This window comes from Nocardioides luteus (assembly GCF_014648595.1).
GTDB lineage: Bacteria > Actinomycetota > Actinomycetes > Propionibacteriales > Nocardioidaceae > Nocardioides > Nocardioides luteus.
Map to the genome: position 1 here is coordinate 1 of NZ_BMRK01000013.1, position 56,240 is coordinate 56,240.

Annotated in this window: 55 protein-coding genes (1 of these 55 running past the window's edge); 20 read left to right on the forward strand and 35 right to left on the reverse strand. The window is 70.8% G+C overall.

The window, feature by feature from the left end:
- The coding region (locus IEY81_RS15945) for a cation:dicarboxylate symporter family transporter (protein ID WP_189119471.1) at window positions 1-958 on the reverse strand (958 nt) is incomplete at its 3' end.
- A 133-nt stretch (window positions 959-1,091) separates the two neighbouring features.
- Between IEY81_RS15945 and IEY81_RS15950 the strand changes: the two genes are divergently transcribed.
- Window positions 1,092-2,696: a sensor histidine kinase gene (locus IEY81_RS15950; RefSeq protein ID WP_229787912.1), complete on the forward strand. Its 1,605-nt coding sequence runs from the start codon at window positions 1,092-1,094 to the stop codon at window positions 2,694-2,696.
- Window positions 2,693-3,385, forward strand: a complete 693-nt coding sequence (locus tag IEY81_RS15955) for a response regulator (protein ID WP_189119473.1) — start codon at window positions 2,693-2,695, stop codon at window positions 3,383-3,385. The genes IEY81_RS15950 and IEY81_RS15955 overlap by 4 nt, the downstream gene beginning before the upstream one ends.
- Window positions 3,386-3,397: 12 nt before the next feature.
- Here IEY81_RS15955 and IEY81_RS15960 read toward each other — a convergent pair whose 3' ends face one another.
- A complete protein-coding gene (locus IEY81_RS15960) occupies window positions 3,398-4,753 on the reverse strand; it encodes a cation:dicarboxylate symporter family transporter (RefSeq protein WP_189119474.1) in 1,356 nt (451 codons plus the stop codon).
- A 157-nt stretch (window positions 4,754-4,910) separates the two neighbouring features.
- Here IEY81_RS15960 and IEY81_RS15965 point away from each other — a divergent pair, with 157 nt between their 5' ends.
- Window positions 4,911-5,651, forward strand: coding sequence for a class I SAM-dependent DNA methyltransferase (locus tag IEY81_RS15965; protein ID WP_189119475.1), 741 nt, complete (start codon window positions 4,911-4,913; stop codon window positions 5,649-5,651).
- Between the two features lie 58 nt (window positions 5,652-5,709).
- Here the strand turns inward: IEY81_RS15965 and IEY81_RS15970 are convergent, their stop codons facing one another.
- From IEY81_RS15970 to IEY81_RS15985, 4 genes are read right to left on the reverse strand one after another with little or no spacing between them, the layout of a single operon-like run.
- A complete protein-coding gene (locus tag IEY81_RS15970; protein ID WP_189119476.1) occupies window positions 5,710-5,997 on the reverse strand; it encodes an MmcQ/YjbR family DNA-binding protein in 288 nt (95 codons plus the stop codon).
- Window positions 5,984-6,283: a hypothetical protein gene (locus IEY81_RS15975; protein WP_189119477.1), complete on the reverse strand. Its 300-nt coding sequence runs from the start codon at window positions 6,281-6,283 to the stop codon at window positions 5,984-5,986. The genes IEY81_RS15970 and IEY81_RS15975 overlap by 14 nt, the downstream gene beginning before the upstream one ends.
- Before the next feature lie 21 nt (window positions 6,284-6,304).
- Complete coding sequence (locus IEY81_RS15980; RefSeq protein WP_189119478.1) at window positions 6,305-6,841, reverse strand: GNAT family N-acetyltransferase; 537 nt, start codon at window positions 6,839-6,841, stop codon at window positions 6,305-6,307.
- A gap of 4 nt (window positions 6,842-6,845) precedes the next feature.
- Window positions 6,846-8,303: a glycine hydroxymethyltransferase gene (locus IEY81_RS15985; RefSeq protein WP_189119479.1), complete on the reverse strand. Its 1,458-nt coding sequence runs from the start codon at window positions 8,301-8,303 to the stop codon at window positions 6,846-6,848.
- Window positions 8,304-8,771: 468 nt separating this feature from the next.
- On the opposite strand from IEY81_RS15985, the gene IEY81_RS15990 reads away from it, so the two are divergent.
- The 4 genes from IEY81_RS15990 (at window position 8,772) to IEY81_RS16005 (ending at window position 12,269) form a co-directional block, all read left to right on the forward strand.
- The gene (locus tag IEY81_RS15990; protein ID WP_189119480.1) at window positions 8,772-10,496 is read left to right on the forward strand and encodes a nitrite/sulfite reductase; all 1,725 of its coding nucleotides are present in this window, start codon (window positions 8,772-8,774) and stop codon (window positions 10,494-10,496) included.
- A complete protein-coding gene (locus IEY81_RS15995; RefSeq protein ID WP_189119481.1) occupies window positions 10,493-10,678 on the forward strand; it encodes a hypothetical protein in 186 nt (61 codons plus the stop codon). The genes IEY81_RS15990 and IEY81_RS15995 overlap by 4 nt, the downstream gene beginning before the upstream one ends.
- A complete protein-coding gene (locus IEY81_RS16000) occupies window positions 10,675-11,418 on the forward strand; it encodes a phosphoadenylyl-sulfate reductase (protein ID WP_189119482.1) in 744 nt (247 codons plus the stop codon). Before IEY81_RS15995 ends, IEY81_RS16000 begins: the two co-directional genes overlap by 4 nt.
- A 107-nt stretch (window positions 11,419-11,525) precedes the next feature.
- Window positions 11,526-12,269: a sirohydrochlorin chelatase gene (locus IEY81_RS16005; RefSeq protein WP_189119483.1), complete on the forward strand. Its 744-nt coding sequence runs from the start codon at window positions 11,526-11,528 to the stop codon at window positions 12,267-12,269.
- Between the two features lie 146 nt (window positions 12,270-12,415).
- On the opposite strand, the gene IEY81_RS16010 is transcribed toward IEY81_RS16005, so the two are convergent.
- From IEY81_RS16010 to IEY81_RS16045, 8 genes are all read right to left on the reverse strand, one after another.
- On the reverse strand, window positions 12,416-12,826 hold the full coding sequence (locus IEY81_RS16010) for a DUF3037 domain-containing protein (RefSeq protein ID WP_189119484.1): 411 nt from the start codon (window positions 12,824-12,826) through the stop codon (window positions 12,416-12,418).
- A complete protein-coding gene (locus IEY81_RS16015; protein ID WP_189119485.1) occupies window positions 12,826-13,608 on the reverse strand; it encodes a HipA family kinase in 783 nt (260 codons plus the stop codon). The genes IEY81_RS16010 and IEY81_RS16015 overlap by 1 nt, the downstream gene beginning before the upstream one ends.
- 79 nt (window positions 13,609-13,687) lie before the next feature.
- Window positions 13,688-14,530: a PPK2 family polyphosphate kinase gene (locus IEY81_RS16020; protein WP_189119486.1), complete on the reverse strand. Its 843-nt coding sequence runs from the start codon at window positions 14,528-14,530 to the stop codon at window positions 13,688-13,690.
- A 30-nt stretch (window positions 14,531-14,560) separates the two neighbouring features.
- Window positions 14,561-15,256, reverse strand: a complete 696-nt coding sequence (locus IEY81_RS16025) for a GNAT family N-acetyltransferase (RefSeq protein ID WP_189119487.1) — start codon at window positions 15,254-15,256, stop codon at window positions 14,561-14,563.
- 23 nt (window positions 15,257-15,279) lie between these two features.
- Window positions 15,280-15,780 (reverse strand): phosphoribosyltransferase, encoded by a 501-nt coding sequence (locus IEY81_RS16030; protein ID WP_189119488.1) that lies wholly within the window; start codon window positions 15,778-15,780, stop codon window positions 15,280-15,282.
- A complete protein-coding gene (locus IEY81_RS16035) occupies window positions 15,777-16,529 on the reverse strand; it encodes a regulatory protein RecX (RefSeq protein ID WP_189119489.1) in 753 nt (250 codons plus the stop codon). The genes IEY81_RS16030 and IEY81_RS16035 overlap by 4 nt, the downstream gene beginning before the upstream one ends.
- Window positions 16,530-16,587: 58 nt before the next feature.
- Window positions 16,588-17,637: a recombinase RecA gene (gene recA, locus IEY81_RS16040; protein ID WP_189119490.1), complete on the reverse strand. Its 1,050-nt coding sequence runs from the start codon at window positions 17,635-17,637 to the stop codon at window positions 16,588-16,590.
- Window positions 17,638-17,883: 246 nt separating this feature from the next.
- A complete protein-coding gene (locus tag IEY81_RS16045) occupies window positions 17,884-18,591 on the reverse strand; it encodes a DUF4396 domain-containing protein (RefSeq protein ID WP_229787913.1) in 708 nt (235 codons plus the stop codon).
- Between the two features lie 126 nt (window positions 18,592-18,717).
- On the opposite strand from IEY81_RS16045, the gene IEY81_RS16050 reads away from it, so the two are divergent.
- Both IEY81_RS16050 and IEY81_RS16055 read left to right on the forward strand, forming a co-directional pair.
- Window positions 18,718-19,167 (forward strand): DUF6153 family protein, encoded by a 450-nt coding sequence (locus tag IEY81_RS16050; RefSeq protein ID WP_189119491.1) that lies wholly within the window; start codon window positions 18,718-18,720, stop codon window positions 19,165-19,167.
- Between the two features lie 49 nt (window positions 19,168-19,216).
- Window positions 19,217-19,852: a DUF305 domain-containing protein gene (locus tag IEY81_RS16055; protein WP_189119492.1), complete on the forward strand. Its 636-nt coding sequence runs from the start codon at window positions 19,217-19,219 to the stop codon at window positions 19,850-19,852.
- Between the two features lie 24 nt (window positions 19,853-19,876).
- Here the strand turns inward: IEY81_RS16055 and IEY81_RS16060 are convergent, their stop codons facing one another.
- The 7 genes from IEY81_RS16060 to IEY81_RS16090 form a co-directional block, all read right to left on the reverse strand.
- Entirely contained in the window at window positions 19,877-21,139 is a 1,263-nt protein-coding gene (locus IEY81_RS16060; protein ID WP_229787914.1) for an MFS transporter, read from the reverse strand.
- Window positions 21,139-21,333: a DUF3046 domain-containing protein gene (locus IEY81_RS16065; RefSeq protein ID WP_189119494.1), complete on the reverse strand. Its 195-nt coding sequence runs from the start codon at window positions 21,331-21,333 to the stop codon at window positions 21,139-21,141. Before IEY81_RS16065 ends, IEY81_RS16060 begins: the two co-directional genes overlap by 1 nt.
- 15 nt (window positions 21,334-21,348) lie before the next feature.
- On the reverse strand, window positions 21,349-22,509 hold the full coding sequence (locus tag IEY81_RS16070) for a methyltransferase domain-containing protein (protein WP_189119495.1): 1,161 nt from the start codon (window positions 22,507-22,509) through the stop codon (window positions 21,349-21,351).
- Between the two features lie 72 nt (window positions 22,510-22,581).
- Window positions 22,582-23,394 carry an ABC transporter permease gene (locus tag IEY81_RS16075; RefSeq protein ID WP_189119496.1) on the reverse strand — a complete coding sequence of 271 codons (813 nt, stop codon included), beginning with the start codon at window positions 23,392-23,394 and terminating at the stop codon, window positions 22,582-22,584.
- Between the two features lies 1 nt (window position 23,395).
- On the reverse strand, window positions 23,396-24,226 hold the full coding sequence (locus IEY81_RS16080) for an ABC transporter permease (RefSeq protein WP_189119497.1): 831 nt from the start codon (window positions 24,224-24,226) through the stop codon (window positions 23,396-23,398).
- Window positions 24,226-25,155: an ATP-binding cassette domain-containing protein gene (locus IEY81_RS16085; RefSeq protein WP_229787915.1), complete on the reverse strand. Its 930-nt coding sequence runs from the start codon at window positions 25,153-25,155 to the stop codon at window positions 24,226-24,228. Before IEY81_RS16085 ends, IEY81_RS16080 begins: the two co-directional genes overlap by 1 nt.
- A gap of 72 nt (window positions 25,156-25,227) precedes the next feature.
- Window positions 25,228-25,587 carry a hypothetical protein gene (locus IEY81_RS16090; RefSeq protein WP_268244502.1) on the reverse strand — a complete coding sequence of 120 codons (360 nt, stop codon included), beginning with the start codon at window positions 25,585-25,587 and terminating at the stop codon, window positions 25,228-25,230.
- 142 nt (window positions 25,588-25,729) lie between these two features.
- Here IEY81_RS16090 and IEY81_RS16095 point away from each other — a divergent pair, with 142 nt between their 5' ends.
- Complete coding sequence (locus tag IEY81_RS16095; protein WP_189119498.1) at window positions 25,730-27,793, forward strand: HelD family protein; 2,064 nt, start codon at window positions 25,730-25,732, stop codon at window positions 27,791-27,793.
- A complete protein-coding gene (locus IEY81_RS16100) occupies window positions 27,790-28,377 on the forward strand; it encodes a GNAT family N-acetyltransferase (RefSeq protein WP_189119499.1) in 588 nt (195 codons plus the stop codon). Before IEY81_RS16095 ends, IEY81_RS16100 begins: the two co-directional genes overlap by 4 nt.
- Here the strand turns inward: IEY81_RS16100 and IEY81_RS16105 are convergent.
- Together IEY81_RS16105 and IEY81_RS16110 are read right to left on the reverse strand one after the other, a co-directional pair.
- Window positions 28,367-29,062 carry an aspartate/glutamate racemase family protein gene (locus IEY81_RS16105; RefSeq protein WP_189119500.1) on the reverse strand — a complete coding sequence of 232 codons (696 nt, stop codon included), beginning with the start codon at window positions 29,060-29,062 and terminating at the stop codon, window positions 28,367-28,369. The genes IEY81_RS16100 and IEY81_RS16105 overlap by 11 nt on opposite strands.
- Complete coding sequence (locus IEY81_RS16110) at window positions 29,059-30,243, reverse strand: epoxide hydrolase family protein (RefSeq protein WP_189119501.1); 1,185 nt, start codon at window positions 30,241-30,243, stop codon at window positions 29,059-29,061. The genes IEY81_RS16105 and IEY81_RS16110 overlap by 4 nt, the downstream gene beginning before the upstream one ends.
- A gap of 82 nt (window positions 30,244-30,325) precedes the next feature.
- Between IEY81_RS16110 and IEY81_RS16115 the strand changes: the two genes are divergently transcribed.
- The gene (locus IEY81_RS16115; RefSeq protein ID WP_189119502.1) at window positions 30,326-30,883 is read left to right on the forward strand and encodes a CGNR zinc finger domain-containing protein; all 558 of its coding nucleotides are present in this window, start codon (window positions 30,326-30,328) and stop codon (window positions 30,881-30,883) included.
- Between the two features lie 135 nt (window positions 30,884-31,018).
- On the opposite strand, the gene IEY81_RS16120 is transcribed toward IEY81_RS16115, so the two are convergent.
- Window positions 31,019-32,104, reverse strand: coding sequence for an NAD(P)-binding domain-containing protein (locus IEY81_RS16120; protein ID WP_189119503.1), 1,086 nt, complete (start codon window positions 32,102-32,104; stop codon window positions 31,019-31,021).
- Between the two features lie 122 nt (window positions 32,105-32,226).
- On the opposite strand from IEY81_RS16120, the gene IEY81_RS16125 reads away from it, so the two are divergent.
- From IEY81_RS16125 to IEY81_RS16145, 5 genes are all read left to right on the forward strand, one after another.
- The gene (locus tag IEY81_RS16125; protein ID WP_189119504.1) at window positions 32,227-33,579 is read left to right on the forward strand and encodes a cytochrome P450; all 1,353 of its coding nucleotides are present in this window, start codon (window positions 32,227-32,229) and stop codon (window positions 33,577-33,579) included.
- Window positions 33,576-35,165, forward strand: coding sequence for a succinic semialdehyde dehydrogenase (locus IEY81_RS16130; protein WP_189119505.1), 1,590 nt, complete (start codon window positions 33,576-33,578; stop codon window positions 35,163-35,165). Before IEY81_RS16125 ends, IEY81_RS16130 begins: the two co-directional genes overlap by 4 nt.
- Complete coding sequence (locus IEY81_RS16135) at window positions 35,162-36,721, forward strand: class I adenylate-forming enzyme family protein (protein WP_189119506.1); 1,560 nt, start codon at window positions 35,162-35,164, stop codon at window positions 36,719-36,721. Before IEY81_RS16130 ends, IEY81_RS16135 begins: the two co-directional genes overlap by 4 nt.
- Complete coding sequence (locus IEY81_RS16140) at window positions 36,718-37,548, forward strand: SDR family oxidoreductase (protein ID WP_189119507.1); 831 nt, start codon at window positions 36,718-36,720, stop codon at window positions 37,546-37,548. The genes IEY81_RS16135 and IEY81_RS16140 overlap by 4 nt, the downstream gene beginning before the upstream one ends.
- A gap of 91 nt (window positions 37,549-37,639) precedes the next feature.
- On the forward strand, window positions 37,640-38,947 hold the full coding sequence (locus IEY81_RS16145; protein ID WP_189119508.1) for an APC family permease: 1,308 nt from the start codon (window positions 37,640-37,642) through the stop codon (window positions 38,945-38,947).
- Here the strand turns inward: IEY81_RS16145 and pdxR are convergent.
- Entirely contained in the window at window positions 38,870-40,264 is a 1,395-nt protein-coding gene (gene pdxR / locus IEY81_RS16150; RefSeq protein ID WP_229787916.1) for a MocR-like pyridoxine biosynthesis transcription factor PdxR, read from the reverse strand. The two genes, IEY81_RS16145 and pdxR, sit on opposite strands and share 78 nt — an antisense overlap.
- 50 nt (window positions 40,265-40,314) lie before the next feature.
- On the opposite strand from pdxR, the gene IEY81_RS16155 reads away from it, so the two are divergent.
- Together IEY81_RS16155 and IEY81_RS16160 are read left to right on the forward strand one after the other, a co-directional pair.
- The gene (locus IEY81_RS16155; RefSeq protein WP_189119510.1) at window positions 40,315-45,033 is read left to right on the forward strand and encodes a DNA glycosylase AlkZ-like family protein; all 4,719 of its coding nucleotides are present in this window, start codon (window positions 40,315-40,317) and stop codon (window positions 45,031-45,033) included.
- A gap of 4 nt (window positions 45,034-45,037) precedes the next feature.
- The gene (locus IEY81_RS16160; protein WP_189119511.1) at window positions 45,038-45,790 is read left to right on the forward strand and encodes a DNA-formamidopyrimidine glycosylase family protein; all 753 of its coding nucleotides are present in this window, start codon (window positions 45,038-45,040) and stop codon (window positions 45,788-45,790) included.
- A gap of 15 nt (window positions 45,791-45,805) precedes the next feature.
- Here the strand turns inward: IEY81_RS16160 and IEY81_RS16165 are convergent, their stop codons facing one another.
- From IEY81_RS16165 to IEY81_RS16210, 10 genes are all read right to left on the reverse strand, one after another.
- Window positions 45,806-46,000, reverse strand: a complete 195-nt coding sequence (locus IEY81_RS16165; RefSeq protein ID WP_189119512.1) for a hypothetical protein — start codon at window positions 45,998-46,000, stop codon at window positions 45,806-45,808.
- A 117-nt stretch (window positions 46,001-46,117) separates the two neighbouring features.
- A complete protein-coding gene (locus tag IEY81_RS16170) occupies window positions 46,118-46,408 on the reverse strand; it encodes a helix-turn-helix domain-containing protein (protein ID WP_189119513.1) in 291 nt (96 codons plus the stop codon).
- A gap of 60 nt (window positions 46,409-46,468) precedes the next feature.
- On the reverse strand, window positions 46,469-46,954 hold the full coding sequence (locus IEY81_RS16175) for a CinA family protein (protein ID WP_189119514.1): 486 nt from the start codon (window positions 46,952-46,954) through the stop codon (window positions 46,469-46,471).
- A gap of 64 nt (window positions 46,955-47,018) precedes the next feature.
- The gene (locus IEY81_RS16180; RefSeq protein WP_189119515.1) at window positions 47,019-48,989 is read right to left on the reverse strand and encodes an ExeM/NucH family extracellular endonuclease; all 1,971 of its coding nucleotides are present in this window, start codon (window positions 48,987-48,989) and stop codon (window positions 47,019-47,021) included.
- A 160-nt stretch (window positions 48,990-49,149) separates the two neighbouring features.
- Window positions 49,150-49,785 (reverse strand): CDP-diacylglycerol--glycerol-3-phosphate 3-phosphatidyltransferase, encoded by a 636-nt coding sequence (pgsA, locus tag IEY81_RS16185; protein ID WP_189119516.1) that lies wholly within the window; start codon window positions 49,783-49,785, stop codon window positions 49,150-49,152.
- A gap of 10 nt (window positions 49,786-49,795) precedes the next feature.
- A complete protein-coding gene (gene rimO / locus IEY81_RS16190; RefSeq protein WP_189119517.1) occupies window positions 49,796-51,265 on the reverse strand; it encodes a 30S ribosomal protein S12 methylthiotransferase RimO in 1,470 nt (489 codons plus the stop codon).
- 73 nt (window positions 51,266-51,338) lie between these two features.
- Window positions 51,339-51,761 carry a universal stress protein gene (locus IEY81_RS16195; RefSeq protein WP_229787917.1) on the reverse strand — a complete coding sequence of 141 codons (423 nt, stop codon included), beginning with the start codon at window positions 51,759-51,761 and terminating at the stop codon, window positions 51,339-51,341.
- Window positions 51,761-53,284, reverse strand: coding sequence for a tripartite tricarboxylate transporter permease (locus tag IEY81_RS16200; protein WP_189119518.1), 1,524 nt, complete (start codon window positions 53,282-53,284; stop codon window positions 51,761-51,763). The genes IEY81_RS16195 and IEY81_RS16200 overlap by 1 nt, the downstream gene beginning before the upstream one ends.
- A gap of 10 nt (window positions 53,285-53,294) precedes the next feature.
- Entirely contained in the window at window positions 53,295-53,822 is a 528-nt protein-coding gene (locus tag IEY81_RS16205) for a tripartite tricarboxylate transporter TctB family protein (protein WP_189119519.1), read from the reverse strand.
- On the reverse strand, window positions 53,819-54,775 hold the full coding sequence (locus IEY81_RS16210) for a Bug family tripartite tricarboxylate transporter substrate binding protein (protein ID WP_229787918.1): 957 nt from the start codon (window positions 54,773-54,775) through the stop codon (window positions 53,819-53,821). The genes IEY81_RS16205 and IEY81_RS16210 overlap by 4 nt, the downstream gene beginning before the upstream one ends.
- 210 nt (window positions 54,776-54,985) lie before the next feature.
- On the opposite strand from IEY81_RS16210, the gene IEY81_RS16215 reads away from it, so the two are divergent.
- On the forward strand, window positions 54,986-56,240 hold the 5' portion of the coding sequence (locus IEY81_RS16215) for a sensor histidine kinase (protein ID WP_189119520.1). The gene runs 431 nt beyond the window's last position; only the first 1,255 of its 1,686 coding nucleotides appear in the window; the start codon lies at window positions 54,986-54,988; the stop codon falls past the right edge of the window.

Genomic DNA, 56,240 nt, shown 5'->3' on the forward strand with positions numbered 1-56,240 from the left:
AGGCCATCGTCAGGTAGATCGCGGTGCCGTCGAGGTTGAACGAGTAGCCGGTCGGCACCACGACACCTACGGTCGCCTTCTCGACACCGGCGTGCTCCATCTTCGCGATCAGCCGCGGGAGCGCGGACTCCGAGGAGCTGGTGGAGAGGATGAGGAGGAACTCGCGGGCGAGATACTTCAGCAGCTTGAAGATGTTGACGCCGGTGGCCAGCTTGAGGATCGCGCCGAGGACGACGAAGACGAACAGCGCGCAGGTGATGTAGAAGGCGATCATGATGACGGCGAGGCTCTTCAGGGCGTCGACGCCGGTCTCGCCGACGACGCCGGCGATGGCACCGAAGGCGCCGACCGGGGCGGCCCACATGATCATCGCCAGCACGCGGAAGACCAGCTTCTGGAGCCAGGTGATCGCGTTGAGGATCGGCTTGCCCGACTCCCCCATCCGCTGCAGCGCGAAGCCGACGAGCAGCGCGACCAGCAGCGTCTGCAGCACGACGCCCGAGGTGAGCGCCGAGAAGAGCGAGGTCGGGATGATGCTCAGCAGGAAGTCGACGGTGCTTGCGTGACCCTCGGCGGCGGCGTCCTGGCCGGCCGAGGAGGCGGTCGAGTCGATCTGCAGGCCGGTGCCCGGGTCGATGAGGTTGCCGACGACGACACCGATCGCGAGGGCGACCGTGGACATCACGATGAAGTAGCCGAGCGCGAGGCCACCGACCTTGCCGACCTTGGCGGCGTTGGCGACCGACCCGACGCCGATGACGAGGGTGCAGAAGATGATCGGCTGGATCATCATCTTGATCAGGTTCACGAACGCCGTGCCGATCGGCTTCAGCTCCACCGCGAAGCCCGGTGCGACCAGCCCCACCAGGATGCCGAGCACCACCGCGCCGATGACCGCGATGTAGAGATAGTGGGTGCGGTCCTTCCTCGGCTGCGTAACGCTGGTTGTCGTACTCATCGTTCCTCCTGGTTCGGTGTGCTTCCGGCCCCCGGCATGGCGACCGCGGCCACTCTTCAGCAGGAAGTGATGGCCGTCACTGTTGTGTTCGTTGTGTTCGTCGGCCGTCTTCGCCGTGGTCCAGAATGAGGAGGTGCCTCACCTCCGTCTGCCCCGCCCGCGCGTCCTGCGCGACCGCCCGGTGGCGCAGCAGGTGCTCCTCCTCCAGTTCGGCACGGTGCTGCTGCTCGTCGTCACCGGCATCCTGATGGCCACCTACGACGCCCGGCGCGACTCCTACAGCCGCGCGACCCAGCGAGCGGTGGCGGTGGCCCAGACCGTGGCCGACGCCCCCACCGTCCGTGAGGCGCTGCGCACCCAGGACCCGACGGCGAGGCTCCAGCCGTGGACCGAGGAGGTACGCGCCGACACCGACACCGACTTCGTCGTGGTGATGCAGCTGGACCGCACCCGCTTCACCCACACCGACCCGCGGCAGATCGGTGGCAAGTTCGTCGGCGACCTCGGCGGCGCGCCGGACGGCGAGGTCTTCACCCAGCAGTACACCGGGACGCTCGGTCCGTCGGTCCGCTCGGTCGTGCCGGTCGAGGACGACGGCGAGGTGGTCGCGCTCGTCTCGGTCGGCATCACGGTCAGCGACATCAACCGCGGGCTCGTCCGGGACGTACGCATCGTGCTGCTGTGCGGGGCGTTCGTGCTGGTCGCCGGGCTGGCCGGTGCCTGGCTGCTGAGTCGGCGCCTGCACCGGCTCACCCATGGTCTGGGCGAGCGCGAGCTGGCGCGGATGTACGAGTACTACTCCGCCGTCCTCCGGTCCGTCCGCGAGGGGCTGCTGCTGCTCGACGGCGAGGGACGGGTCCAGCTGGTCAACGACGAGGCCCGCCGGCTGCTGGGGCTCCCCGAGGACGTCGCCGGCACCCGGATCGAGGATCTCGACCTGGCGCCGGGGCTGGTCGCCGCCGCCCGCGGCCGCACCGCCGAGTCCGACGACCTCTACCTCGCCGGCGAGCGGATCCTGCTGGTCTCCTCGGCACCCGCGCGCTGGGACGGCCGTGACGTCGGCTCCGTGGTGACCCTGCGCGACCATACCGAGCTGCGCTCGGTGACCGGTGAGCTCGAGGTCGTACGCCGCCTCACCGAGTCGCTGCGCTCGCAGAACCACGAGGCGGCCAACCGGCTGCACACGGTCGTGTCCCTCATCGAGATGGGCCGGACCGAGGAGGCGGTCGAGTTCGCCACCGAGGAGCTGCAGGTCGCCCAACTGCTGACCGACCAGGTCGTCGGCGCGGTGGACGATCCGATCGTGGCCGCGCTGCTGCTCGGCAAGTCGGCCGAGGCGGCCGAGCAGGGCGTGGACCTCCGCATCGTCGGCGAGCTGCCGCCCGGCACCGGTATCGCGCCGCGCGACCTGGTCACGGTGCTGGGCAACCTCGTCGACAACGCCTTCGACGCCGTCTCCGGTCTCGAGCCGCGACAGGTCGAGGTGCAGCTCACCGGCGACGAGCGGACCCTCACGATCCGCGTCGGTGACAGCGGCCCGGGCGTCGACGACGCCTCCTCCGCGCGCGTCCTCGACCGAGGCTGGACGACCAAGGCCGAGCCCGGCACCGGCCGCGGGCTCGGCCTCGCGCTGGTCGGCCAGGTGGCCCGCCGCCACGGCGGCGAGGTCGTCGTCGGCCGCTCTCACCTCGGCGGGGCCGAGCTGACGGTCACCCTGGCCACGGAGGTGGTCGGATGAGCGTCCGGGTGCTGGTCGTCGAGGACGAGGCGCTCGCGGCCGAGGCCCATGCTGCGTACGTCGGGAGGGTCTCGGGCTTCGTGCTGGCCGGGATCGCGCGGTCGGCGCGGGAGACGGTCCGGGCGCTCGACGCGGCTCGCGACGCGGGCGCGCCGGTCGACCTGATCCTGCTCGACATGAACCTGCCCGACGGGCACGGGCTCGGGCTGCTCAGCAGGCTGCGCGCAGCCGGGCACCTGTGCGACGTGATCGCGGTGACCGCGGCCCGGGACACCAAGGTGGTGCGGCAGGCGGTGGGGCAGGGTGTCGTGCTCTACCTGCTCAAGCCGTTCACCTTCGCGACCTTCCGGTCTAAGCTGGAGCAGTACGCCGACTACCGCGCCCGGCTGGAGGCGGCCCCCGAGGAGGTCGTCCAGGACGAGGTCGACCAGCTCCTCGGGTCGCTGCGGCCGACCGGGAACGCGCCGCTGCCGAAGGGCATGAGCGCGGAGACGCTGCGAGCCGTGACGGCGGCGCTGCGCGAAGCCGATCAAGAGCTCTCTGCGAGCGAGGTGGCTGCGGTGGTGGGGGCCTCGCGGGTGACCGCGCGGCGCTATCTCGAGCATCTCGCCGACACGGGCCAGGCCGCTCGCGGGGTCCGTTACGGTCCCAGCGGCGGCCGGCCCGAGGTCAGCTACTCCTGGCTCTGAGGCCTCGGTCTCTCAGACGGAGGCCTTCTCGCCCGCCGCGGGCGGTGGCGTGGCGTGGTCGTCGACCATCCTGGTCTCGTCGAACGGCTCCTGACCGGCCAGGACGCGGTCGAGCTGGTCGCGGTCGACGGTCTTGGTCCAGTGGCCCACCAGCACCGTGGCGACCGAGTTGCCGGCGAAGTTGGTCAGCGCGCGCGCCTCCGACATGAACCGGTCGATGCCCACGATCAGACCGACACCGTCGACCATCTCCGGACGGTGCGACTGCAGACCGCCCGCGAGGGTCGCCAGACCGGCACCGGTCACGCCCGCGGCGCCCTTGGAGGCGATCATCATGAACAGCAGCAGACCGACCTGCTCACCGATGCTCAGCGGGTCGCCCATCGCGTCCGCGATGAAGATCGAGGCCATCGTCAGGTAGATCGCGGTGCCGTCGAGGTTGAACGAGTAGCCCGTCGGGACCACCACACCGACCGTGGCCTGGTCGACGCCTGCGTGCTCCATCTTCGCGATCAGCCGCGGCAGCGCCGACTCGCTCGAGGACGTCGAGAGAATCAGCAGGAACTCGCGCGCCAGGTACTTCAGCAGCTTGAACAGGTTGACCCCGGTGGCCAGCTTCAGCAGCGTCCCGAGGACGACGAAGATGAACAGCACGCAGGTGATGTAGAAGGCGACCATGATCACCGCCAGGCTCTTCAGCGCGTCCAGTCCGGTCTCGCCGACGACGCCGGCGATCGCACCGAAGGCGCCGACCGGGGCGGCCCACATGATCATCGCCAGCACCCGGAAGATCAGCTTCTGCGCCCAGACGATGACGTTCAGGATCGGTTTGCCGGTCTCCCCCATCCGCTGCAGCGCGAAGCCGATGAGCAGGGCGACCAGCAGGGTCTGCAGCACCTCACCCGAGGTGAGCGCGGAGAAGAGGCTGGTGGGGATGATGCCGAGCAGGAAGTCGATGGTGCTCGCGTGACCCTCCGCGGCCGCGTCCTGGCCGGCCTGCGAGGACTCGGTGTCGATGTGGAGGCCGCTGCCCGGGTCGATCACGTTGCCGACGACCATGCCGATGCCCAGCGCGACCGTGGACATCACGATGAAGTAGAGCAGCGCCAGGCCACCGACCTTGCCGACCTTCGCGGCGCTGGCGACCGAGCCGACGCCGATGACCAGGGTGCAGATGATGATCGGCTGGATCATCATCTTGATCAGGTTCACGAACGCCGTGCCGATCGGCTTGAGCTCCACCGCGAAGCCCGGAGCGATCAGTCCGACCAGGATGCCGAGCACCACCGCGGCGATCACCGCGAGATAGAGATAGTGGGTCCGGTCCTTCTTCTGTGGTGCTGCCGGACTGGCGGCTGTATCTGCCATGGTGGGCTCCTCGAGGCGGTGTGGGGGTGACCTGGGTCACTATCTCGCCTCGACCCGTCCCTCGCCAGCGTCCCACGCCCGGAGCCACCGATCGGCGGCTCACCCGTTCCTCAAAATCATTCGCACCCGCGTTCCCCGCCGGGCAGAGTCGATGTCCATGACGAGCAGCGACGTGTGGACCCGCGATACCGCAGAGCGTTACGACGACCCGGACGACTGGGTCAACTCACCCGAGGTCACCACACCGGTGGCCCGCTTCCTGGCCGAGGTCGCCGACGGCGGCCCCGCGCTCGAGCTCGCCATCGGCACGGGCCGGATCGGCGAACCTCTGCATGATCTGGGGGTGCCCGTCACCGGCATCGAGCTCTCCCAGCCGATGGTCGACGTGCTGCGGCGCAAGGTATCCGAGGACGAGCTCCCGGTCGTCGTCGGTGACATGGCCACCGTCGAGGCGCCCGGAGCGGGGAGCTTCTCGCTCGTCTACCTGGTCTACAACACGATCGGCAACCTGCGTACGCAGGACGAGCAGGTCGCCTGCTTCGCCAACGCCGCGCGCCACCTCGCCCCGGGTGGACGTTTCGTGGTCGAGGTCGGCGTCCCAGGGCTGCGACGGCTGCCCCCGGGAAGCCCGGCCATCCCCTTCGACGTCTCCGACGCCCACCTCGGCTTCGACACCTACGACCTGGTCACCCAGCAGGCGATCTCCCACCACTACACCCGCGAGGAGGACGGCCGCTACCGCTACAGCCAGCACAACTTCCGCTTCACCTGGCCCTCCGAGCTCGACCTGATGGCCCGGCTCGCCGGGATGACACCCGAGGCGAGGTACGCCGGCTGGAACCGCTCCGAGTTCACGAGCGAGTCGACGAGCCACGTGTCGGTGTGGCGAAAGGGATAGCGCTGGATCAGCGCATCATGTTCGAGCTCAAGATGCTGCTCGCCTGATCCATCTGGGTTCAGCGCTGGAACTCCCAGGCGAGCCGGATCGCCTCGCGGACAGCGTCGGGGTCGGCGCGGTCGAGGTAGACCTCGACCTTGTGGTGGGCCTCCAGGCGGGGCGGGACGCCGAAGGAGTCCGGCCAGCGCTCGATCAGCTCCTCGCGGCGGTCGAGCGGGACCCGGACGAGCAGGGTCGTCGGGTCGACGAGCCTGGTGACCAGGCGGTCGTGAACGTACCAGCCGCGCGGCTTGTGACGGCACCCCTCGAGGGTCGCCACGAAGGCGTCGACCTCAGCGGGTGTCATGCCCCGGAGCGTACGCCGCCTGCCATCGTGACGCCGCCACCTTCGCCGCCTCGCCGACGAGCTCGTTGAGCTCAGGACAGTCCGGGACCGCGAAGGAGGTGTAGGCGCCGCGACCGCCGTCGACCGGGCGGCCGTAGGCCTTCGTCGCGAGGCGGCCGTCGGGCAGGAGCCGTACGTTGAGCGTCGTCAGCCGGAAGGTTACCTCTCGCCTGACGTCCGTCCACTGCAGCTCGTCGGGGACGGCGACGTTGATCGCCAGGGCACTGACCTCGACAGAGTTGGTCACGGACCCAGCCTAGGGCCGTCGTCAGGTGAGGCGCATGGCCATCTTGGACTCGGTGCGCGGGTCGCCCTCGGGGAAGGGCTGGGTGTCACCGGTGGGCTCGAAGCCGATGCGCTCGTAGAGGCGCCGGCCGGACTCGTTGCCGTCGACGACCCACAGGGTCAGGACGGTGGCGCCGTCGCGGCGGGCCCAGTCGGCGACACCGTGGACCAGGGCCTCGGCGAGGCCGTGGCCGCGGGCGTCGGGGGCCAGCCACATCGAGATCATGTGGTGCTCACCGTCGAGGATGATCCCGGCCGCGAGGCCGGACGGCTTCTCGCCGACCCAGGCGATGACCGCGGCACCGGAGGCTGCCCAGAGCTTCCAGCGCTCGTCGGGCCAGGCCGCGACCTCTTCGTAGGAGTCCCAGTAGGCCTCGGGGGTGTCCTGGAGGGCGGCGAGGCGCACCTGCTTGAGCGCCTCCCACTCCTCCTCGACGACGACGCGTACCGCCGCCGTCGGGACCGCCTTCTCAGGGGTCCCGACGCCGGGCAGCGAGCTTGGCCGCTTCGGAGCACTCACGAGATCAGGCGAGATCCAGGCCGGGGTACAGCGGGAACTTCGCGAGCAGCTCCGCCGCGGCGGCCTTCGTGTTGTCGGCGACGCCGTCCTCGACGGCGTAGGAGGCCTTGGACGGGCCGCCGGCCTTGGTGGTGCCGGGGGTCGTCTTGGAGAGGACGTCGACGATGAGCTCGGCGACGCGGTCGAACTCGTCGGCACCGAAGCCGCGGGTGGTCAGGGCCGGGGTGCCGAGACGGATGCCCGAGGTGTACCAGGCGCCGTTGGGGTCGGCCGGGACCGAGTTGCGGTTGGTGACCACACCGGAGTCGAGCAGCGCCGACTCCGCCTGGCGGCCGGTAAGGCCGAAGGAGGTCACGTCGAGGAGGACGAGGTGGTTGTCGGTGCCACCGGTGACGAGCTTGGCGCCGCGCTTGAGGAAGCCCTCGGCGAGCGACTTGGCGTTGTCGGCGACCTGCTGGGCGTAGGTCTGGAAGCTCTCCTGCTTCGCCTCGGCGAAGGCGACGGCCTTCGCGGCCATGACGTGGGAGAGCGGGCCGCCGAGGACCATCGGGCAACCGCGGTCGACGCTCGGGGCGTACTCCTCGGTGGCGAGGATGAAGCCACCGCGCGGGCCGCGCAGCGACTTGTGAGAGGTCGAGGTGACGACGTGGGCGTAGGGAACCGGGTTCTCCTCGCCGGTGAACACCTTGCCGGCGACCAGGCCGGCGAAGTGGGCCATGTCGACCATCAGGGTGGCGCCGACCTCGTCGGCGATCTCGCGCATCTTGGCGAAGTTCACCCGGCGCGGGTAGGCGGAGTAGCCGGCCACGATGATCAGCGGCTGGAACTCGCGTGCCTTGGCGCGCAGCGCGTCATAGTCGAGCAGCCCGGTCTCCGGGTCGGTGCCGTACTGGTTCTGGTGGAACATCTTGCCCGAGATGTTCGGCCGGAAGCCGTGGGTGAGGTGGCCGCCGGCGTCGAGCGACATGCCGAGCAGGCGCTGGTTGCCGAGCTCGGCGCGCAGGGTCTCCCAGTCGGCCTCGGAGAGCTCGTTCATGTTCTTGACGGCCATCTTCTCCAGCCATGGGCCCTCGACCCGGTGGGCGAGGATGGCCCAGTAGGCGGTGAGGTTGGCGTCGATGCCGGAGTGGGGCTGCACGTAGGCGTACTCGGCACCGAAGAGCTCACGGGCGTGCTCGGCGGCGATCGTCTCGACGGTGTCGACGTTCTGGCAGCCGGCGTAGAAGCGGTGGCCGACGGTGCCCTCGGCGTACTTGTCGGAGAACCAGGTGCCCATCGTCATCAGCGTGGCGGGGCTGGCGTAGTTCTCGCTCGCGATCAGCTTGAGGCTGGCGCGCTGGTCGGCCAGCTCCTGCTTGGTCGCCTCGGCGATGCGGGGCTCCACGGAGGCGATGACCTCGAGGGCTTGGTTATAGGCGGAACTCACGGTGCCTGAATTTGCCGGGGCAGACAGATCGCTCATGGGCCACAGCGTAGTCAGCCCCGCGGAGGAGAGCAGCATCGTGGTCACTCGGTGAGTTGCGTACGTCCTCTATCACCGCTCCGCGGAATGGCAGAGCGCCCGACGCGGTTGAGAGACCGTGACCAGATGGTGACCTCGGCCACATCGCCCGCGCGACTGAGCGGGAACGTCCCATCATGCGGACGAACGTCTCGTATATCGGGATTCCAGATTGCGTGATGATCGTCCGCTCCCTGAGACTCCTTGACATGGTCACTGCTGCAACACATGCGCACCTCGTGGTTCGACGCCACGTGGACTATTGCCGCATCCGCAGCTCGATCTGTTGGCGCCACTGACGCCCAGCGCTCCGCAATTTCCACCCGCGTCGAGCCGCTGGCCCGCTGCCCGACAGACATCCCGGGCGCTCGCCGCGAGCACGTCCCTGCTCCGCCGCGCGTCCACGACCGACGCAAAGGTTTCTCTGACATGAGCGACAACCGGTTCCAGGCCAAGCGCGCCACCCGGACCGAGATCCCCCGACCCAAGAAGGGCGAGGGTCAGTGGGCCCTCGGCTACACCGAGCCGCTGAACAAGAACGAGGAGTCGAAGAAGAACGACGACCCGCTCAACGTTCGGGACCGGATCCTCTACACCTACTCCAAGCGGGGCTTCGACTCGATCGACCCGGCCGACATGCGCGGCCGCTTCCGCTGGTTCGGTCTCTACACGCAGCGCAAGCCCGGCATCGACGGCGGCAAGACCGCGATCCTCGACGAGGAGGAGCTCGACGACCGCTACTTCATGATGCGGGTCCGCTCCGACGGCAAGCTCCTCTCCCCCGCCGCGGTGCGCACGCTCGGCCAGATCGGCGTCGACTTCGCCCGCAACACCGCCGACATCACCGACCGGCAGAACATCCAGTACCACTGGATCGACATCGAGAACGTCCCGGAGATCTGGTCGCGCCTGGAGGAGGTCGGGCTCCACTCGACCGAGGCCTGCGGTGACTCGCCGCGTCCGTTCCTCGGCTCCCCGGTCGCCGGCGTCGCCGCCGACGAGATCATCGACGGCACCTCGGCGCTGCGCGAGATCGAGTCCCGCTACCTGGGCGACCCGGCCTTCTCGAACTTCCCGCGCAAGTTCAAGACCGCTCTCACCGGCCACCCCTCGCACGACGTGGCCCCCGAGATCAACGACGTCGCCTTCGTCGGCACGGTCCACCCCGAGCACGGCCCCGGCTTCGACGTCTGGGTCGGCGGCGGTCTGTCCACCAATCCGCGCCTGGCCGAGAAGCTCGGTGTGTGGGTGCCGCTCGACGAGGTCGCCGACGTGTGGGCCGGCGTCGCCGGCATCTTCCGCGACTACGGCTACCGCCGGCTGCGCTCGCGGGCGCGGCTGAAGTTCCTGGTCGCCGACTGGGGCAAGGAGAAGTTCCGCGAGGTCCTCGAGAACGAGTACCTCGAGCGGCCGCTCGTCTCCAACCCCTCCCCCGAGTCGCCGCTGGGTCACCGCGACCACGTCGGCATCCACGACCAGAAGGACGGGAAGAAGTACGTCGGGGTCGCCCCGATCGCCGGCCGGATCTCCGGCACCCACCTGGTCGAGCTCGCCGAGGTCATGGACCGGTTCGGCGTCGAGGGAGCTCGGCTCACTCCGTACCAGAAGATCGTGCTGATCGGGGTCGCTCCCGAGGTCGTCGAGGACTTGGTCCCCGAGCTGGACCGGATCGGTTTCTCCGCCCGGCCCTCCAACTGGCGCCAGAACACGATGGCCTGCACCGGCATCGAGTTCTGCAAGCTCGCGATCGTGGACACCAAGGACCGGGCTCGTGACCTGGTCGCCTCGCTCGAGTCGCGGTTCCCCGACCTGGACGCCTCCATCACCGTCAACGTCAACGGCTGCCCCAACGCCTGCGCGCGCACCCAGGTCGGCGACATCGGGCTCAAGGGCCAGCTCGTCCTCGACGAGGACGGCAACCAGGTCGAGGGCTTCCAGGTGCATCTGGGCGGAGCGACCGGGCTGACCGCCAACTTCGGGCGCAAGCTGCGCGCCCACAAGGTCACCTCGGCCGGGCTGGACGACTACATCTCGGCGCTGGTGGTCAACTACCTCGCCGACCGCGAGGAGGGCGAGACCTTCTCGGCCTGGACCGCGCGGGCCGACGACGTCCTCCTGCGTGGAGAAAAGGTCCTGAGCGAGGTGCCCGCATGAGCGAGCGCGCCGGAACGCCTTTCCACTGCCCCTTCTGCGGCGAGACCGACCTGTGGCCCCACGAGGCCGCGCACGGGTCCTGGGAGTGCCGTGGCTGCCTGCGGGCATTCCAGCTGAAGTCGCTGGGCCAGATCTCCAGGAACCACACCTCTCGGGCCACCACGAAGGAGGCGCACGCATGAGCATCAGCACAGCAGCCGCCCGGGCGAACCGCGCGGTCGACACCGAGGGACGTACCCCCGAGGAGCTGCGCGAGATCGTCTCCCACTGGGGCGCCGAGCTCGAGCTGGCCCCGGCCGAGACCATCATCGAGTGGGCCGCCGCCACCTTCGGCGAGCGCTTCGCGATCACCTCCTCGATGGGTGACGCGGTCCTGGCCCACCTGGCCTCCAAGGTCGTGCCCGGGGTCGACGTGGTCTTCCTCGACACCGGCTACCACTTCATCGAGACGATCGGCACCCGCGACGCGGTCGCGGCGACGATGCCGGTCAATCTCCTCACGATCACCCCGACGCAGAGCGTGGCCGAGCAGGACGCGGAGTACGGCAAGGACCTCTACCGGACCGACCCCGACCTGTGCTGCGCGCTGCGCAAGGTGAAGCCCCTGGCCGACTCGCTGGCCTCCTACGACGCCTGGGCCACCGGCCTGCGTCGTGCGGAGACCAAGAACCGGGTCATCGCCCCGGTGATCGGCTGGGACGCAAAACGTCAGAAGGTCAAGGTCTCGCCGATGGCGCGATGGTCCGACGAGCAGGTAGAGCGATACATCGAGGACAACGGAGTGCTCGTGAACCCGCTCGTCTATGACGGCTATCCCTCCATCGGCTGCGCGCCGTGCACCCGCCGGGTCGCCCCCGGCGAGGACCCGCGCAGCGGGCGATGGGCCGGCACCGGCAAGACCGAGTGCGGCATCCACGCCTGAACAGGCCGCTCGACGGGCACTGGAGCCCGTAGGGCACGAGACCGCCCGTAGGGCGCGAACAGACACAGACTTTCGACTTTCCCAGCAACACCCGAAGGATGATGACAATGGCAGCTCCCGCACTGGTAGCCCTGGCTCACGGCAGCCGCGATCCGCAGTCGGCCGCGACGATCAACGCCCTGGTCGCCGAGGTACGCGCCCTCCGCCCCGACCTGCGCATCGAGTCCGCTTTCCTCGACCACTCCCGGCCGCGTTTCCAGACCGTCATCGACAAGCTCGTCAAGGCCGGCCACGACGAGATCGTGGTCGTGCCGCTCCTCCTCACCGAGGCGTTCCACGCCCGCGTGGACGTGCCCTCGGTGATCGCCGAGGCGACCGAGCGCCACCCCGGCCTGCGCATCCACACCAGTTCGATCCTCGGCCTCGAGAGCGTCTTCCTGCAGGTGCTCGACGAGCGGCTGCGCGCGTCGCTGAAGGCCGCGCGGGTGCGCGAACTCGACGCCCTGGTGCTGGCCGCAGCCGGCTCCTCGGACTCGCTCGCCAACCAGTCGGTGGCCCGTCTGGCCCGGATCTGGGGTGCCCACCACAAGCTGCCGGTCGTGGCTGCGTACGCCTCGGCCGCTCCGCCGGCCACCGGTGAGGCCGTGCGCGCCTTCCGCGCCGAGGGTCGCCGCCACATCGCTGTCGGCATGCTCTTCCTGGCTCCCGGCCAGCTGCCCGACCGCGCCAAGGAGCTCGCCCTCGAGGCCGGAGCCGTCGCGGTCAGCGACCCGATGGGCGCCCACCCCGAGGTGGCCCGCACCATCCTGGCCCGCTACGCCGTCGGTGCTGTCGAGCTCGTTCCGGTCTGAGCCGCCCTCGCTGGTCGAGCCGCGAGCGCCAGCGAGCGCGTCGAGACCAACACAGTCTCATCGAGCACGTAGGGGACCGTGTTGGTCTCGACACGCCTCCGCCTGGCGGCTCCGGCGGCTCGACCGACAAAGGGAAGCGTCGAGCGTCAGCCGACCTGGTGGGCGAAGATGCGGTCGAGCTCGGCGGTGGCGTCGGTGGTGACCCCACCGTGGACCGGGCCGGGCTGGAGGACGGTGCTCTTGGGGGCCTTCAGCAGCCCGAAGCGAGCCGACTCGTTGTCAGAGAGGGCTCGCACTCCGTACGCGGTGGCGCGGATGCCCACGCCGAAGCCGGAGTGGGCGTCGCCGGCGCAGATCAGGTCCACCGACTCCAGCGCGGCCCGCACCAGGGACAGGTCGAGGCCGGGGGCGAAGGTGGCCAGGCGCTGCTCGTCGAGGGACCACTTGGCGGCGAGGAACTTCTGCTCGGGGCAGAAGAGCACGACGCCGACGTTGAGGAACTCCTCGCGCTCGGGGCGGGGTACGCAGCGGAGCACGACGTACTGATAGGCGTCCATCACGCCTCCTGAGCGGGCTCGGCCGCCGGCAGCCACGGGCGCTCGCCGGCGAGGCGGGCGCGGAGGAACGAGACGTAGCGCTCCCGCAGCGACTCCGGGGTCTCGTAGCCCGGGACGGGCTCGAGCCACTCGTCGGGTACGTCGGCGAGCACCTTCGTGAGCGTCGCCTCGTCGAGCCGGGCGGCGAGGTCGTCGCTCTGGGCGAGCGCCTCGGCGGCGTAGGGGCGAAGAACGTGCTCGGAGGTGTCGTAGGGCTGCGCCGCGTAGCGCGCCGGGTCGCCGCCGCCACCGGGCCAGACGTGGTGGAAGTAGAGCGAGGCGCCGTGGTCGATGACGTAGAGCGCGCCGTTCCACAGCAGCATGTTGGGGTTGCGCCAGGAGCGGTCGACGTTGGCGATCAGCGCGTCGAGCCACAGGATCCGACCGGCCAGCGCCGGGTCGGGCGAGTAGGCGGCGTCGTAGCCGAAGGCACCGGCGAGGAAGTCGATGCCGAGGTTGAGCCCGGGGCTCGCGTTGAGGAGGTCCTGGACCTCCTCGTCGGCCTCGTAGCGGGCGATCTCCGGGTCGAGGTCGAGCACGACCTGGTCGGGGGTCGGGATGTCGAGCGCGCGGCACAGGCCGGTGACGATCACCTCCGCGACCAGCACCCGCAGACCCTGCCCGGCGCCACGGAACTTGCAGACATAGGTGCCGAGATCCTCGGCCTCCACGATCCCGGGCAGGCTGCCGCCCTCCCGGAGCGGGGTGACGTACCTCGTCACCCGCACCGTCTCCAGACTCACGCGGCCACCTCCGTAGCGCAGGCGGCAGAATACGGACGTGGCCGCGTGTTGCCCTGATGGCTCGCTCGCTGGCGCTCCCTCACGAGATGGTGTCCTCTTCCAGTCGTCTCTTCTCCTCGGCGACGTCGAAGCGGGGCGCCGGCCAGTCGAGGTCGAGGCGATCCAGGGTCTCCAGGAGCAGCTCGCCGATGGCCAGGTTGCGATACCACTTCTTGTCGCTCGGCACGAGGTACCACGGAGCGTACTCGGTGTTGGTTCGCTCCAGCGCAATCTCGTACGCCTCGCAGTAGCCGTCCCACAGCTGTCGCTCGTCGATGTCACCGGGGCTGTACTTCCAGTGCTTCGCCGGATCCTCGAGCCGGGCCAGGAGCCGCTTCTTCTGCTCCTTGGGCGAGATGTGCAGCATGCACTTGAGGATGACGGTGCCCTCGTCGGTCAGGCGCTTCTCGAAGTCGTTGATCGCGCCGTAGCGGCGCTCGATCTCCTCGGGCGGGGCGAGCTCGCGGACTCGGCCGATCAGCACGTCCTCGTAGTGGGAGCGGTCGAAGACACCGAGGTAGCCCGGCTCCGGCACGGCATTCTGGATACGCCACAGGAAGTCCTGGGCACGTTCCTCGTCGGTCGGCGCCTTGAAGCTGGTGATCCGTACGCCGACCGGGTCGACCAGCCCGACGGTGTGCTTGAGCACGCCGCCCTTGCCGGAGGTGTCCATCCCCTGCAGGACGAGCAGAACCCGGCGGGGATCCTCACCCTCCTTGGAGGCGAACAGCTTGGTCTGCAGCTGGAGCAGGGTCGGTCCGAGCTCGGCGAGCACCTGCTTGCCGGTCTCCTTGTCGACACCCACGCCGGGGGCGGAGTCGGTGTCGTAGGCGCCCAGGTCCACCGGCCCGGGCGGCAGCCGCAGCTCGTCGAGAAGGCTCATGGGTCGACGATAGGCCCGCGGGCCGGTGGTTCACCCCAGAACGCGGCGCAGGTCGATCGAGCAGCCGACCATCGTGGTCGTCGTGCCGTCGCGCTGGGGCTCGTCGAACCAGGTGCCCTGCTCGAAGCCGACCTTGGCGAGCATCCGCAGGGAGGCTGCGTTGCGGTGGTCGGGGGCGGCAAAGCAGGCGGTCGCGCCCGGGTAGCGGTCCCGGACGGAGGTGAGCCACACCCACGCCATCCGCGGACCGATCCCGCGGCCGACGAAAGCGGGCTCGCCGATCGCGTAGTCGAAGCCGATCGCGTCCGGATCAGGGGTGAGCAGCGCGTAGTCCGGCTCGTCGCTGATCCGGTAGTCCTGACAGAAGCCGACCGAGCGGCCGTTGACCTCGATCACCCAGAAGGACACGGGCGTCTTGCCGTCGATGTCGGGACCGTAGTTGTCCGCCACCCACTCGGGAGTGGGCTCGCCGTCGACGGCATACCACTGGTGCACGTGGTCGGCGTTGAGCCAGCGCACCAGGTAGGGCAGGTCGCCGCGGGTCATCGGCCGCAGCGACACCACCGGCATCGGGTCGGAGGAGAACTCCTTGACCTCGCCGGAGAGATCCAGAGCGTACGCAGGCCGCCCGGCGATCCTCGTCGCCGCCGCTGCCCAGCTCTCCCCCGGGCGCGTCACACCGCCGAGACGCTGTGTCCCGGTGTGGACGGCGACCGGCGTGAACATGCACCCAGGCTAACGCCGTCGGGTCAGTGGGCCTGGCCGCCACGGCGGTCGACCAGCGGCGGCTGGGAGGACCACGGAAAGTCGATCCAGCGGTCGGTCAGCTTGTAGACGTAGTCGGCGTTGATCACCGTCCACGGCTTCTCGAAGATGACCGCGGTGCGAGCCTCGGCGACGTGGCCCTTGCAGAACTCGTGCACGATCTCGAGGGTCTTGCCGGTGTCGGCGACGTCGTCGGCGATCAGCACCTTCATCCCGGTCAGGTCGACTGCGGCCGGGGTCGGCGGCAGCATCATCGGCACGTCGAGACGCTCGTTGACGCCGGTGTAGAACTCCACGTTGACCGCAGACAGGTTCTTCACGTCGAGCGCATAGCCCAGGCCCATCCCGAGGGCGAGGCCACCGCGGGCGATGGAGAGCACGATGTCGGGCTCGTAGCCGCTGTCGACGACCTTCTGGGCGATCTCGCGCACCGCGCTGCCGAAGAGGTCGTAGGTCAGGATCTCGCGCTCTTGCTGCTCACTCACAGATCGGATTCTGACATGAGATCGCCGGCGGCCTCGTCATCGGCGAGGGCGAGCTCCTCGCGGACGATGCTGAAGGCCACACCGGCTCCGTATCCCTTGCGGGCGAGCATCCCGACCAGGCGTCGGGTCTTGGTCTGGTCGTCGAAGCGCTCCAGGGAGCGCAGCTTGCGTCGGACCATCCGCCGGCCGGCCTCGCGCTCGTCGTCGGGATCGATCTCGTCGAGGGCCTCGCGGGCGACCTCGTCGTCGATGCCCTTGCGGCGCAGCTCCTGGGCCAGCGCCCGGCGAGCCAGACCCTTGCCGGGCTGGCGGCTGGCGATCCAGGCCCTGGCGAAGGCCTCGTCGTCGATCAGGCCGACCTCTTCGAAGCGGTCCAGCAGCTGTGTCGCCAGCGCCGCCGGGACCTCCTTCTTCTCCAGCTTGTCGGCGAGCTCCTTGCGACTGCGCGCCTGGCCGGTGAGGGCGTCGAGCAGGATCTTGCGGGCGATCGCCTCGTGATCGGGCTCGGGGCGGTGTCCTGAGCCTGTCGAAGGGTCGTTCTTGGGGTCTGCGGGGTCCGCTGGGCGGGGTTCGCGCCGGCGGGACCGGGTCGGTCTCGACTCGTCGTCGCTCCTTCGTCGCGACGACGGCTCGACCGACCGTGGCTGCGGGGTGGTCTCGACAGGCTCGACCACCGGGGACTTGCCGGCCCAGGCCTCGACGCCGAGGGTCACATCTCCCAGCCAGTCGGGCGCGGGTCGCTCGTCCACCCAGGGGTCCTGGGTGGACGAGCGGTCACGCTTGGACGAAGCCACGTGTCAGCTGGGCCTAGAAGTCCTCGACGCCGGCGGGCTCGGCGGCGGGGGTCTCCTCCGCCTCGACCGTCGGCACCACGCCGAGCTTCTCGAGGATCCGCTTCTCCAGCTCGTTGGCCAGGTCGGGGTTGTCCTTGAGGAAGTTGCGCGAGTTCTCCTTGCCCTGGCCGAGCTGGTCACCCTCGTAGGTGTACCAAGCGCCGGCCTTACGGACGAGGCCGGCCTCGACGCCGACATCGATCAGACCACCCTCGCGGGAGATGCCCTTGCCGTACATGATGTCGAACTCGGCCTGCTTGAACGGCGGAGCCACCTTGTTCTTCACGACCTTGACGCGGGTGCGGTTGCCGACCATGTCGGTGCCGTCCTTGAGCGTCTCGATCCGGCGCACGTCGAGGCGCACCGAGGAGTAGAACTTCAGCGCGCGACCACCGGTCGTGGTCTCGGGCGAGCCGAACATCACGCCGATCTTCTCGCGCAGCTGGTTGATGAAGATCGCGGTGGTGCCGGAGTTGTTGAGCGCCGAGGTCATCTTCCGCAGCGCCTGGCTCATCAGGCGCGCCTGCAGACCGACGTGGCTGTCGCCCATCTCGCCCTCGATCTCGGCGCGCGGCACGAGCGCCGCGACGGAGTCGATGACGATCAGGTCGAGCGCGCCCGAGCGGATCAGCATGTCGGCGATCTCCAGGGCCTGCTCACCGGAGTCGGGCTGGGAGACCAGCAGGGCGTCGGTGTCGACGCCGAGGTTCTTCGCGTATTCGGGGTCGAGCGCGTGCTCGGCGTCGATGAAGGCCACGATGCCGCCGGCCTTCTGCGCGTTGGCCACCGCGTGCAGCGCGACCGTCGTCTTACCCGACGACTCCGGGCCGTAGACCTCCACGACCCGCCCGCGGGGCAGACCGCCCAGGCCGAGCGCCACGTCGAGCGCGATCGACCCGGTGGGGATCACCTCGAGCGGGGCCTTCGTCTCGTCGCCCAGTCGCATGACCGAGCCCTTGCCGAACTGCCTTTCGATGTTTGCGAGAGCGGCGTCCAATGCCTTCTCGCGATCACCTGCCGCCATGTTCTTTCCTTCCTGAGGAGCAGATTTCTTGCTCCTGCCTGCCGCTTGTCCACGTGTCTTCGTCGTCATCAAGGCAGACGCTAGACGGGACCACCGACAGTTTCTGAACGGGACCCTCCGGCACGGTGTTTCACGACCCCTCGCAAAGCACGAATCCAGCTCCACCTCCCACCACACTAACCCGAACAAGCGTTCGATGTGAACACCTGTTCGGGCGTGTCGGGAGCGACCAGGGGCTCAGCGCTGCTACATCTCCCCCTGCTCGGAAGAGGATGGACCGCCGCCCATCTCGTCGGCCACGGCGACCGAGAGACCACCGAGCATGAAGGCGACGATCACCGCCGCCAGAGCACCGCTGGAGAACGCCGGGATATGGCGCCGGAAGCCCTCCTGGACCGCCTCCGCGCCGTGGTACTCGTGCGTCAGCGCATGCCCCTTCCCGCGCTGGAGGAGGTAACGGTTGACCGGGAAGGCGGCGACGAACGCGACCGCGAGGGCGATCATCATCCCGACCCAGAAGACGACGTTGACCAGACCCGCCTCCATGGCCCCCGGGATGAACGCCATGACCAGGTTGTCGACCACCTCCATGGTCGCGATGGAGAGGGTGTCGGCGGCGAGCACGACGGAGAACGCGGCACCGAGGGCGAGGCCGGACTTGAGCAGCGGCAGCGTCGAGAGGGTGTAGCCGAAGGCGAACGCGAGGGCGATCGCCACGACGATGGTCCACCCGGTGCTCAGCCCGACCGCGGTGCCGATCATCAGCCCCGCGATCTCCCCGATCGCACACCCGGTGAGGCAGTGCAGCGTGGCGCTGGCCGCCATCGCGTTCACCCCGGCGCCGCCGTGCCCACCGTGCCCACCGTGCCCACCGTGCCCGGTGTGTCCGGCGTGGCCGGCGTGCTCGTGACCCGCGTGGTCATGTCCTGCGTGGATGTGCTCGTGCGACGTCATGTCGCTCCCTTGCTCGAGAGTCGTACCTTCCCTCAATTCATACCCCATAGGGGTATGCTTGGCAAGCGATATCGGCCTCGGGACCCCGCTTTGTCCGTCCACGAGCGACTCCTTAAGGTGTGCGGTGTGTGGACGGCAGCACGAACGGACCGGAGGACCCCGAGGTTCGTACGCGCCCTGCTGCTGGCCGCGGTCGTGGCCACCGTCGCCGGCCTGCTCGCCATGCACGCGCTGAGCCCGCACGGCACCGCAACCGACGGTGAGCACGGTCCGCTGACCCTTCCCGCCGCTCATGTCGGGCACACCCACGCCCTCGACCACGCCGCCCGGACCGGGCACGCAACCGGACACACCGACCACACCGGAGACCCGGGTGACGGGCACACGGCGATGATGCTGTGCGCGGCGTTCCTGATCGCGGTGGGAGCTCTGCTGCTGAGCAGGCTGCGGCGTACGCCGGTGTGGTGGTTCGCCCGCTCCCCCGGCCTCCCCCGGCGCGGCGACCCGATGCGGCTGGTCTCCCGTCCTGCGACAGGCCCTCCGGCCGTCTGGGCCTACTCCGTCATCAGGTGCTGATCGGCGCTCGACGCCCGACGAACAGCACTTCGACAAGGAGAAACACCAGATGCGTACGCACCGTTCCATCGTCCGCGCCACCTGCGCCGCAGCCGGGCTGACCGTGCTGCTGACGCTCTCCGCGTGTGGCGGCGAGGAGGCCGAGAAGCCCCAGGAGCTCTCGGAGACCGAGCACAACAAGGCCGACGTCGCCTTCGCGACCGACATGATCCAGCACCACGCCCAGGCGATGTCGATGGTCGACATGACCATGGACCGCGATCTCGATCCGGAGGTCCAGGGGCTCGCCGACGGGATCCGGGCGGCCCAGAGCCCCGAGATCGAGACCATGTCAGGCTGGCTGCAGCAGTGGGGCGAGGAGGTGCCCTCGACGATGCGCGACCACGTCAACGGCGGTCATGAGGGTCACGGCGACGACGAGTCCAGCATGTCCGACGCGATGAAGGACATGGACGACATGCCCGGGATGATGTCGGCCGAGGACATGGAGGCCCTGGAGAAGGCCTCGGACGCCGAGTTCGAGGACATGTGGCTCGAGATGATGGTCGAGCACCACCAGGGCGCGATCGAGATGTCCGAGACCGAGCAGGACAGCGGCCGGTTCAAGCCGGCCGTCGACCTCGCCGGCACCGTCATCGAGACGCAGTCCGACGAGATCGACACCATGGAGAAGCTCCTCGGCTGAGGGGCACCTCGCGGGCAGGGTCGCTCAGCGGCCCTGCCCGTCCGCCGGTGTGGCGGCCGAGCGGCGGGCCACGTACGCAGCGCCGAACAGCACCGCGACGAGCAGGATGGTGCCGAGCGCGAGCGTCGGGTAGCCGGCCAGGTCGACGACGACTCCCGAGAGCGCTCCGGCAGCGGCGGCTGCGACGCCCATGATCAGGTCGGCGGTGCCCTGGACGTCGGCGCGCACCTCGAGAGGGGTGTGGTCGGCGACCGAGGTGGCCGCGGCGATGGTGGCGAGCGACCAGCCGAGACCCAGCAGGAAGAGGCCGAGGAAGATCCGGCCCGAGCTGCCCTGCGGAGCGGCGGCGCACAGGACCAGCGCCACCAGGAGCACCCCGCCCCCGAGCGCCATCACGTCAGCCCGGCCCAAGCGGTCGGCCAGCCAGCCCGAGACCGGCGCGAAGGCGAACATCCCCAGGACGTGAGCACTGATCACCAGGCCGATGACCTCCAGGCCGGCGCCGCCGTGCTCCATGTGGAGCGGGGTCATCACCATCACCGCCACCATGGTGGCGTGCGCGGCCGCCTGCCCGGCGACCGCCGCGGCGAGCGCGGGACGTTCGCGGATCACGGCGAGCGCCCGACGCCAGCTCCTGCCCGGTGCCCGCGTCGTCGCGGGCGCGCCCTGCCGGGCGACCAGGAGCGGGTCAGGGCGCAGGAACAGCCCGACCACGAGAGCGGCGGCCAACATCCCGATCGCGCCGAGCGCGAACGGTCCGGTCAGGACCGGGATCCCGACGGCGTCGGAGAAGAGCTCGGAGACCCCGGTCAGGTTGGGGCCGATCACCGCGCCGACCGTGGTCGCCCAGACCACCACCGACAGCGCCCGTGCCCGACTGGTCGCCGGAGCCAGGTCGGTGGCCGCATAGCGGGCGCCGTTGTTCGCGGCGGTCGTCGCACCGAGCAGCACCGCGCCGACCAGGAGCAGCGCCATCGACCCGACCACGCCGGCCAGCACCGCCAGCAGGCCACCGCTCGCCCCGAGCAGATAGCCGGCCAACAGCCCGAACCGGCGTCCGCGGGCGTCCATCACCCGCCCCAGGACGTACGCAGCCACAGCAGCGCCCAGCACCTGGGTCGTCTGCGAGAGACCCGCCATCGACTCCGACCCGGACAGGTCGCGCGCGAGCAGGGAGGCGGTCGCGATGCCGATCGTAATGCCCATCGCGCCGACCGCCTGGGTGGCGACCAGAGTGAGGATGGTGCGCCTCTGGATCGCAGCCACCCCGGCCGGCGCGTCGAGCATCACCGATCACGCGCCGGCAGCTCCAGGGCCTTCCAGACGGCGGCCCAGACCTCCTTCGGCGGCACCCCGTCGTCGAGCGCCTCCTGGGCGGTGCGACCGCCCAGGTCGCCCATCACGAACTGGCGCGCCCAGGCGCGCGAGTAGCCCGCGCCCAGCGCATCGTCCATCCGGGACCAGAACTCCGTGTGTCTCATCGACCCGAATGCTACTCAGCCTCCGGCTGCGACTAAGCCGCGCCGGCGAGCGAGCACGTCGAGCCAGACGTCGCCGATCCTGCTGTCGGCGTGACCGACCTCGACGACGTCCCAACCGGCCTCGTCCAACGCCGCCCGCAGGTCGGGCTCGCGCCAGTAGACGAAGAGGCGCGGCGCGTCGACGTGGCCTCGGCTGGTCCACTCCTCACCGTCGCCCTCCTTCATCGAGACGTGCAGCGCGCCGCCGGGGCGGGTCACCTCGGCGAGCCGTCCGAGCACCGCGGCAAAGTCGTCCCGGGCCACGTGCAGCAGCGTCGCCGATGCCCACACGCCGGCGTAGGGGACGTCGGGGTGGACCGGGTCGCGGAGGTCGTCGGTGAGCGGGTCCAAGCAGGCCGCGGCGTACCCCTGCTTGCGCAGGTGGGCCACGAACCCCTCGCTGATGTCGGTGCGGCGCACCCGCACTCCCCCGGCCTCGAGGGCTTTGGCGTCGTGGCCCGGGCCGCTGCCGATCTCGAGCACGTGGTCACCCGGCTCGAGCTCGGCCAGGAACCGGTCCAGCAGCGACCGGGTCTCCTCGGCGAACGAGTTGCCCTGGACGTACGTCGCGACGCTGGCGTCGTAGGCCGCGACCGTCGCCCGCTTGGCCGCCGAGCGTACGTCCCAGAGGTGGTGGACGACGTCGTGGAGGTGGTATCGGCCGAGCGACTCGATGCTGAAGACGTCGCCGTTGGACCGAATGCCACGACGGCCCCAGGCGTCGGGCGGGACCTTCTCGTAGATCCTGGCCACCACATCGGCGGCGTCCATCAGCTCCTCGGCGACGACCGCCGGCTCCTGACCCGCGTAGTCGTTCTCGCGCGCGGCCTCGTCCTGGTCCCAGTTGGCGAAGCGGGGCTCGTCCTCGGTCAGCATCCATTCGAGCCGCTCGCCGAAGATGCGGTGGACGTCGCGTACGTGGGCGCCGTACTCCAGCGCCGACCACACCCCCGGCTGGGGCCGGTCGCGCGCGTTGTCGGCGTCGAGGTAGACCTCCCAGTAGGTCGCGTTGTCCCGGACGATCTCGGGGAGCCGGTCGGCGGTGACGGCACCGGCGACGAAGCCGCACTCCGGGCAGGGCCGGTCGAGGACCCAGGTCCAGTCCTTGGTGTCGGGCTCGATCGCGTCGTAGCTCATGACATCAATCTTGACGGCCCGGGCAGGGGCTCACCAGCGAGATCCTGCCTGTGAGACGCGACGTCCTGCCGCTCAGGTGAGGAGTAGGGAGTCGAGGCGGCGTCGCACGATGACGAGGCCGATCGCGCCGAACGCCAGCAGGTAGACGACCGAGGCGAGCGAGCCCCACGACGGCACCCCGAGGGTGAGCTCGCGACACAGCACGACACCGCGGTAGAGCGGGGTGAGCTCGACGATCCAGCGCAGCCACCCTGGGAAGGCGGTGATCGGGAAGAAGGTGGCGCTGAACAGGAACATCGGCATCATCGCGAGGGTGATCTTCTCGAAGTCCTGCCAGGAGGTCATGTAGGTCGTCAGCGCCATGCCGACGGCGCCGAACGCCGACCCGATCAGCACGGCCGCGGGGAGCACCAGGAGCGCCCACCAGGAGTGGACCAGGTCCATCGCGAGCATGATCAGCAGGAAGGCGCCGACGTAGATCGCGCTGCGCAGCTGGTTCCAGAGGAGCTCGCCGACCGCGATGTCGAGGGTGCGCAGCGGGGTGGCCAGCATCTGGTCGTAGAGCTTGTTGTACTTCAGCTTGAAGAAGAAGTTGAAGGTCGCGTCGAGAAGGGCGCCGTTCATCGCCGAGGCGGCGATCATCCCGGGGGCGACGAAGTCGCGGTACTCGATCGGCTCGCCGGCGTAGGTGAAGCCGGTGACGATCGCACCGACGCCGATGCCGATCGAGAACAGGTAGAAGACCGGCTCGAGGAAGCCGGTGACGAAGACCAGCCAGCTGCGCCGGTAGACGAGGACGTTGCGCCACAGCAGCAGCCGCGCCGCCTCCCCGCCGCGCAGCGGTCGGGCGACCGCGGTGCTCACGGCTGCGTTGAGGATCGCCATCTCAGGAGACCAGCCTCTCGGCGAGCTTGCGGATCGCCAGCCACCAGCACACGGCGGCCAGGACGACGAGGTAGACGACGTGGAGCGCGGCCACGCCCCAGTCGAGCCTGCCGAGGGTGAGCATGCGGGTCAGGTCGACGCCGTGCCACAGCGGCGAGGCCATCGCGATCTTCTCGAGCACGGAGCCGAGGTTGCCGATCGGGAAGAAGGTGCCGCTGAAGAGCGTCAGCGGGATCATCCCGAGCCGGAAGATCAGCGCGAAGGACTCCTCGCCCCTGATGGACAGGGAGAACAGCAGCACCGGCGTCGTGAAGGCGAGCACGACCAGCCCCTGCAGCACCCACGCCGCGAGCACGCCCCAGAACGTGTCGAAGACCCCGAATGCGGCCAGGACCAGCAGGAACACCCCACAGGCGAGCAGCGTACGCAGCACCACCCAGGCGACCTGGGCCAGCACGATGTGGGAGGGAGCCAGCGGCGAGGCGATCATCGAGTAGTAGATCCGCTGCCACTTGAGCATGCCCATCACCGGATAGGTCATCTCGGCGAAGGCGATGTTCATCGAGTGGGCAGCGACCATGCCGGGAGCCACGAACGCCAGGTAGGTCGTGGCGCCGTCGAGCGTGGCCGGGTCGGCCTCGATGAAGCCGCCGAGGAGCACGCCGAGCGCCAGGACGTAGAGGAAGGGCGTCACGAACGTGGTGACCACCGCACCCTTCCAGGTGCGCGCGGCGACGGTGAGCCAGTAGTCGACCATCCGGAGCGCACCGGAGACGAGCCCCGAGGGGGCGGTCGGCGTCGACGGGGTCGCCGGGGCGTAGTCGGTCGCCATCAGTCCACCAGGGTCCGGCCGGTCAGGTGCAGGAACACGTCCTCCAGCGAGGAGCGACGCACCAGGGTGGCCGCCGGCGTCAGGCCGCGGCCGTGGACGGCCTCGATGACGCTCTCGCCGTCGTCGCTGTAGAGGAGCAGGCGGTCGGGGAGCACCTCGATCCGCTCGGCGAGATCCTCCACCTTGGCCGCCAGCGACTCGTGCTCACCGACGCCGAAGCGGAGCTCGGCGACCTCGCGGGTGGAGTGGTCGCGGATGAGCCCGAGCGGCGTGCCGTGGGCGACGATGCGGCCCTGGTCCATCACCACGAGCTCGTCGCACAGCTGCTCGGCCTCGTCCATGTAGTGGGTGGTCAGCAGCAGGGTCACCCCGGCCTGCTTGAGCCGGAAGAGCCGGTCCCAGATGACGTGACGGGCCTGCGGGTCGAGCCCTGTCGTGGGCTCGTCGAGCACCAGTATCTCGGGCCGGTTGATCAGGCTCCGGGCGATGGTCAGCCGCCGCTTCATCCCACCGGAGAGGTCGTCGACCTTCGCCTTCGCCTTGTCGGTGAGCTGGACGAAGTCGAGGAGCTCCTCGATCCGGCCCTTCACCTCGGCCCTGGGCAGACCGAAGTAGCGGCCGTAGACGTAGAGGTTGTCGTAGACGTTGAGCTCGACGTCGAGGGTGTCCTCCTGCGGGCAGACACCGAGACGGGCCTTGATCTTCGGCCCGTCCTGGGCCGGGTCCATCCCGAAGACCCGCAACTCTCCGCCGGTCGGCGGCGAGACGCAGCAGATCATCCGCATCGTCGAGGACTTGCCCGCCCCGTTGGGTCCGAGGAAGCCGAAGGCCACGCCGGGACGCACGGACACGTCGATGCCGCGTACGGCCTCGAAATCGCCGAACGTCTTGCGCAGCCCGCGCGCGGAGATCATCAGGTCTTCAGCCACGTCGGTAAAGACTAGATGGGCGCACCGACGAATTGCGATGGGATTGATCGACTCGTCCTCCGGCCCGGTGAACTAGCTGCCCTGCTCCTTCTGGCGCCGGATGTAGTCGCGCATCCGCTGCGGTACGCCGACCCGGGCCGCGTCGTAGGACGGGATCCCGCGCTTGTCGGCGAACTTGTGGGCCCACTGGGCCGACGGCACCCGCCGCCGGGCCCACTCGCCGTCGAAGGCGACCAGCAGCAGGGTCACCTCGCTGACGACGGTGCGTGGCTCGACGAATCCCTCGACGCCCCGTCGGGTCTCGACGAACTGCTCGAGATGCTTGATGTCGGTGGCGTCCGCGGCACGCACCCGCGTGGACCCGGTGTAGCTCTCACCCGTGGGACGGCTCATCCGCGTCCCGCGGCGTCGGAAACGATCGAACAGGCTCACGACGCAAGTGTGCCCGTCGCCGCCCAACGGTGGGTCCCGAACAAACCTGTTGGGCCGCATCTTCGTGGTCGCATATGTTGGAACCTTTGACCCCATGCCCCTCGAGCCGTTCGGCCACGGACGGAGAAACGATGGTTCAGCCATGTCCGTAGCCGGAGCCCGCGACGACCTCGACGCCGAACGAGCACATCTGGCCGCGTCCCGGAAGGACCTCGCCCGGATGCGGCGCAAGGTGGAGTCGCTGGACTCCTCGACGGCCGGCAACTGGGTCAGCGCCGAGATCCTCGACGCCACCCTCGCCCAGCGGCTCGAGCAGCTCGCCGACGACCCCGAGGTGCCGCTCTTCTTCGGCCGCATCGACCGGGTCCCCGCCGCGGGTGGTGAGTCCTTCCACATCGGCCGGCGCCACATCTCCGACAGCGTGGGCGACCCGATGGTGGTCGACTGGCGCGCCCCGGTCAGCGTCCCCTTCTACCGGGCCTCGCGCACCGAGCCGATGGGGCTGGCCCGCCGGCGGCGCTACGGGTTCTCCCACGGCGAGCTGACCGCGTTCGAGGACGAGTCGCTGACCGAGACCGGTCCTCAGCAGGAGCACTCGGCGATCCTCGAGGCGGAGATCGAGCGGCCGCGCGTCGGGCCGATGCGCGACATCGTCGCCACCATCCAGCCTGAGCAGGACGTGCTGGTCCGTGCCGACCTCTCCCGGACGATCGTCGTGCAGGGTGCGCCGGGGACGGGGAAGACGGCCGTGGGGCTGCACCGCGCTGCGTACCTCCTCTACGCGCACCGCGACCAGCTCACCCGGCGCGGTGTGCTGATCATCGGGCCCAACTCCTCGTTCCTGCGCTACATCCGCGACGTGCTGCCGGCGCTGGGTGAGATCGAGGCCAAGCAGGCGACGATCGCCGAGCTCGTCAGCGTGCACGGCACTGTCCGCGCGGAGGAGCCCGCTTCGGTGGCGACGCTGAAGGGTGACGTACGCATGGCGGAGGTGCTCCACCGGGCGGTGTGGTCCCACCTCGGCGAGCCGGAGGAGGCGTTGGTCGTCCCGCGCGGGTCGCGACGCTGGCGGGTGCCGGCCTACGAGGCGCGCGAGGCGCTGGAGGGCCTGCGGTCCAACGACCTGAGGTACGCAGCGGGCCGGGCGCTGCTCCCCCGCGCCCTCGCCCACCGGGTGCTGGTGCAGATGGAACGCTCGGGCGACTCGCCCGACGACCGGGTGCAGGACGCGGTGGCGCGGACGAAGCCTGTCAAGGACTATGCCGCCGGCCTGTGGCCGGACCTCAAGCCCGCCAAGGTGCTGCTCCGGCTGTTCACCGACGCGTCCTGGCTGGCGGAGGTCGCCGACGGGATCCTCACCGAGGCCGAGCAGGAGTCGCTGCTGTGGGAGAAGGCACCGCGCTCGGCCGGCTCGGCGCGCTGGTCGCTGGCCGATCTGGTGCTCCTCGACGAGATCGCCGACCTGCTCGACCGCACGCCCTCGGTCGCTCACATCGTCGCCGACGAGGCCCAGGACCTCTCCGCGATGATGCTGCGGGCGCTGGGGCGCCGGTCCACCACCGGCTCGCTGACGGTCCTGGGCGATCTCGCCCAGGCGACGACGCCGTGGGCCTCCTCGTCATGGACCGAGGCGCTGGCCCACCTCGGCAAGCCCGAGGGCCACGTCGAGCAGCTGACCCGGGGCTTCCGGGTGCCGGCCGACGTGATCGCCTACGCCGCCCGGCTCCTCCCCCACATCGCGCCTGACCTGGACCCGCCGGTCGCGGTGCGCCGGGCGCGCGGCGACCTCTCCTTCACCGAAGCGGCCCTCGTGTCCTCTCTGCAGGAGGCCCTGGAGCGCGCCGGCTCGGTGGGCCTGATCGTCCCCGACGCCTCGCTCGGGGCGGCCCGGGCCGAGCTGACCGAGGCCCGCATCCCGTTCGCCGAGATCGGGGTGGAGGCGGACGAGGAGACCGAGTTCGACGCTCACCTCGACCTGGTGCCCGCCTCGCTCGCCAAGGGACTCGAGTTCGACCACGTGGTCGTCTCCGACCCCACCGCGATCGTCGCCGGCGAGCCCGACCGCGCGACCGGCCTGCGCCGCCTCTACGTCTGCCTCACCCGCGCGGTCTCCTCCCTCGTCGTACGCGCTGAGCTCACCGAGGGCGGCCTGCCCGAAGAACTCGGTGGCGTCCCGGACTCGGTTGGTGCGAGGGTGAGCGCATGATCGACACGCGTCCTGACCCGCTGGTGAAGGCCGGGTGGCCGCTGCACACCGAGCGGCTGACGATCCGCCGGATGGTGGCCGCCGACATCGAGCCGACCTGGGCCTTCCGCGGTCTCCCGGAGGTGGCCGAGTGGGTGACGACCGCGTTCACGGACCTCGAGTCCTACCGCAGGGTCTTCGAGCACCCCGACGTCATCGGGCCTGCGCTGGTGATCGAGCACCACGGCGTCATCATCGGCGACCTGATGCTCCGCATCACCGACCCGTGGTCGCAGACCGAGGTGCGCGAGCAGGCCATCGGCTCCCAGGCCGAGCTCGGCTGGACGATCGACCCCGCCCACCAGGGCAAGGGCTACGCCACCGAGGCCGTGCGTGCGGTGCTCGACGTCTGCTTCGGACCGCTCGGGCTGCGCCGGGTCGTGGCGGAGTGCTTCGCCGACAACGAGCCGTCGTGGCGACTGATGGAGCGCCTCGGGATGCGACGGGAGTCCCACACCCGCAAGGACTCGCTCCACCGCACCCGCGGCTGGCTCGACGGGATGTCCTACGCGATCCTCGCCGAGGAGTGGCCGGTCACGCGCTGAGCGCGGCCTCGATCGCTGCCTCGCAGTGCAGCCGGGTGGTCGGGAACAGCCGCACACCCGCGTACGACTCCATGGGCAGGAGCAGCTCGATCTCGGTGCAGCCGAGGATGACGCCCTCGCAGCCTTCGGCGACGAGCCGGTCGATGACCTCGAGGTACGCCTGGCGCGAGCTCTTCTCGAAGACGCCGAGGCAGAGCTCCTCGTAGATGATCCGGTGCACCCTCTGCTGGTCCGTCTCGTTCGGGACGGTGACCTCCAGGCCGTGGCTGCGGAGGCGGTCGGCGTAGAACGGCTGCGACATGGTGAAGCCGGTGCCGAGGAGCCCCACCTTCTGCACGCCGGCGGTCCGCACCGCTGCCGCGGTGGTGTCGCCCAGGTGGAGGAAGCGGTCGCCGTACGTCTCCTCCAACGTCCCGGCGACCTTGTGCATCGTGTTGGTGGCCAGCACGATCACCTCGGCCCCGGCGTCGCTGAGCGTGGCCGCCTCCTCGGCGAGCCGCTCGCCCGCCCGGTCCCACTCGCCCGCGACCTGCATCTCCTCGACCTCGGCGAAGTCGACCGAGCGGACGAGCAGGTCAGCGGAGTGCAGGCCGCCGAGCTGCTTCGCGGCGATCTCGTTCAGCAGGCGGTAGTACTCCGCCGTCGACTCCCAGCTCATCCCGCCCAGCACACCGATGCGTCTCACATCGACCAGTCTGCTCGGGCTGCCAAGACCGCAGCCAGGCCGTCTCGCAGGTCGTCCACGAACAGGTCGGGGACCTCCATCGACGGGAAGTGCCCACCGCGCTCCGGCGTACCCCACCGGACGATCCGGCGGTAGCGCTCCTGCGCCCACGGGCGCGGGCACCGCTCGACGTCGGCGGGGTAGATCGTGATCGCCGAGGGGACATCGACCCGCAGATCGGGGTCGAGCGCGGCGTGGCTCTCGTAGTAGATGCGGGCTGCGGAGGCGCCGGTGCGGGTGAGCCAGTAGAGGGTGACGTCGTCGAGAATGCGGTCGATCGGGATCGTCTCGAACGGGCTGTCCTCGGTGTCGGACCACTCGGCGAACTTGTCCAGCAGCCAGGCGAGCAATCCGACCGGCGAGTCGACGAGCGAGTAGCCGATCGTCTGCGGCCGGGTGGCCTGCTGCTTCGCGTACGCCGCGCGGTGCTGCCAGAAGTCGCGGGTCCCCTCGGCCCACTCCCGCTCCGTCGGGGTCAGGCCGTCCAGGGAGAGACCGGGAGGGCCCTCCGCGAAGGTCGAGTGGATCCCGAGGACGTGGTCGGGGAACCTGCCGGCCAGGACGGTGGTGATGTTGCCGCCCCAGTCACCGCCGTGGGCGAGGAACCGGTCGTATCCGAGCCTGCTCATCAGCTCCACCCAGGCGGCCGCGGTCCGCTCGGTCCCCCAGCCGGTCGTCGTGGGCCGGTCGCTGTAGCCGAAGCCGGGCAGCGACGGGACGACGACGTCGAAGGCGGGGTCTGTGGGGTCGGTCGGGTCGGCCAGCTCCTCGACCACGTCGGCGAAGCGGACGATGCTGTCGGGCCAGCCGTGGGTCAGCAGCAGCGGAGTCGCGTCGGATCGCTGCGATCGACGGTGGAGGAAGTGGATGCCGAGGCCGTCGATGGTCGTCCGGAACTGGCCGATCCGGTCCAGCCGTGCCTCGAACGCTCGCCAGTCGTAGCTCGTGCGCCAGTGGTCGACGATCCGGGTGAGGTCGTCGAGGGGTACGCCCTGGTCCCACCGGTCTCGTCCGGTCGCTGACGTGTCGACCGTCTCCGGCTCGGGCAACCGCGCGGCGGCCAGGCGCGCTCGCAGGTCGGCGAGGTCTTCTTCGGGCGCGTGGGCTTCGAACGGTCGTACGTCACGGCTCTGGTCGGACATGGATCCTCCTGGCGTCGTCGGAACCGGCTATGACGGTTCTAGCATGCCGTCGCAGTGCTTGACAACCGGCTATGGTGGTTCCATGCCTGCTGGACACCCCGACTTCCGCCTCGGCAGCGTGCTCGCGACGAGCTTCACGGGGACCCTCTCGGAGCGTCACGGCGATCCGGTCGAGCGCATCCCCACTCCGCAGCGGCTCCTCGACTGGCTCGACGTCTATGGCCTGGCCGTCGACGCCTGCACCCCGGCCCAGCTCGACCTCGCCCGCGAGCTCCGGGAGTCCATCCACGCCGCCGCCACCGCGGCCGCCCTCGACGAGCCGCTCCCCTCCTCTGCCGTCGAGGTGATCAACGCCTACAGCACCGACGGCCGCGCCTCTGCGTTGCTGACCCGCGATGGCGAGCGCCGCTGGCAGCTGGGCCCGGACTCCGCCCTCGTCGACGCCCTCGGCGTCATCGCCGCCGACGCGATCGACATCGTCTCCGGCGAGCGCGACGGGAGGCTCGCCCTCTGCGCCTCCCCCACCTGCCGAGCTGCCTTCTTCGACACCAGCCGCAGCCGCACCCGCCGCTGGTGCGACATGAACACCTGCGGCAACCGCGAGAAGAAGGCCCGCTTCAACGCCACCCACCGCCCCTGACCCCCTCCTCGCCGAGCCGGCGCAACTGCCCCAGAATCCAACGCCGACTCGGCGAACCAGAGCGAGGCAGACGCGCCGACTCGGCGAACCACAACGAGGCAGACGCGCCGACTCGGCGATCGGTGTGACGACGGCTTACTGGTTTACGGGCTTTGGGTCGGGCTCGGCAGCCAGCTGGCGGCGTACTGCCAGTGCGGCGGCGCGGCCGGCGCGGCTGGCGCCGATCGTGCTGGCGGAGGGGCCATAGCCGACGAGCTGGACGCGCGGGTCGTACGCAGCGGTGACCGCGGTCTGCACGTCGGCCGAGCCGCGCAGCAGCGGGATGCCGCCGTGCGGACTGCGCAGGTGCAGCGGCGCGAGGTGGGTGACCGCGGGACGGAAACCCGTGGCCCAGAGGATCGCATCGACCCGCTCGAAAGCGCCCGAGTCCCAGCGCAACCCGTCGGGCTCGATCCGGGCGAACATCGGCAGCCGGCTCTCGTAGACACCGAGCCGCGCGGCCTCCTGCTCCTGCGGGCGCAGGCTGAGACCGGTGACGCTGACGACGCTGGCCGGCGGCAGGCCGGCCTCGACCCGCTCGGCGACCAGTGCGACGGCCTCACGGCCACGCTCGGCGTCGAAGTCGGAGCGCCACACCGGCTCGCGGCGCGTGACCCAGAGCACGTCGGTCAGCGGCGCCAGCTCGCCGAGGAACTGCACCGCCGATGCACCGCCACCGACCACCGCCACGCGCTTGCCGCGGAAGTGGTCGGCGCCGGGGTAGTCGTGGGTGTGCACCTGCTCTCCGAGGAAGGTCTCGGCGCCGGGATAGTGGGGCACGAACGGCCGGGTCCAGGTGCCGGTGGCGTTGACGAGGGTGCGGGTGAGCCAGGTGCGCCCGTCGGTCGAGTGCACCGCGAGCAGGTCGCCGACCGAGGTCACCGTGGAGACCTTCACCGGCCGCTCCACGGGCAGCTCGTGCAGCGACTCGTAGAGGCCGAACCAGGCCGGTACGGCGACGTTGGCCCGCTCGCGGGAGTCGCCGGGCGCCCGACCGTCCGGCAGGTCGGCCACGCCGTGCACGTCGTGCATCGTCAGTGAGTCCCAGCGGTGCTGCCAGGCGCCTCCGGGTCGCCGTTCGGAGTCGAGCACCACGTGGCGTACTCCCAGGCGGGCGAGGTGGTAGGACGCCGACAGACCGGCCTGGCCGGCACCGATCACGACTGCCTCGTAGCTCTCCACACAACCCTCAACAACACACCGAGAAAATTCCATACCGACAGAATGCTGCGGGAACACGTTCTACTTGACTACCCTCGACGAAGGCTCGGGACCGGGAGGTCGGAAACGATGGAACGAACGCCATGACAGCCACCGAGATGCTCCGCGAGGTGCCACCGCTCGCGCCGGGCGACCACGGGCTCCCCTGGGTCGGCAGGCTGCTCGACTACTCCCGCGACCCGGTCGCCTTCTACCGCCATCAGTGGGAGACGTACGGCCCGGTCTCGCCGTTCTTCCGGGCCGGCCAGTCCGGGGTGGTGGTGCTCGGCCCGGACGCCTGCGAGGCGGTCCTGCGCAACAAGGACAAGGCCTTCGCCAACGGGCCCGCGTGGGGCGAGATCGTCGGCCCGTTCTTCGACCGCGGCCTGATGCTGCTCGACTTCGCCGAGCACCACGCCCACCGCCGGATCATGCAGGAGGCCTTCACCCGGGACCGCCTCGCGACCTATACGACTGCGATGCAGCCGGCGATCGCCGAGGGCATGCGCGGCTGGACCAGCGACGAGGCCTTCCCCGCCTACCCCCGGCTCAAGCAGCTCACCCTCGACATCGCCGCCGACATCTTCATGGGCGGTGCCGCCGAGACCAGCCGGGCCGAGATGGACCGGGTCAACCGGGCGTTCATCGCCTGCGTGCAGGCGGCCGCCGGCGTCATCCGCGCCGACGTGCCGTTCACCCGCTGGGGCCGCGCCTTCCGCGGCCGGAAGGTGCTCGAGGCCTTCCTGCGCCACTACCTCCCCGCCAAGCGGGCGCGGCAGACCGACGACATCTTCTCGGTGCTGTGCCACATCGAGACCGACGACGGCGAGCGGTTCAGCGACCAGGACGTCGTCAACCACATGATCTTCCTGATGATGGCCGCCCACGACACCTCGACCATCACCACCTCCACGATGCTGCAGTTCCTCGGTCAGCACCCGCAGTGGCAGCAGCGCTGCCGCGAGGAGTCGCTCGCCCTCGGCCCCGCGCCGACCATGCCGGAGATCGAGAGCCTGACCAGCCTCGACCTGGTGATGAAGGAGGCGCTGCGGCTGCGGGCCCCGGTGCCGGCGCTGATGCGGCGTACGGTCAAGGAGACCAGCCTCGCCGGCGTCCGCATCCCCGAGGACACCGCGATGATGGTGGGGGTCCAGTTCAGCCATCTGATGGAGGACTACTGGACCAACCCGACGGTCTTCGACCCCGAGCGCTTCGCCCCGCACCGCCGCGAGGACAAGAGCCACCGGATGGCGTGGGAGCCGTTCGGCGGCGGGGTGCACAAGTGCATCGGCCTCTACTTCGCCGGCCTCGAGGTCAAGTCGATCCTGCACCGGTTGCTGCGCGACTACCGCTGGAGCGTCTCCCCCGGCTACCGCGCGCCCCTGGACAACAGCTCGCTGCCCTTCCCCAAGGACGGCAACCCCATCCACCTCACCCGGATCCGAGGAGATCGATGACCACCAAGACTCCAGAAGCCCAGAGCGTACGTCCCACCTGGATCGACGAGGCACGGCTCGCCTCCTGGACCCGCTGGGTGGCCTGCCCGGTCTCCGGCGGCGACGGCTCGCTGACCGCGTCCGCTCCCTACGACGCCCGGCCGACGGCGCCGGTGCCGTCGGTCACCACCGCGGACGTCGCCGAGGCCGCCGCCGCGGCGCGTGCGGCCCAGCCCGACTGGGCGACCCTGGAGTTCTCCGACCGCGCCGAGGTCGTGCTCCGCTTCCACGACCTGCTGGTCGAGCGGCAGGACGAGGTGCTCGACCTGATCCAGTGGGAGATGGGCAAGGCCCGGTTCCACGCCTGGCAGGAGATCCTGCAGGTCGGCTCCGTCGCCCGTCACTACGCCAAGCGGGGCAGCGTCTACCTCGCCGACAAGCGGGTGCGAGGGGTCATCCCGGGCGTCACCGCGGTGAAGGAGATCCGGGTGCCGAAGAAGGTCGTCGGCATCATCTCGCCGTGGAACTACCCGCTCTACCTGGGCGTCGGCGACGTCATCCCCGCGCTGCTGGCCGGCTCGGCGGTGATCTCCAAGGCAGACCCGCAGACCCCGCTGACACTGCTGTGGACGCGGGCACTGATGGCCGAGGCCGGTCTGCCCGAGCACGTCTGGCAGGTCGTGACCGGACCGGGCGCGGCGACGGGTGAGGCGGTCATCGACAACGTCGACTACATCGCGTTCACCGGGTCGACCGCGACCGGCCGCATCGTCGCCCAGCGCGCCGCCGGGCGGCTGATCGGCTCCTCCCTCGAGCTCGGCGGCAAGAACCCGCTGATCGTCCGCCGCGACGCCGACCTCGCCCAGGCCGCCCGCGGCACCGTGACCGCGGCCTTCGCCAACACCGGCCAGATGTGCGTCCACATCGAGCGCGTGGTGGTGCACGAGGAGGTCTACGACGCCTTCCGGCAGGCGCTCGTCGCCGAGACCGAGAGCCAGGTGGTCGGGCAGGGCTTCGACTACTCCGCCGACATCGGCTCGCTGGCCTCCGAGGCCCAGCTCGAGAAGATCACCGCCCATGTCACCGACGCGGTCGCGAAGGGCGCGAGGGTCCTGGCCGGCGGCGAGCCGCTCCCCGAGGTGGGCCCCTACGCCTACGCCCCCACGGTCCTGGAGGACGTCACCGACGAGATGGACCTGTGCCTGGGCGAGACCTTCGGCCCGGTCGTCGCGCTCTACCGTGCTGGCAGCGACGAGGAGGCGGTCCGGATCGCCAACCAGGGTGAGGCCGGGCTCTCGGCGAGCGTCTTCAGCAAGAACCTCCGCGAGGCGGACATGATCGCCCGCCGCATCCGGGCGGGCGCGGTGAACATCAACGACGGCGCCGCCCTCGCGGTCGGCAGCATCGAGGCCGGGATGGGCGGGATGGGCACCAGCGGCATCGGCCGCCGCCACGGCGCCGACGGGATCCGCCGGTTCACCGACGCGCAGACCCTCGCCGTCTCCCGGATGGGTCCGATCGGGCCGCTCAAGGGGCAGACGCTGGAGAAGTTCGTGAAGCTCGGCAACGGCCAGCTCAAGGCGATGCGGAAGCTGGGCGTCCGATGAGCGCGGCGGAGCCCCTCGAGGGGGCCGCTCCGGGCGAGCACAACCTGGCGGTGCTGGCGGAGGCCTCCTACGCCAAGCACGGCGACTACCCGATGATCTTCTTCGAGGGCGAGTGGCACACCTCGACCTCGATCGCCGAGCGGTCCGCCCGGGTCGCCGGCGGGCTGCGCGGCCTCGGCATCGAGCCGGGCGACCGGGTCGTGGTGCTCACCATGAACACTCCGGAGGTCTTCGTCAGCTACCGCGCCCTGTGGCGGCTCGGGGCAGTCGTGACGCCGGTGATCTTCCTGCAGACCCCGCCGGAGCTGCGCCACATCCTGGAGGACTCCGGCGCCGCCGCGGCCATCGTCACGCCCGAGCTGCTCCCGCTGGTCCAGGCGGCCTCCGAGGGCCTCGGCCTGACCGTCATCGTCGCCGGGGACACGCCGGAGGGCGAGGGGCTGGTGGCGTACGAGAGTCTGGAGAGCGCCGACCCGATCGAGATCGCTCCTCGCGGTGACGACGACCTGGCCGCGTTGCTCTACACCGGCGGCACCACCGGACGGGCCAAGGGCGTGATGCTCAGCCACCGCGGCCTGTGGGAGTCCGGGCACGCACTCCACCGGGTCGGCGAGAGCCAGGGCACGACCAGGTGGCTGCTGCCGCTGCCGCTCTCCCACGCGTACGGCCTGATCGTGGTCATCAGCGGGATGCACGCCTCGCGGCCGCAGAGCTCGGTGCTGCAGCGGTGGTTCGACGCCAAGGGCTGGCTCGAGCTCGCCCAGGAGCACCGGATCGAGGCCAGCACGGTGGTGCCGTCGATGCTGCAGATGCTGCTCGACCAGCCGTACCAGGACTACGACCTGGGCTCGCTGCGCTCCTTCGGCAGCGGCGGCGCTCCGCTGCTGCCGGCGCTGCGGGAGAAGGTCGAGGAAGCCTTCGGGGTGACGATCCTGGAGGGCTACGGCTGCACCGAGTCGAGCGCGGTGATCGCCGCCTCGAGCATCGAGGAGTCGCGGCCCGGCAGCGTCGGCAAGCCGCTCTCCCACGCCGAGGTGATCATCGCCGGGCCGTCGGGCGAGCCGCTGCCTGCCGGCGAGGAGGGCGAGATCTGGGTGCGCGGGCCGGGGGTGATGCAGGGCTACTGGAACGACCCCGAGCAGACCGCGGCCACCCTCGTCGACGGCTGGCTGCACACCGGCGACATCGGCCACTTCGACGACGACGGCTATCTCTACGTCGACGACCGGATCAAGGACCTGATCATCCGTGGCGGGTTCAACGTCTTCCCGCGCGACGTCGAGGACGCGCTCCTCGCCCACGAGGCGGTCACCGCCGCCGCTGTGGTCGGCCGTCCGGACACCAAGAGCGGCGAGGAGGTGGTCGCGGTGGTCGCGCTCCATCCCGGTGCGCAGGCCACCCCGGAGGAGCTGATCGCCTTCGCCAAGACCCGTCTCGCGCCCCACAAGTACCCCCGCGAGGTCCTGATCCTCGACGCCGTGCCCGTCACGAGCGTGGGGAAGACCGACAGAAAAGCCGTACGCAGCATGGTCCGCACCAACCAAGGAGAGTCATGACACGTCAGATCGAGGGAACCTCCGTCATCGTCACCGGAGGCGCCCGGGGCATCGGGCACGCCAGCGCCGAGCGGCTGGCCCGCGCCGGGGCCTCCGTGGCCATCGGCGACCTGGACCCGGATCTCGCCGCCGACCTCGTCAGTGAGTTCGGGCCACGGGTGAAGGCCGCCCATCTCGACGTCACCGACCCGGAGTCGTGGCGTACGTTCCTGGAGACCGTGGCCGAGCTGGGCCCGTGGGACGTGCTGGTCAACAACGCCGGGATCATGCCGCTCGGCTCGGTGCTGAAGGAGGACGACGCCCTCACCCGGGCGATCTTCGAGGTCAACGTGCACGGCCCGATCAACGGCATCAAGGCCGTCGCGCCGACGATGGTCGAGCGCGGCACCGGCCACATCGTCAACGTCTCCTCGGCGGTCGGACGGGTCGCGGTGCCCGACGGTGCGACCTACTCGGCCTCGAAGTTCGCCGTGGTCGGCTTCTCCGAGGCGCTGCGGGCAGAGCTGGCCCCGTCCAACGTCGACGTCTCGCTGATCATGCCGACGGTCGTGCAGACCGAGCTCGCCACCGGCGTGCCGCCGGCCAAGGGGATCAAGCCGGTCACCGCCGAGGACGTCGCCGAGGCGATCGAGTCGGTCATCCGCGAGCCCCGGCCGGAGGTCTGGGTGCCGAGCTGGACCCAGTCGCTGACCAAGCTCACCCAGGCGATGCCGCGCAAGGTGCAGGACTTCGTCGACAGGGCCACCCACGCCTCGGCCCTGCTGGCCGGCGTGGACCCCGCCTCGCGCACGGCCTACGACGAGCGGGTGCGGCGCAACGTGCACTGATCCCCCGCCGTCCCTGCGGGGGTATTGGCCCAGGTGACGGAGGGCCGATTGGCCGGGCGGCAGGAGGGTCGCGCTCACTAGCGTCGACCTCGTGAAGAACGACGGACTCTCCGTGCCCCAGGGCGCGGCCCTCACCCTCGGTGCGGTGCTCGGCACCGGTGTCATCTCCCTGCCGGCCCTGGCGGCCGACGAGGCCGGACCAGCCTCGTTGGTCGCCTGGCTGGCGCTGATCCTGCTCTCGGTGCCGCTGGCAGCCACCTTCGCCGCGCTCGGGGCACGCCATCCTGACGGCGGTGGCGTCGCGACGTACGCACGGCTCGCCTTCAACCAGCACGTCTCGACCATGGTCGGCTGGGCCTTCTACCTCACGATCGGTGTGGGCGCGCCGGTCGCGGCCGGGTTCGGTGGGGCGTACGTCGCCGACGCCTTCGGCGGTGGCCGGGACGTCTCGATGGCCGCGACGGCGGCGATCATCCTGCTCGTCACGGCGATGAACTGGTTCGGCATCAAGGTCTCGGGCGGGGTCCAGCTGGCGATCGCGGGGACGATCGCGCTGCTGCTCCTGGTGGCCGTGCTGGTGGCTCTGCCGCACGCCGAGATCGGCCGGCTCACGCCCTTCGCACCGCACGGGTGGGGCTCGGTCGGCACTGCGGCGGCGATTCTGGTCTGGGCGTTCGCAGGCTGGGAGATCCTCTCCTCGCTCTCGGCCGACTACCGCGACCCGGCGCGCGACATCCGCCGGGCGACCGTGATCGCGATGGTGGTGGTGACGGTGCTCTACCTCGGGGTCGCGTTCGCGACCGTGGCCGCGCTCGGGCCCACCTCCGGTGCCGCGCCGCTGGCGGACCTGCTGGTCCTCGGCTTCGGTGAGCCGGCGCGGCCGGTCACGGCCGTGGTCGCGGTGCTGCTGACCGTCGGGGCGATCAACGCCTACTTCGCCGGCGGCTCGCGGCTGGGTGCCGCGCTCGCCCGCGAGGGCGGTCTGCCGCGGGCGCTGGCCGACCCCGCCTCGGCGATCCCGCGGCGCTCGCTGCTCGCGGTCGCCGCGGTCGCGCTGGTCACCCTCGCGGTGGTCTGGGTCGCGGGTGCATCCACCGATGCCGCGCTGCTGATGGCCTCGGGCACCTTCTCGCTGCTCTACGTCGTGGGCGCCGCGGCCGCCCTGCGCCTGCTGCCGCGCGGCGGGAGGTCGTGGTGGGCGGCGGTCTGCTCGCTGGTCGCCGCTCTCGTGCTGCTCGGGCTCACCGGTGCCCACCTGCTCGGGCCGGTGCTCTTCGCCGGCGCCGGTCTGGCCTGGTCGCTGCTGCGCTCCCGCCCGAGCTCAGGTCCAGCCCGCGAGCCGGGCCAGGAGCTCGAGCCCGCGCGGGAGGGTCTCTGTCCGGACGGCTCCGTAGCCTAGGAAGAGCCCGTCGCGGCCCGGGAGCAGCCGGTTGGCGGCGATCGTGTCCACCGCCAGTCCGTCGGCGGCGGCGCGCTCGCGCAGGTCGGGCGGCACGTCCGCGTAGGCGGAGAGGTGCAGGCCGGCAGCCGAGGGAAGCACCTCGACCGGCCACGTCGCGAGGGTCTCGAGGAGGAGCGAGCGGCGGGCTGCGTACGTCTTGGAGGCCTTGCGCACGTGGCGGGCGAGCAGGCCCTCCTCCAGGAAGCGGGCCAGGGCGGCCTGGGGCTGGACCGGGCCGAAGCCGTCGGCGAGCTGCTTGGCGGCCAGGAGGCTGTCGACGAGGGTGCCCGGCGCGACCAGATAGCCGGTGCGCAGGCTGGGCAGCAGCGACTTGGAGAAGGTGCCGACGTAGATCACCCGGCCCTGGTCGTCGAGGGCGTGCAGCGGCTCGAGAGGGCGCTCGGTGAAACGGAATTCGCTGTCGTAGTCGTCCTCGACGATGCCCGCGCCATGGGTGTGTGCGAAGGCGAGGAGCTCGCGGCGACGGCTCCGGGAGAGGCGTACGCCGAGGGGGAACTGGTGGCTCGGTGTCGTGTAGACGAGTCGGGCCTGCTCGGGGATGTCGGCGACCACCAGCCCCGCCTCGTCGACCGGCACCGGCACCACGCGGGCGCCGTGGGAGGCGAAGAGGTCGCGGGCGGAGGCGTAGCCGGGGTCCTCGACGGCGACGACGTCGCCCGGCTCGAGGAGCACCCGGGCGACGAGGTCGAGCGCCTGCTGGGTGCCGCTGGTGACGACGATCTGGTCCGGGTCGGCGCGGACGCCGCGGTGGTAGGCGACGGTGTGGGCCAGCGCCTCACGGAGCCTCGGCAGCCCGGCGGGCGAGGGGTAGGCGCCGGGGTTGTGGCCGCGCAGCCGCGACTCGGCGGCCAGGATCCGGCGCCAGGTGTCGAACGGGAAGAGCTCGGCGTCGGGGATCCCCACCCGCAGGTCGTACGCCGGGACCGCCCCGTCACCGCTCGTCGGCCGCGGGGTCCACCGCCATCCCGCGCGCGGGCGCAGGGCGCCGCTGGTGGCCTCGTTCCTGGGTTGCGGCGTGCTCTCGGCGACGTACGTCCCGGCGCCGACGCGCGATTCCAGGAAGCCCTCGGCGACGAGCCGCTCGTAGACGGTGGCGACGGTGTTGCGTGAGATGCCGAGGTCCTTGGCGAGCGCTCGGCTCGCGGGAAGTCGGTCGCCCGCCTTCAGCCTGCCGTCGGCCAGCGCGTCGCGCAGGGCCCGGTAGAGCGAGGCGGACCTGACCGACCGGTCGGTCAGGTCGAGCGCGAGATCCACAGCGGGATTGCACCACAAGAGTGTCGGTGGTCGCGACTAGGTTGGTGAGCATGAGTGACCCGTCTCCTGCGTTGGCGCAGTTCAGCGACCCGACCCGCACGTGGTTCGGTGCTGCCTTCGCGACGCCGACGGCGGCCCAGGCCGGGGCCTGGGAGGCGATCGGCGCGGGGCGCAACGCGCTCGTGGTGGCGCCCACCGGGTCCGGCAAGACGCTCAGCGCGTTCCTGTGGTCGATCGACAAGCTGCTGACCGAGCCGGTGCCGGAGAAGAAGAAGCGCTGCCGGGTGCTCTACATCTCCCCGCTCAAGGCGCTCGGCGTCGACGTCGAGCGCAACCTGCGCAGCCCGCTGGTCGGGATCCGGCAGACCGCCGAGCGGCTGGGTGTCGATGCTCCGGAGGTGCGGGTCGGGGTCCGCTCGGGCGACACCTCCGCGGCCGACCGGCGCAAGCTGTCCACCGCGCCGCCCGACATCCTGATCACCACGCCCGAGTCGCTCTTCCTGATGCTGACCAGCCAGGCGCGCGAGACGCTGCGCAACGTGGAGACGGTGATCGTCGACGAGGTCCACGCGGTGGCGGCGACCAAGCGCGGCTCCCACCTGGCGCTGACCTTGGAGCGGCTCGACGCGCTCCTGGAGAAGCCGGCGCAGCGCATCGGGCTCTCCGCGACCGTCCGCCCGCTGGAGGAGGTCGCGCGCTACCTCGGCGGGTCCCAGCCCGTCGAGATCGTCGCGCCGCCGGCCGAGAAGCGCTGGGACCTGAGCGTGGTGGTCCCGGTCGAGGACATGACCGCGCCGAGCCCCTACAACGACGACGAGGACGACGACGAGGACCCACAGCGGGCCAGCTCGATCTGGCCCCACGTCGAAGAGCACGTCGCCGACCTGGTCACCTCGCACCGTTCGACGATCGTCTTCGCCAACTCCCGCCGGCTCGCCGAGCGGCTGACCGCGCGGCTCAACGAGATCGCCGCCGACCGGGTCTTCCAGACACCGCCCGGGGGTCCGCCCTCCGGCCCGCCCGCCGAGGTGATGGCGCAGTCGGGCCAGTCACAGGGCGCGCCCGACGTGATCGCCAAGGCCCACCACGGCAGCGTCTCGAAGGAGCAGCGCGCGCTGATCGAGGACGACCTCAAGTCCGGCCGGCTGCCGGCGGTGGTCGCGACCTCGAGCCTCGAGCTCGGCATCGACATGGGCGCGGTCGACCTGGTCGTCCAGATCGAGTCTCCGCCCAGCGTCGCCTCCGCTCTCCAGCGCGTCGGGCGCGCCGGCCACCAGGTCGGCGAGGTCTCGCGCGGCGTCCTCTTCCCGAAGCACCGTGGCGACCTCGCTCAGACCGCGGTCAGCGTGCAGCGGATGCAGCAGGGGCTGATCGAGTCGATGAGCCTGCCGGCCAACCCGCTCGACGTGCTCGCCCAGCAGATCGTCGCCGCCACCGCGCTCGACACCTGGGACGTCGACGAGCTGTTCACCCTGGTCCGGCGCACGGCGTCCTACGCGACGCTTCCCCGCTCCGCCTACGACGCGACCCTCGACCTGCTCGCCGGGCGCTACCCGAGCGAGGAGTTCGCCGAGCTCCGCCCGCGGATCGTGTGGGATCGCGTCGCCGGGACGGTGACCGGTCGTCCGGGCGCGCAGCGACTGGCCGTCACCAGCGGCGGCACCATCCCCGACCGCGGCCTCTTCGGTGTCTTCATCGCCGGCGAGGGCGCCGGTCGCAGGGTCGGCGAGCTCGACGAGGAGATGGTCTACGAGTCCCGGGTCGGCGACGTCTTCGCGCTCGGCGCGACCAGCTGGCGGATCGAGGACATCACCCACGACAAGGTGCTGGTGACCCCGGCGCCCGGCGTGCCCGGCCGGCTGCCGTTCTGGAAGGGCGACTCGCTGGGTCGTCCTGCCGAGCTCGGCGAGGCGGTAGGTGCCTACACCCGCGAGCTCGCCTCGATGCCCGCCAAGAAGGCCGAGGCGAAGGCGCAGCAGGACGGGCTGGACGCCTACGCCGCCGCCAACCTGGTCACCTACCTGACCGAGCAGGCCGAGGCGACCAACATCCTCCCCTCCGACAGCAACATCGTCGTCGAGCGGTTCCGAGACGAGCTCGGCGACTGGCGGCTGGTGGTCCACTCCCCCTACGGCCGCCCGGTGCACGCGCCCTGGGCGTTGGCGATCAACGCCCGGATCCGCGAGCGCTACGGCGTCGACGGCCAGGCGATCGACAGTGACGACGGCATCGTGATCCGGCTGCCCGACACCGACGCCGAGGCGCCGACCGGCGAGATCATCGTCTTCGAGCCCGACGAGATCGAGGGCATGGTCACCACCGAGGTCGGCGGGTCCGCCCTCTTCGCCAGCCGGTTCCGCGAGTGCGCCGCGCGGGCGCTGCTCCTCCCTCGCCGCGACCCGGGCCGCCGCTCGCCGCTGTGGCAGCAGCGGCAGCGCTCGGCGGCGCTCCTCGAGGTCGCCTCGCAGTATCCGAGCTTCCCGATCATCCTCGAGGCCGTCCGCGAGTGCCTCCGCGACGTCTACGACCTGCCCTCCCTCGTCGGTCTGCTCAAGCGCATCGAGAGCCGCGAGATCTCGATCGTCGACGTCTCCACCCAGAGCCCCTCGCCCTACGCCCAGTCGCTGCTCTTCGGCTACGTCGCCCAGTTCCTCTACGAGGGCGACTCGCCCCTGGCCGAGCGCCGCGCCGCCGCCCTCACCCTCGACCAGGGGCTCCTCGCCGAGCTGCTCGGCCGTGCCGAGCTTCGCGAGCTCCTCGACCCCGAGGTGCTCACCGAGGTCGAGTCCGAGCTCCAGCGCCTCGCCCCGGGACGTAAGGCCCGCGGAGCCGAAGGCATCACCGACCTCATCCGCACCATCGGCCCGCTGTCCCTCTCCGAGATCGCCGCCCGCACCACCCCCGCCGACCCGTCGAAAATCGACGCCGAGACGTCAGAAATTGACGCCGAGGCGTCAGTTTCTGACGCGTCGGGCACGAAAACTGACGCCTCGGCGTCAAAGATCGACCTCTCGGCGTCAGAAAGTGACGTCTCGGGGGTGCTCGAGGGGCTGGCTACGGCGCGGCGGGTGGTCGAGGTGCGGGTTGCCGGGGAGAGCCGGTGGGCCGTCGTCGAGGACGTGGCTCGGCTGCGCGACGGGCTGGGGGTGGCGGTGCCTCCGGGCGTACCGTCCGCGTTCACCGAGCCGGTCGAGGATCCGGTCGGCGACCTGGTCTCGCGATACGCGCGCTCGCACGGGCCGTTCACGGCGCCCGACGTGGCGGCGCGGCTGGGGCTGGGCGAGGCGGTCGTACGCCACGCGCTGGGTCGGCTCGCGGCCCGTGGACGGGTGCTCGACGGGGAGTTCCGGCCCGGCGGGAGCGGGCTGGAGTGGTGTGACGCCGACGTGCTCCGGATGCTGCGACGGCGTTCGCTCGCCCGGCTGCGCAAGGAGGTCGAACCGGTCGAGCCCGCGGCGCTGGGCAGGTTCCTGCCGGCGTGGCAGAAAGCCTCGACGAGCTCGACGGGGACGAGGAAGGGCGCGCTGCGCGGCGTCGACGGCGTGCTGAGCGTGGTCGACCAGCTGGCGGGCTGCCCGGTGCCGGCCAGCGCGCTGGAGAGTCTGATCCTGCCGGCCCGGGTGATCGACTACGAGCCGGCCTTTCTCGACGAGCTGACCGCCGGCGGTGAGGTGCTCTGGTCCGGCCACGGAACCCTGCCCGGCACGGACGGCTGGGTCTCGCTGCACCCGATCGACACCGCCGACCTGACCCTGCCGCCGCCCGCCGAGATGCCGCCGGGGCCGCTCGCCGAGCGGCTCCTCGAAGCGCTGGAGCCCGGGGGCGCCTGGTTCTTCCACCAGCTCGCCCGCACCGTGGCATCCGCCTCCGAGAAGACGCCCAGCGACGCCGACCTGAGCGCGGCGCTGTGGGAGCTGGTCTGGTCAGGACGGGTCAGCAACGACACGCTGCTGCCGCTGCGCGCGCTGACCCGGTCCGGCACCCCCTCCCACCGCTCGAAGCGTCCACCGCCTCGAGCCCGTAGCGGTCACTACACCGGCGGCGGCAGGATGCCGGCAAGGTCGGGTCTTCCCGAGACCGCTGGACGCTGGACGATCCTGCCGGAGCCGGACCCCGACCCGACCAAGCGCGCGCATGCCGCGGCCGAGCGGCTGCTCGACCGCCACGGCGTGGTCACCCGCGGCGCGGTCCAGTCCGAGCGCACCCCGGGCGGGTTCGCCGCGGTCTACAAGGTGCTCAGCGCCTTCGAGGAGTCCGGCCGAGCCAGGCGCGGATACTTCGTCGAGGGGCTCGGTGCGGCCCAGTTCGGCACGGCAGGATCGGTCGACCGGCTGCGCACCTTCTCCCGGGTCGATCCGACCGACGAGCCGATCGCCCTCGCGCTCGCCGCGACCGACCCGGCGAACCCCTACGGAGCTGCGCTCCCCTGGCCGGTCTCGACGCCCTCGACCCCCGACGCCTCGGGCCATCGGCCCGGCCGCAAGGCCGGGGCGATCGTGGTGCTGGTCGACGGCGAGCTGGCGATGTACGTCGAACGCGGCGGCCGCACGCTCTTGACGTGGTCCGACGACCCCAACCTCCTCGAGCCGGCCGCCGAGGCGCTGGCCGCGGCGGTCCGACGAGGCGCGCTCGGCCGGCTCACGGTGGAGAAGGCCGACGGCGCGCCGCTGCTCGGCTCCGGGGACACCCCGCTGCGGCAGGCGCTGCAGTACGCCGGCTTCATCGCCACCCCGCGGGGTCTGCGCCTGACGACCTCGCAGAGCAGGTGAGGAGATGCCCGAGGGAGATGCGGTGCACCGCACCGCCCGTCGCCTGGAGAAGGGGATCGGCGGCCAGAGGCTGATGCGTACGGACTTCCGGGTGCCGAAGCTGGCCACCGTCGACCTCTCCGGCGGCACTGTCGTCGAGACGGTCGCGCGCGGCAAGCACCTGCTGACGCGGATCGACCACGAGACCGGCGAGTGGACGCTGCACACCCACCTGAAGATGGAGGGCACCTGGCGCATCCTCGAGCACGGCAGGCGCTGGCCGAAGCCCGCCTTCCAGGCGCGGGTCGCGCTGCGCACCGAGAAGGTGGAGGCGGTCGGCTTCCTGCTCGGCATCGTCGAGCTCGTCCGTCGAGACCGGGAGGAGGACGTGGTCGGCCACCTCGGCCCCGACATCCTCGGTGACGACTGGGACCCCGACATCGCCGTCGCGCGCCTCGCCCAGCAGCCGGACCGGCCGCTCTTCGAAGCGCTGCGCGACCAGACGATCCTCGCCGGGATCGGCACCATCTACGCGGCCGAGACCTGCTTCATCGCCGGCCTCGACCCGATGCACACCGTCGCAGAGGCCGGCGACCGGCTCCCCCGCCTGCTGCAGCGCACCCGTGACCTGATGCAGGCCGACTGGTCGCGCTCCGGCCGGATGTGGATCTACGGCCGCAAGGCCTGCCGCCGTTGCGGCGGCACCGTGACCCGGATCAAGGTCGGCCCACCGGGCAAGGAGCGTCCGCTCTACTTCTGCCCGAGGTGCCAGACCTGATCCGTGCCATCCGCGCTAGCGCAGCAGCCGCATCCGGATCTGCGCGATCCGTACCCGGGTCTCCCGCATGTGGCGGACCACGTGGACTCGCTCGCCGGGCGCGACCGAGGTGAGCTCGTCGCGAAGGATGTTCAACGTCTCCTCCAGGCCGAAGAGCTCGGCCTCGAGCAGGTCAGGGGTCTCCGAGTAGCCCGCGTTCTCGACAGCCATGTGCATTGCACCATCTCCCCATCCGTGCGTGGGACCGTCGTGGGCCCACGTCAGGCAAGGAGACGGAGCGGAAGGCGTTGAGACACCCGAGAGAAAATCTCCCCGAGATTGGGTAGATCAGGCGGCGGCAGTGACGTCGGCCGTGGCCCGGACCGGCATCCGGAGGATGGTGGCCTCCTCGAGCGCGACCGCGTCGGAGACGTCGCGGAGCACGTCGGAGAGGGCGACGTCCAGCGCGCTGCAGAGCGAGGCGAGGAGCTCCGAGGAGGCCTCCTTCTGGCCGCGCTCGACCTCCGAGATGTAACCGAGGCTGACCCGCGCCTGCGCAGAGACCTCGCGCAGGGTCATCCCGCGCTCGAGGCGCTGGGCACGAAGCACCTCGCCGAGAAGTCGACGGAAGAGCACCATTGCGGTCAGCCTCCTACAGTTCACAGGTCACCGACATCTGGGTGACGTCTTGCACCAACGCTACCCGACGGTTCGATGTTCCCGCCGAAGTAGTCCGAGTAGTTCTTCCACAGCGTACAAACAGGTATCACGCTGGATCTCGCCGCGCGACCCCGACAGCCCGAGTTGTGCCGTTGTCTCGCCGTGCGGACCGGAGATGCCGACGAACACGGTCCCGACCGGCTTCCCCTCCTGCTCCTCGGGGCCGGCGACACCCGTGGTGGAGAGCCCGTACGTCGCGCCCGCCTCCTCCCGCGCCCCGGCGGCCATCGCTGCCGCGCACTCCGCCGAGACCACCCCGACGGTCTCGATCACGGACTCGGGAACACCCAGCAGCTTGTGCTTGAGCTCGGTCGCGTACGTCACGAAGCCCCCGCGGTAGGTCTCGGAGGCTCCCGGAGGGTCGGTGAGCATCGCGGCCAGGCGGCCGGCGGTCAGGGACTCAGCGGTCGCGACCGTCGCGTCGGCGTCCCGCAGAGCGGCGAGGAGATCATCGAGTGCTGACATGTCACACAAGGTAGCGGCCCGGCCCTCATCGAAGGACCGGGCCGCGCGGCGCGTCTCGCGAGGATCAGCCGCCGTTGCGCTTCAGCCCGACGACGACCGGGTCGTGGTCCGAGGAGCGGAACGGCGAGTCGGTGTGGAGGTCGGCGCCGGTGTAGTTGTAGCGGCTGTACTCGAGCAGCAGCGACTCACCGGAGTTGATGTTCCAGATGTCCGAGCCGGTGAAGCGGCGCTGGGCGTGCCGGTTGAGCAGCACGTGGTCGAGCGAGCCCGACAGGCCCGAGAAGGAGTAGCTGTACTCCTCGTTGCCGCTGAGCGTCTCGGAGTCGGCGTAGCCGGCCTGGTAGAGGACCTGCATCGGGTCCTCCTGGGTGTAGGAGTTGAAGTCACCGACGAGCGCGACGTCGGCGAGCCCGGTCTCGGTCTTGATCGCGGAAACCCACTCGACCAGCGCGGTGGCCTGCCGGACCCGTGACTCGTTGGAGGCACCCTGGCCGTCGCCGGTGTCGCCGTCACCCGGCCACGGGCCGGGCGATCCCTTCGACTTGAAGTGGTTGACCACGAAGAAGAACGGCGCGCCACCGACGGTCGGCTTGAAGACCTGACCGATCGGCTCGCGGGCGTTGCCGAAGGCCTGGTCGTCGCCGCTCTGGGTGCCCAGCGCCCGAGCCTTGCCGAGCGGGCGGACCGCGGAGCGCTTGTAGATGATCGCGCTGGTGATCACGTCGGAGCCGGAGGCGTCGGGCAGCTCGTCGGAGGACGGGTTGGCCGTCCAGACCTGGCTGCCGGCGGCCTCGTTGAGGGCGGCGACCAGCGACCGGGGGGCCTCGTCGGGCGTCTCGCCGAGGCGCGCGGAGTTCTCGATCTCCATCAGGCCGACGACGTCGGCATCGAGCGCGTTGATCGCGGAGACGATCTTCGACTGCTGGCGCTCGAAATCGGCCGGGTCCCAGGCGCCGCGCTGGTCGCAGCCGCCGCTGACGTTGTTGCCGTCGCCGTCACGGTCCTTGTAGGCGGTGCAGCCGCCGTCACCGACGTTGTCGTCGTCGGCGTCGCCGAGGGTGGTGAAGTAGTTGAGCACGTTGAACGAGGCGATCTTCACGTCCGCGCGGCGGCCGATCTTGCGCTCGTCAGGGGCCTCGGTGCGTACGTTCTCGAAGTCGACCGGCCAGGTCGCCGGGTCGGCGGTGGCGACCTGGGTGGGCTGGAGGCGGTAGGTCGGCGCCGAGGGCGAGCCACCCTCGGAGAAGATCACCGGGCCGCGGAAGTCGACCGAGGCGCCGACCACGACGGGCGAGGTGTTGGAGACGTAGGGGATGGTGCGGCTCGTCGGCGGCCGCAGCGTGGTCGAGGAGCCGTCGTCGAGCACGATCGCCCGGGCGGCGTTGTCGGCCTCGACCGCGGCGGCCTCGTCCGAGCCGGGACGGGCGACCTCGGTCGGCTGGAGCAGCGGGTGGTCACCGTGGGCCAGGCCGAGCTCGCCGTAGTTCTCCACCCCGTAGGTGTTGCTCACCGTGATGTCGCCCTGCGGCGTGAAGAGCATCCCCTCCAGCGACTCCTTCTGCGCGTCGGTGGCGGGCCACGCGGAGACGACCGGCTCGATCGACCCGGTGCCGTCGGTGACGATGTCGCCGGCAGCCGGCACCGTCACCTGGGTCAGCCCGGCGTACTCGCCCACCTCACCGGTCACCGTCACCGCGTCGCCCGGCTCGACCGTCACCGCGCCCGCGGAGCGGGGCTGGTAGACGAAGAGCGCGTCGGAGGCCTGGTGGGACCCGAGGTCGAGCGAGCCGCCCGTGCCGGGGGTCTGCAGGTAGAAGCCGAAGAAGCCGCCGGAGGGGTACGCAGCGGTGACGATGCCGCTGGTGGTGACCGTCTGACCGTCGAGCGGGCTGGTGGTGCCGGTGCCCTGGATCTCGGAGATGGCGACGACCTCGGCCGTGGTGGCGCCTGCGGTCGGCATGGCGACCGCGCCGACGCCGGCGACGGCGGCCGTCAGACCGACCACCGAACCGAGCACCTGACGTGCTGAGAACATGGATGACTCCCCGCGTGAAGTTGTGGCGATGGGCGGTCTGCCCGATTCAGCACCGACCGAAACCAGGCGACCATAACGCGGCGTACGCCCTCGTGGCGGGGATCTTGGGTGAAGGTCTGGTAACGGAGTTACAACCGCCAGGAACCACCCGGCAGGGAGCTCAGGAGCGCAGCGAGGCGCGCTGCTTCCACACGCCGTGGAAGAACTGGGCGCCCGACCACATCGTCAGCGCGACCGCGACCGCGAGGCACACCTGGAAGGCGTAGAAGAGCAGCTCGAGGACGAGCGCGTCGCCGAAGGCGCCGCCGTGGGCCCCGCCGTGCGGCAGCGGCAGCACCAGGCCGCCGAGCGCGACCGCCTGCACGGTGGTCTTGATCTTGCCGAGCTGGTCGGCCGGGATCACGATCTTCTTCAGGATCGAGAGCCGCAGCAGCGTGACGCTCCACTCGCGCAGCAGCACGATGATGGTCACCCACCACCACACGTCACCGACGATCGAGAGACCGATGAAGGCCATCCCGGTGACCGCCTTGTCGGCGATCGGGTCGGCGATCTTGCCGAAGTCGGTGATCAGGTTGTGCTTGCGGGCCAGGTCGCCGTCGATCTTGTCGGTGATCATCGCGAGCACGAAGATCACGAACGCGACCCAGCGCATGGTGACGCTCTCGCCGCCGTCGACGAGCAGCGCCCAGGCGAAGAACGGGACCGCGATGATCCGCAGCGTGGTCAGCGCGTTGGGTACGTTCCAGTTGCTCGTCTTGGCCACGGCCTCGGCACTCTTCGGCTGCTCGTTCACGGGCTGCACCTTAACCGTTCACCGTCGCGACAAGGTCAACGCCTTCGGATGCGACGACGGTCGCGCTCACCAGATCGCCCGGCGAGATGTCGGCGGCCGAGCCCTCAGGGATCTCCAGCGAGGTCATCCCGTCGACTTCCGGCCCCTGGTGGGCGGCGCGGCCGAGGATCTCGCCATCGGCGACCTCCTCGACGAGCACCACGACCTGCTCGCCGATCCGCTCCTCGGCGCGCTGGGCGGTGAGCTCCTCGACGAGCTCGGTGACGTGCTCGACGCGAGCGCGGATCTCGTCCTCGTCGAGCTTCAGCGCGTCGTCGAAGGCGGCCGCCTCGGTGCCCTCCTCGTCGGAGTAGCCGAAGACGCCGGTGACGTCCATCCGCGCCGCGACCAGGAAGTCGGTGAGGATCTCGAGGTCCTCCTCGGTCTCACCGGGGAAGCCGACGATGACGTTCGAGCGCACCCCGGCCTCGGGCGCGTACGCCCGGATCTGCTCGAGCAGCCCGAGGAAGCTCTCCGGGTCGCCGAAGCGCTTCATCCGCCGCAGGACGGCGTTGGAGGCATGCTGGAAGCTGAGGTCGAAGTAGGGCGTGACGCCCGGCGTGGTGGCGATGACCTTCAGCAGGTCGGGCCGGGTCTCGGCGGGCTGCAGGTAGGAGACGCGTACGCGCTCGATGCCGTCGATCGCCGCCAGCTCGGGCAGCAGCGTCTCGAGCAGCCGGATGTCGCCGAGGTCCTTGCCGTAGGAGGTGGAGTTCTCCGAGACCAGGAAGAGCTCCTTGACCCCCTGGCCGGCCAGCCACTGCCCCTCGTGGAGCACGTCGCTGGGGCGGCGGGAGACGAACGAGCCGCGGAACTGCGGGATCGCGCAGAAGGTGCAGCGCCGGTCGCAGCCCGAGGCGAGCTTCAGCGGCGCCCACGGGGCGTCGTCGAGCCGGGTACGTCCCGCGAAGCCTGGCACCTGGTCGACGGCTGCCATGCCGGGCACCGAGATGGCGGAGGCGTCGCGCTCGACCGGGGAGATCGGGAGCAGCAGGCGCCGGTCCTGCGGCGTGTGCGGGTGGTGGGTCTCGCCGGCCACGATGGCGCGCAGCTTGCTGGCGATGTCGGGGTAGTCGTCGAAGCCGAGCACCGCGTCGGCCTCGGGGAGCTCGGCGGCCAGGTCCTTGCCGTAGCGCTCGGCCATGCAGCCCACCGCGACGACGGCCTGGGCGCGGCCGGTCTCCTTCAGGTCGGCCGCCTCGAGCAGCGTGTCGACCGAGTCCTTCTTCGCCTGCTCGACGAAGCCGCAGGTGTTCACGACCACGGTGTCGGCCTCGTCCGGGTCGGCCACCAACCGGAAGCCACCGGCGGTCAGCCGCCCGGCGAGCTCCTCGGAGTCCACCTCGTTGCGGGTGCACCCGAGGGTCACCATCGCGACCGACAGGAGCTCCTTGTCGGCAGGCTGGGCGGTCTCGGCGGAGGGTTCGGTGGCAGTGCTCATCACCGGCAAGTATGACGGGCACATGCCCCGGACACCGAACCCTCGCGCCGGGCCCAGCCGGCAGGCCGGGCGATCAGTCGGGCGTCGACCCCGGCTTCACCGAGAGCACCGGGCAGGCCGCACCGAGCAGGATCCGCTGGGCGACGCTGCCCATCAGCAGCTTGCCCACCGGCGTACGCCGCCGCAGCCCGACCACGATCAGCCGGGCGTCGAGCTCCTCGGCCGTCTCCAGGACCGCTCCGGCGACGTCCGGCTCGATCGACTGCCGGATCTCGTGGGGCCGTTCCGAGCCGGTGAGGCGGCGCTCGAGCTCGGCGAGCTGCTCCTCGAAGGCGAAGCGGTCATCGACCAGGGCGTCGCCCCGGGAGGCGTTGACGACCACCACGCCACGGTCGCGGCGCTCGGCGTCGTCGAGAGCCCAGTCCAGCGCGACGGCGCCGAACTCGTCGGGCGCCCAGGCCACGACCACCCAGCCACCCGCGGGAGTCGTACTCATCAGTCCACCAGCTCCTTCTCGTCCTCGACGGTGGCCGACCGCTCGGCCCGTGCCCGGACGCGGACGATGAACGGCCGGCCCAGGATGAACAGTGCGATCAGGACGTAGATGACCACGGCCAGCGGCTCGCTGAGCAGCACGACGTAGTCACCGCCCGAGATGGTCAGCGCCTCGCGCAGCTTGCTCTCCATCAGCGGTCCCAGGATGACGCCGAGGATCAGCGGCAGCACCGGCAGCCCGAAACGGCGCATCATCAGCCCGAGCAGGCCGAAGGCGAGCAGCAGCGCGATGTCGAACGGGTCCAGGTTCGTCGCGTACGCCCCCAGGCAGGCGAAGAAGAGGATGCCTGCGTAGAGCTGCGGGCGCGGGATGCGCAGCAGCCGGGCCCACAGCGGCGCCAGCGGCAGGTTGAGCACCAGCAGCAGCGTGTTGCCGATCAGCAGGCTGGCCAGCAGGGTCCAGACCAGGTCGGCGTGGTCGGTCATCAGCTGCGGTCCCGGAGTGATGCCGTAGCCCTGGAGGGCCGAGAGCATCACCGAGGCGGTCGCGGTGACCGGCAGGCCGAGCGCGAGCATCGGCACGAACATGCCTGCGGCCGAGGCGTTGTTGGCCGCCTCCGGACCGGCGACACCCTCGATGGCGCCACGGCCGAAGTCGCCGCGCTTGGAGAGCTTCCGCTCGGTCAGGTAGGAGAGGAAGGTCGGCAGCTCGGCGCCACCGGCCGGCAGCGCGCCGAACGGGAACCCGAAGGCGGTGCCGCGCAGCCACGGCTTCCAGGAACGGCCCCAGTCGTCACGTCCCATCCACGGTCGGCCGACAGGGGTCACGTGTGCGGGGCGCCGGCGCAGGTGGGCGGCCACCCACAGGGCCTCACCGAGGGCGAAGATGCCGACCGCGACGACCACGATGTCGAGCCGGTCCACCAGCTGCGTCACGCCGAAGGTGAGCCGCGGCTGGCCGGTGTTGAGATCGAGGCCGACCAGACCGATCGTGAGGCCGAGGAAGAGCGCGGCGAACCCGCGCAGCGCCGAGGTGCCGAGCACCGTCGTGGTCATCACCAGCGCCAGCACCATCAGTGCGAAGTACGACGGCGCACCCAGGTCGACGGCGACGTCGGCCAGGGCCGGCGAGAAGAAGGCGACCAGGAGGGTGCCGATCGTGCCCGCGATGAACGAGCCGACCGCTGCGGTGGCCAGCGCCTGCGCGCCACGCCCCGCCCGTGCCATCTTGTTGCCCTCCAGCGCTGTCATCACCGAGGCGGACTCCCCCGGTGTGTTCAGCAGGATCGAGGTGGTGGAGCCGCCGTACATGCCGCCGTAGTAGAGGCCGGCGAACATGATGAACGCGCTGGTCGGCTCGAGCCGGTACGTCACAGGCAGCAGCAGCGCGATGGCCATCGCCGGGCCGATGCCCGGCAGCACGCCGACGAAGGTACCCAGCAGCACGCCGATGGCGGCGTAGAGCAGGTTCATCGGGGTCAGGGCGGACTCGAGCCCGCCCATCAGAAGTTCGAAGTTCTCCATCAGTCAGTCCTCACAGGATCCCGTCGAGTACGCCAGGGGTGAGCGGGATGCCCAGGCCGACGTAGAAGGCGTACCAGCTGCCGATCGCCAGGACGAGCCCGACGATCACGTCGCGCACCAGCGTGCGGCTGCCGAGGGACCAGGCGGCGCCGGCGAAGAGCAGGCCTCCGGAGATCGCCCAGCCGAGCAGGTTCACGGTCGCGACCGTGAACAGCAGGACCGCGACCAGCTTGAGGACGGTCAGCCAGTCGGCCGAGGAGCTCAGATCCACGTCCTCACCCTCTTCGGGCTCTGGCTGGGCGCCACGGGCCGTGGCGACCACGAGCAGCGCTCCGACCAGGACGAGCCCGGTGCCGATGAGGTAGGGAAAGGCGCGCGGGCCGACCGGGTCGGCGAAGCCGACCTCGAGCCGGGCGGCGTCGAACACCGTGTAGATCCCGATGACGATCATGAACGCGGCCAGGCCGTACTGGCCGAGGTCGACCCGGCGCTCGGCGGGCCGGGTCTCAGGTGCCTTGTGGGCTTCGGGTGCGCTCACAGCAGATCCAGCTCCTTCAGGGTCGAGGAGACCCGCTGGTCCTGCTCGACCAGCAGGTCGTCGAAGTCGTCGCCCGTGGTGAAGGCGTCGGTCCAGCCGTTGTCCTTCAGCGCCTGCTGCCACTGCTCGGAGTCGTGCATCCGGGTGAGCAGGTCGATCAGCTCCTGACGGCGCTTCTCGCTGATCCCTGGAGGCGCGAGCACGCCGCGCCAGTTCAGGAAGACCAGGTCGAGGTCGCTCTCGGTCAGTGTCGGAGCGTCGGCGAAGACGCCACCCGCGCGCTCGTCGCCGGAGGTGGCCAGCACCCGGAGCTCGCCGGCCTCCACCTGCCCCTCGAACTCGGCCAGGCCGGAGAAGCCGACGTCGATCTTCTCGCCGAGCAGCGCGCTGGTGAGCGGGCCGCCGCCGTCGTACGAGACGTACTTGACCTCCTTCGGGTCGATGCCGGCCGCCTCGGCGAGCTGCATCGGGAAGAGGTGGTCGGGGCCGCCGGGCGAGGAACCGCCGCCGACGACGACGGAGTCGGGGTCGGCGGACCAGGCCTTCACCAGATCGTCGATGGTCTTGAACGGCGAGTCGGCCGGGACCAGCACGCCCTCCTGCTCCTCGATGAGCTGGGCGATCGGGGTGGCGTCCTGGGGACGGGCGTCGACCCCGAAGGAGTACGTCGAGCCGACCACACCCAGTCCGATCGTCATGAGCAGGTTGCCGTTGCCCTCCTCGCTCATCAGGCGCGACATCGCGACCGAGCCGCCGGCGCCCAGGATGTTGGTCACCTGGATGTCGCCGCCGGTCAGGTTGTCGCGGTCGAGGACGCCGACGGCCGCGCGGCCGGTCTGGTCGTAGCCACCGCCGGGGCTGTTCGGGATCCACATGTCGAGGTCACGGGACTGCTCGCCACGGGTCACGCCGCAGGCCGAGGCCGCGGCGATCAGGCAGGTCACGAGCAGCACGGCGAGAGTGCGGGTTCGGCGTATGCTCGCTGCCCGGCCCGGTCGCCACTGCTGCTTCGGCAGCGGCGGCTGGCTCGGATCGGGCGGGGACTGCGATGTCGGGGTCGACAACGGCTGGCCTCCAGACTGGGGGATGAAACGGTCAGTGGTGATGGTCACAGCCCCGCGTGACCGCCGTCACCGTTGGGCAACCAAAGGAGGTTGTGGAACTTGTGGTCACCGGCCCCACGCCGCCACCTGACCCTCGCCGGGCAGGTGCTGGTCCTGCAGCTCTCGGTGCTGTTCCTCGTCGTCGTCGCGACCAGCATCGTCTCGCTGCAGCAGAGCGACGCCGACTTCCGTGACTCGCGCGAGGACCGGCTCCGCGCCGCCGCGGAGAGCCTCGCCGGCACCGCCGCGGTCCAGGACGGGCTGACCGCCGGCCCCGACCGGCTGGCGCTGGCGTTCTACCTGCAGACCCGGGCGGCCGACGCGGGCGCCGACACCGCCTACCTGACCGGTCTCGACGGCGACGTGCTGGTCGCGACCGACCCGACTCGTGTCGGGGAGAGGCTCGACCTCGGCGGCGGGGAGGCGAGCCGCGCCTGGTCCGGCGACATCGAGGACGCCGGGCGCCGCGCGATCGCTGCCCAGGTGCCCGTCTACGGTGGCGGGTCGACCGGGCCGGACGCCCAGGCCCCGCGCCCGGTCGGCGTGGTCGTGGTGACCGAGGACTACCCGCCGCTGACCGAGCGGATCGCCCGCACCTGGGCCGACGCCGTCACCGTGCTGCTGATCGGCCTCGCGCTCGGGCTGCTGGGCTCGTGGCTGCTGGCGCGGCTGATCAAGCGGCGTACGCGTGGGCTCGAGCCTCGTGACATCGCCGCCCTCGCCGATCACCGCGAAGGGCTGCTGCGCTCGATCCGCGAGGGCGTGCTCGCCGTCGGTGCCGACGGGCGGGTCAGCCTGATGAGCGACAGCGCTCGCGACCTCCTCGGGCTGGGGTCGGACCCGACCGGGCGACGACTCGAGGAGCTCGATCTGCCCGCCGAGACGCTCGCCCTGCTCAGCGGCTCCGAGGAGGTCCACGACACGCCGCTGGTCGCCGGCGACCGGGTGCTCGTGCTCAACCGCAACCGGGTCCACCACGACGGCCGTCCCGCAGGCACCGTCACCACGCTGCGCGACCGCACCGAGCTGGTCGCCCTGCAGAGCGAGCTCAACGCCCGCGAGAGCGTCACCGAGACGCTGCGGGCGCAGACCCACGAGTTCAGCAACCAGCTCCACACCATCACCGGGCTGCTCGAGCTGGAGGAGTACGCCGAGGTGGGCCGCTTCGTCACCGGGCTGACCGCCCGCCGGGCGGCCCTGAGCGACCACGTCACCTCGCGGATCGACGACCCGGCGGTGGCCGCCCTGCTCATCGCGAAGGCCAGCCTGGCGGCCGAGCGTCGGGTGAGCATCGACCTGGAGACCTCCAGCGCGC

Coding starts and splice junctions, on each gene's coding strand:
- IEY81_RS15955 (WP_189119473.1), top strand. CDS start 2,693: ATGAGCGTCCGGGTGCTGGTCGTCGAGGACGAGGCGCTCGCGGCCGAG.
- IEY81_RS15960 (WP_189119474.1), bottom strand. CDS start 4,753: ATGGCAGATACAGCCGCCAGTCCGGCAGCACCACAGAAGAAGGACCGG.
- IEY81_RS15965 (WP_189119475.1), top strand. CDS start 4,911: ATGACGAGCAGCGACGTGTGGACCCGCGATACCGCAGAGCGTTACGAC.
- IEY81_RS15970 (WP_189119476.1), bottom strand. CDS start 5,997: ATGACACCCGCTGAGGTCGACGCCTTCGTGGCGACCCTCGAGGGGTGC.
- IEY81_RS15985 (WP_189119479.1), bottom strand. CDS start 8,303: ATGAGCGATCTGTCTGCCCCGGCAAATTCAGGCACCGTGAGTTCCGCC.
- IEY81_RS15990 (WP_189119480.1), top strand. CDS start 8,772: ATGAGCGACAACCGGTTCCAGGCCAAGCGCGCCACCCGGACCGAGATC.
- IEY81_RS15995 (WP_189119481.1), top strand. CDS start 10,493: ATGAGCGAGCGCGCCGGAACGCCTTTCCACTGCCCCTTCTGCGGCGAG.
- IEY81_RS16000 (WP_189119482.1), top strand. CDS start 10,675: ATGAGCATCAGCACAGCAGCCGCCCGGGCGAACCGCGCGGTCGACACC.
- IEY81_RS16005 (WP_189119483.1), top strand. CDS start 11,526: ATGGCAGCTCCCGCACTGGTAGCCCTGGCTCACGGCAGCCGCGATCCG.
- IEY81_RS16010 (WP_189119484.1), bottom strand. CDS start 12,826: ATGGACGCCTATCAGTACGTCGTGCTCCGCTGCGTACCCCGCCCCGAG.
- IEY81_RS16020 (WP_189119486.1), bottom strand. CDS start 14,530: ATGAGCCTTCTCGACGAGCTGCGGCTGCCGCCCGGGCCGGTGGACCTG.
- IEY81_RS16025 (WP_189119487.1), bottom strand. CDS start 15,256: ATGTTCACGCCGGTCGCCGTCCACACCGGGACACAGCGTCTCGGCGGT.
- recA (WP_189119490.1), bottom strand. CDS start 17,637: ATGGCGGCAGGTGATCGCGAGAAGGCATTGGACGCCGCTCTCGCAAAC.
- IEY81_RS16045 (WP_229787913.1), bottom strand. CDS start 18,591: ATGACGTCGCACGAGCACATCCACGCAGGACATGACCACGCGGGTCAC.
- IEY81_RS16055 (WP_189119492.1), top strand. CDS start 19,217: ATGCGTACGCACCGTTCCATCGTCCGCGCCACCTGCGCCGCAGCCGGG.
- IEY81_RS16060 (WP_229787914.1), bottom strand. CDS start 21,139: ATGCTCGACGCGCCGGCCGGGGTGGCTGCGATCCAGAGGCGCACCATC.
- IEY81_RS16065 (WP_189119494.1), bottom strand. CDS start 21,333: ATGAGACACACGGAGTTCTGGTCCCGGATGGACGATGCGCTGGGCGCG.
- IEY81_RS16070 (WP_189119495.1), bottom strand. CDS start 22,509: ATGAGCTACGACGCGATCGAGCCCGACACCAAGGACTGGACCTGGGTC.
- IEY81_RS16075 (WP_189119496.1), bottom strand. CDS start 23,394: ATGGCGATCCTCAACGCAGCCGTGAGCACCGCGGTCGCCCGACCGCTG.
- IEY81_RS16080 (WP_189119497.1), bottom strand. CDS start 24,226: ATGGCGACCGACTACGCCCCGGCGACCCCGTCGACGCCGACCGCCCCC.
- IEY81_RS16095 (WP_189119498.1), top strand. CDS start 25,730: ATGTCCGTAGCCGGAGCCCGCGACGACCTCGACGCCGAACGAGCACAT.
- IEY81_RS16100 (WP_189119499.1), top strand. CDS start 27,790: ATGATCGACACGCGTCCTGACCCGCTGGTGAAGGCCGGGTGGCCGCTG.
- IEY81_RS16110 (WP_189119501.1), bottom strand. CDS start 30,243: ATGTCCGACCAGAGCCGTGACGTACGACCGTTCGAAGCCCACGCGCCC.
- IEY81_RS16115 (WP_189119502.1), top strand. CDS start 30,326: ATGCCTGCTGGACACCCCGACTTCCGCCTCGGCAGCGTGCTCGCGACG.
- IEY81_RS16125 (WP_189119504.1), top strand. CDS start 32,227: ATGACAGCCACCGAGATGCTCCGCGAGGTGCCACCGCTCGCGCCGGGC.
- IEY81_RS16130 (WP_189119505.1), top strand. CDS start 33,576: ATGACCACCAAGACTCCAGAAGCCCAGAGCGTACGTCCCACCTGGATC.
- IEY81_RS16135 (WP_189119506.1), top strand. CDS start 35,162: ATGAGCGCGGCGGAGCCCCTCGAGGGGGCCGCTCCGGGCGAGCACAAC.
- IEY81_RS16140 (WP_189119507.1), top strand. CDS start 36,718: ATGACACGTCAGATCGAGGGAACCTCCGTCATCGTCACCGGAGGCGCC.
- IEY81_RS16155 (WP_189119510.1), top strand. CDS start 40,315: ATGAGTGACCCGTCTCCTGCGTTGGCGCAGTTCAGCGACCCGACCCGC.
- IEY81_RS16160 (WP_189119511.1), top strand. CDS start 45,038: ATGCCCGAGGGAGATGCGGTGCACCGCACCGCCCGTCGCCTGGAGAAG.
- IEY81_RS16165 (WP_189119512.1), bottom strand. CDS start 46,000: ATGGCTGTCGAGAACGCGGGCTACTCGGAGACCCCTGACCTGCTCGAG.
- IEY81_RS16170 (WP_189119513.1), bottom strand. CDS start 46,408: ATGGTGCTCTTCCGTCGACTTCTCGGCGAGGTGCTTCGTGCCCAGCGC.
- IEY81_RS16175 (WP_189119514.1), bottom strand. CDS start 46,954: ATGTCAGCACTCGATGATCTCCTCGCCGCTCTGCGGGACGCCGACGCG.
- IEY81_RS16180 (WP_189119515.1), bottom strand. CDS start 48,989: ATGTTCTCAGCACGTCAGGTGCTCGGTTCGGTGGTCGGTCTGACGGCC.
- rimO (WP_189119517.1), bottom strand. CDS start 51,265: ATGAGCACTGCCACCGAACCCTCCGCCGAGACCGCCCAGCCTGCCGAC.
- IEY81_RS16195 (WP_229787917.1), bottom strand. CDS start 51,761: ATGAGTACGACTCCCGCGGGTGGCTGGGTGGTCGTGGCCTGGGCGCCC.
- IEY81_RS16200 (WP_189119518.1), bottom strand. CDS start 53,284: ATGGAGAACTTCGAACTTCTGATGGGCGGGCTCGAGTCCGCCCTGACC.